Consider the following 57,671-nt stretch of genomic DNA (forward strand, 5'->3'; position numbering starts at 1 on the left):
TTCACCGACCCGACGCAACTCACCGACCTGGTCCTGCTGCAAAACGCCTCCCGCCCCCAGGCCTGGCACGACTGGTTCGACAGCCAGGGCTACCACACCGAACACAGCTACCACGGCCCGCGCTTCGAAACCTTCTACATGTGCATCCGCGCGGCGCAAGTCGGCTGCGGCGTGGCATTGCTGCCACGGTTTCTGGTGGAAGAGGAACTGGCCGACGGCAAACTGGTCATTCCCTGGCAGCATGCAATGCCCAGCACCGATGCCTATTACCTGGCGTACCCGGAACATTCGGCGGAAGTGCCCAAGGTGCGCGATTTCGTCAAGTGGATGCTGGAGCAGGTGTAGGGCGGTGCAAAAATCGCTGGCAATACCCACCACCGATATGCGCCACTAGCCTTATTCCATGTGGAGAACCCCCGTTATGAGCGAGAGTGTGTTTGCCGATCGCATCGTGCAGAACCTGCTCGACACCGACTTCTACAAACTGACGATGATGCAGGCGGTGCTGCACAACTACCCGAACGTAGAAGTCGAATGGGAGTTTCGTTGCCGTAACAGCGAAGATTTGCGCCCGTATCTGGCAGAGATCCGCTTCCAGATCGAACGGCTGGCCGAATTGAGCCTGAGCGCCGATCAATTGAGTTTCCTGGAGCGCATCAGCTTCCTGAAACCGGATTTTCTGCGCTTTCTCGGGCTGTTTCGCTTTAACCTGCGCTATATCCACACCGGCATCGAAAACGGCGAATTGTTCATCCGTTTGCGGGGGCCGTGGTTGCACGTGATCCTGTTCGAGGTACCGATTCTGGCAATCGTCAGTGAGGTGCGTAACCGATACCGCTATCGGGAGATTGTCCTGGAACAGGCGCGCGAGCAGCTCTATCGCAAGTTCGACTGGCTGACCGCCAACGCCAGCAGCGACGAATTGTCCGAATTGCAGGTAGCCGATTTCGGCACCCGTCGTCGTTTTTCCTACCGTGTGCAGGAAGAAGTGGTGAACGTGCTCAAGCATGATTTCCCCGGGCGCTTCGTTGGTACCAGCAATGTGCACCTGTCCCGGGAACTGGACATGAAACCGCTGGGCACCATGGCCCACGAATGGATCATGGCCCACCAGCAACTCGGCCCGCGGCTGATCGACAGCCAGATCGCCGCCCTCGATTGCTGGGTCCGCGAATACCGTGGCCTGCTAGGGATTGCGCTGACCGACTGCATCACCATCGATGCATTCCTGGGTGATTTCGACCTGTTTTTCGCCAAACTGTTCGACGGTTTGCGCCACGATTCGGGCGATCCGGTGGTATGGGCGGAAAAAGCCATCGCGCACTACCACAAGCTCGGCATCGACCCCATGAGCAAGACGCTGACCTTTTCCGACAGCCTGACGCTGCCCAAGTCCCTGGAGATTTTTCGGGCGTTGCGGGGTCGAATCAACGTCAGCTTCGGTATCGGCACCAACCTGACGTGTGATATTCCGGGTGTCGAACCGATGAGCATCGTGCTTAAAATGACCGCCTGCAACGGCGCGCCGGTGGCGAAGATCTCCGACGAGCCCGGCAAGACTCACTGCAAAGACCCGAATTTCGTCGCTTATCTGCGACACGTTTTCCAAGTTCCTGCCCCCCTCTAGCAAGGAGTGAATTCATGCAAGCCGTACAGCGTGAGATTGCTGAACAGCTCAAGGTTCAACCGCCGTTCGCCGACGAAGCCGCCCTCGAAGCGGAAGTCGCCCGGCGGGTTACCTTCATCCAGGATTGCCTGGTCAATTCCGGGCTCAAGACACTGGTGCTGGGCATCAGTGGCGGCGTCGACTCGCTGACTGCCGGGCTGCTGGCCCAGCGTGCGGTCCGTGAACTGCGTCAGCGCAGCGGTGATGCCGCCTACAAATTCATCGCCGTGCGGTTGCCGTACGAAACCCAGTTCGATGAACATGACGCCCAGGCCTCCGTGGATTTCATCAAGCCGGATGAGCGCCACACGGTGAACATCGGCCCGGCGGTCAAATCCCTGGCCAACGAAGTCGCGGCGTTCGAAGGCAAACACGCGGTGTCGGTGGACTTCGTGCTCGGCAACACCAAGGCGCGCATGCGCATGGTCGCCCAGTACACCATCGCCGGCGCGGCCCATGGCCTGGTGATCGGCACCGATCATGCCGCGGAAGCGGTGATGGGTTTCTTCACCAAGTTCGGTGACGGCGCCTGCGACCTGGCACCGCTCAGTGGCCTGGTGAAAAACCAGGTCCGTGCCATCGCCCGCAGCTTCGGCGCGCCGGAGGCGCTGGTGGAGAAAATCCCGACCGCCGACCTTGAAGACCTGTCACCGGGCAAACCGGATGAAGCGTCCCATGGCGTGACGTACGCCGAGATCGACGCCTTCCTGCACGGCGAGCCGGTGCGCGAGGAAGCGTTCAAGATCATTGTCGACACGTACAACAAGACTCATCACAAGCGCGTGATGCCATTTGCGCCTTGAGGCGTGAGTGAATGAAAAAGCCCGCTGAGGAGTGATTCTCAGCGGGCTTTTCTTTGGCCAGCACATTTGCTGAAGCCGATGGCCCATTCGTCGGAACGCCGCCCGGAGCCGGCTCGCTCCCACATTTGATTGCGGTCTAATTGTGGGAGCGAGCCTGCTCGCGAAGAACGATAACGCGGTGAACCTGCTTATTTCAGGGTCACAGTGCCTTTCATCATCGAGATGTGGCCCGGGAACGAGCAGAAGAAGCCGTACTTCTCGTTGGCATCGAGCTTGGACACGTCGAAGGTCACCGAGTCGGTTTCCTTGGCGCCGATGACCTTGGTGTGAGCGATGACGCGGGCGTCGCCTTCCTTCAGGTAGTTCTTGTCGATGCCAGCACTCAGGCCGTCGGTGGCGATCGGCTGCATGTCGGCTTCTTTACTGATCACCAGGTTATGGCCCATGACGTTTTTCGGCAGGCTGCCAGAATGGGTCAATTCAACGGTGAAGGTCTTGCAACTCTTGTCGATTTCAATGGCCTTGGTGTTGAAGGACATTTGGTCAGTAGAGTCAACGGTGACTTTGCATTCGGCAGCCATCAATTGGCTGCTCGCCAGTGTCAACAGGGATACCGCAACAAGTTTGGCAAACATGGTGAATCTCCAAGGCAGGGTGAATGAACATGCGAATGAACAGAAGACTGCCTGAAAACTTCGCAAGTTCCTATGACCTGAAGCAAAAATTGTATACAACTTTCGGGCTATGGGACCGATCGAGACAATCTACCAGCCAGGTGCCTGCCCCGGCCCTATCATCAGAGCGTCCTCATTTTTCGGAGCGCCTGTCGTGTCTATCAATACCCTGTTGTGCAGCTTGCTCGCCGCGTATGCCTGTGGGGCCAGCGGAACCTGCGAAACGCCCAAACGCGAAGTTTAGCCCTTGGAGCGCAGCGCGCCTGCCTTTACTCTGTGGCCCTGATCGACCCAGGAGTAATGCATGTCTTTAGCATCCGTTTGTGTGTTCTGCGGCGCTAGCACTGGCACGAACCCCGCTTACCGTGAAGCAGCCGTGGCGCTTGGCCAGGCCTTGGCCGAACGCAAGCTGACCCTGGTCTACGGTGGTGGCGCAGTGGGCCTGATGGGCGTCGTCGCCGATGCGGCACTGGCGGCAGGTGGCGAAGTGATCGGCATCATTCCGCAGAGCTTAAAGGACAAGGAAATCGGCCACAGTGGCCTGACCCGCCTTGAAGTGGTCGACGGCATGCATGCGCGCAAGGCGCGGATGGCTGAACTCAGCGATGCTTTCATCGCTTTGCCCGGCGGCCTGGGCACCCTGGAAGAGTTGTTCGAAGTGTGGACCTGGGGCCAGCTGGGTTACCACGGCAAACCGATGGGCTTGCTTGAAGTGAACGGCTTCTACAGCAAACTCACTGGTTTTCTCGATCATATCGTCGGCGAAGGCTTCGTTCGCGCGGCACACCGTGACATGCTGCAGGTGAGCGAATCGCCACAGACGCTGCTCGACGCCCTGGATCGTTGGCAACCGACCGTTGCGCCAAAATGGGTCGAGCAAAAACCCGACTAACGACTCGACACCGATACAGGGCAGAATACGCGCCGCTCAAACCTCACCTTCGACCCCAGAGGATCGCCCATGGCCAAACCCAATTACTCCTTCGCCAAACGTCAGAGAGACCTGGCCAAGGAACAGAAGAAAGAGGAAAAGCTTCAGCGCAAGAAAGCAATGGCTGAAGAAGACGCAGCGGCACTGAACCCGGATGCAGAAGGTGAAGTGGCGGCAGAAAGTGATGTAGAGGCACCGAAAGATCAGGCGCCCGACGCCTGAGCCCCTCCGGGCCGGATGATTTGATCGGGCCCACGGATCTGTGACCGGGGTTGGCGGCGATGCTGCCGGCCCTCACTGTCCATTCCGAAATACTGCATATTCCTTTGTGGGAGCGGGCTTGCTCGCGAAGACGGCGGCACATCCAGTATTTATGTAACTGAAGGATCGCTTTCGCGAGCAAGCCCGCTCCCACATGGTGATCGTCGTTACTCCAACGGCATCACTGTGACCCGAACCTCGGGATCATGATTGCCGCCCCCCAGAATGACTCCACGCAACGGCGACACATCGGAAAAGTCCCGGCCCCAGGCCAGGGTGATGTGTTCCAGCGCCGGTTGCACATTGTTGGTCGGATCGAAGTCCACCCAGCCCCACACCGGACAAAACACTGACACCCAGGCATGGGACGCATCGGCGCCGATCAATCGCGGCTGACCGGGCGGCGGCTGGGTCAACAGGTAGCCGCTGACATAGCGCGCAGCCAACCCACGAGAGCGTACGCATGCGAGCATCAGGTGGGCGAAATCCTGGCAAACCCCGCGCCGTCGCTCCAGCACTTCCACCAGGGGGGTCGCGACCTGCGTCGCTTCGGCATCGAAAGTGAACTCACTGAAGATTTTCTCCATCAAGGCCTGGACCCCGAGCAACAGCGGCCGCCCCGCCGGAAAACAGCTCTCGGAAAATTCAACGAAGTTGCGCTTCAGATGCACATAAGGTGATTCGAACCGGTATCGGCAGGCTTCAAGCAACTGCGGCGAAAGCGCCTGGCTGCTGTAGGTCAGCACGTTGCGGGTATCTTCCCACGCTGGGGATCGATTGAAATCGACCCGGGACCGGGGCAGTACCTCAATCGTCAGGCTAGCATTGACCAGCAGTTCATCATGGGGGCGCTCGAACGCCAACCGGGTCAACGGGTTTCCGAACACATCCAGCTCATCGCGGCGTGAAGTCGGGTCCGGACTGATCTGCAATTGCTGGTCGCTGCATCGCTGCCATTCACAAGGCCTGGGCCACAAATGCGCCAGTTGCTGGGCCAAGGACACCGGACTGTCGTAGTGATAATGGGTATCGTGGAAAATCTGGTAATGAGCGCTCATCAGACGGACACCGTGCGCTGGCTGACATCATCGACGTGGGCGAAGTGACGCAAGGCCAGGCGATCCGATACCTGCCCGCTCGCATCGGCAATCTCTTGCAGCAGATCAGCCAGCCCTTCGACGGCAGCACGCACGCTGGCGGCGCCAAACAACGGGTTTTCCAGGCAGCCCAGATCGAAACGCGCCAGACGCTCCACCAACTGTGGCAGGCCCGCTTCGCGAGGTAAGCCAAAGTCGTCGCACAGGCGCTTGAGCGTGCGGGTCACCAGCTTCAACTGGAACAGCACCGCGTGCGGGTTCTGCTCATCAAGCAATAACAGGTCGAGTACCGGGATCAATTGCGCCACCGCCAGGTACCGCGAACGATAGGTAATGCTGCTGTTGCCCAGCTCCAGCAACCACTCCAGCCCTGCCTGATCAAAAGCCCCGGCGCCACGCAGGAACGCTGCCAGGCTAGCGCTTAGAAATTGAAGGCGCTCGATCCGCCGACCGATCATCAGGAATCGCCAGCCTTCGTCCCGGGTCATGTCGTCCAGGGCAAAACCGGACAGCGCCGCCAAGGACATCACCAGCCGGTTGAGGAAGTCGAGTAACTCGCCGAAGTCCGGTTCTTCGGTCTCGAGTTCCATCGCTTCGCGTTGCAACTCCACCAACGCCTGCCAATTCTCCCGCGAGAGCTTGCCACGCACTTGCGAGGCCGCCCATTGCAAACGTTGCAGGTTGGAACGCAGGCTGAACGGCCAGTCATCGCCGAGTATCGCCGCCAGCAACCGCTCCGGCAGCTCACCTTCGTCAGGCAACAACATCAATCGTTCGCCAAGATCGACCGCAGCCTCCAGGGCCTGCGGGTCATCGCCGTCGACATAACGTGCCAGCATGATTCGCAGCAATCGGGCGCTGTCATCGCAGCGTTCACAGTAACGGCCGAACCAGAACAGGTTTTCCACCACCCGCGATGGCAGGTAAGGATCACGGCGCACCAGGTCATGCACGCCGATATTGCGCTGGGCTTTCCACTGTTCGCCGTTCGGTGGACGTTCGCCCAGCACCCAGGTGTCCTTGCTCGCCCCGCCGCGCTGCATCGATACCACCTCGGCATCCGCCTGCGCGGCCACTCGGGTCAAGCCACCCGGCAGCACCCGATAGCCGTCGCGACTGGCCACCGCATACACACGCATGCCGATGGCCCGGGGTTGCAGTTGACCGTCCTCGGCTTGCCATATCGGCGCTTGGGACAATTGCGCGAGTTCTTGCGCAACATAAGCATAGGGCCGCGCCTGCATGCGCTCGGCCAGGACCTGACGCTGCTTTTCACTCAAATCGCGGCCAAATACCGGTGCAAAGCTTTGGGACGGAAACGCCGGTTTAATCAGCAATTCCGGTAGTTTTTCCAGGGCCTGGGCCAGCACCGGCGCCTCACCGCACCACCAGGTGGCTATGGACGGCAGGATCAATTCTTCGCCAAACAGGTACTGGTTGATCTTCGGCAGGAAACCCAGCAAGCCTGGCGACTCCAGCACGCCACTGCCGAGTGCGTTGGCCACCAGCACCCGCCCCTGGCGCACGGCTTCGAGCAGGCCCGGAACGCCCAGGGCCGAGTCGGTGCGCAACTCCAGCGGGTCGCAGAAGTCGTCGTCGAGCCGACGCATGATCGCGTGGACCCGGCGCAAGCCACTCAGGGTCTTCAGGTAGACCGTGGCATCGCGCACCGTGAGGTCGCCACCTTCCACCAACGGATAGCCGAGCTGACGAGCCAGGTACAGGTGTTCGAAATAGCTTTCGTTGAACCGCCCCGGCGTCAGCAGGACCACCAGCGGTGCGTCATCGTCGCTTGGCGCCTGACGCGCCAGTGTTTCCTGGAGGGTGCGGAAGAACCCCGCCAGGTGCTGCACCTTCAAATCACGGTACAACTCGGGAAAGGCCCGGGACACGATGGTGCGGTTTTCCAGGGCGTAGCCAGCCCCGGACGGCGCTTGCGTGCGATCGGCGGTTACCCACCAGCGGCCATCGGGCGTGCGCGCCAGATCAACGGCGAACAGATGCAAAAAAGCACCGTCAGGCGGCTTGATGCCCTGGCAGGGCCAGAGGAAATTGTTGTGGCCAAATACCAGTTCGGCCGGCAGCAGACCTTCGGCGATCAAGCGTTGAGGGCCATAGAGATCGGCCAGTACTGCATTGAGCAAGCGCGCACGCTGGGCGATACCGGCCGACAACTGCTCCCACTCATCGGCGGCAATCACATGGGGCAACAAGTCCAGCTCCCATGGCCGATCGGCGCCCTTGGGATCGGCGTAGACGTTATAGGTGACGCCGTTTTCCTGGATTTGTCGGGTCAGCAACGCCTGACGCTGCACCAACTGCGCGGGTGTGCTGCGCTGCAATTGGTCGAACAGTCGACGCCAGTGCGGCCGAATGGCACCGCTGTCGTCGAGCAGTTCGTGATAGGTGCCCGCCGTCAGCGGGTAGCGGTCTAGCAAGTCAGGCATGGAAAGCTCGGCAGACAGCAGTGATCGGTCAGACTAACGCACGCTCATGACACCCGGATAGACGAAAAATCCGGGCGTCGTGTACGAATTAGAAACGTCGTAAATCGAGCGTCATCGGCAGCTCGTCGTTAATTTCCATCTTCGGTATCGGAAGTTTCCCCGGCGTGTGTCCGATACGGAAGAACCGCGCCATTCGCCGGCTCTCGGCTTCATTGGCGTTCACGGGCAATGCCTCGTAGTTGCGCCCGCCAGGATGGGCAACGTGATACTGGCAACCGCCCAGCGAACGCCCCATCCAGGTGTCGAGCAGGTCAAACACCAGCGGCGCATGGACCGGGATGGTCGGTTGCAGGCAGTTGGCCGGTTGCCAGGCACGGAAGCGCACACCGGCGACGAATTCGCCGACCCGCCCAGTGGGCTGCAACGGCACAGGTATACCGTTGCAGGTCAGCAGGTAGCGTTGCGGCGGCAATCCACTGAGCTTGACCTGCAGGCGCTCCAGGGACGAGTCGACGTAACGCACCGTACCGCCGACCGCGCCCTCCTCGCCCAACACATGCCACGGCTCAAGTGCCTGGCGCAGTTCCAGGGCGATGCCATTGACAGCGTAGTCTCCGACCTTGGGAAAACGGAACTGCAGGTGCGCCGCGAACCACTCTGCCCGCACTGGATAACCGGCGACATTGAGATCGGCAATAACGTCAGCAAAATCCTGCTCGATAAAATGCGGCAACAGGAACCGGTCGTGCAGCTCGGTGCCCCAGCGCGCCAGCTTCGGCGGTGCATAAGGCTCACGCCAGAACCGTGCTACCAACGCCCGCAGCAAGAGCTGCTGGGCCAGACTCATGCGTGCATGGGGTGGCATTTCAAAGGCGCGCAGCTCCAGCAAGCCCAGGCGACCGGTCGCGCCATCCGGTGAATAGAGCTTGTCGATGCAGAACTCGGCGCGATGGGTGTTGCCGGTCACGTCGATCAACAGGTTACGCAGCAGTCGATCCACCAGCCAGGGCGCGCACTCCTCGCCCGGCCCGGGCATCTGGGCGAAGGCGATTTCCAGTTCATACAAGGCGTCGTTGCGCGCTTCGTCGACCCGCGGGGCCTGGGACGTCGGGCCGATAAACAAGCCGGAAAACAGGTAGGACAAGGACGGATGATTATGCCAGTAGCTGATCAGGCTGCGCAGCAGATCCGGACGCCGCAGAAACGGTGAATCCGCCGGTGTCGCGCCTCCCAGTACGAAGTGGTTGCCCCCACCGGTGCCGGTGTGTCGGCCGTCGATCAGGAATTTTTCGGTGGTGAGTCGGGTCTGGCGCGCTTCTTCGTAAAGAAACTCGGTGCGTTCGACCAACTCGTCCCACGTCGCGGATGGCTGCACGTTGACTTCGATCACGCCGGGATCGGGGGTGATGCGAAAGTTGCCCAGGCGCGGATCGCCCGGCGGTTCGTATCCCTCCAGCAATACCGGGCAATCGAGCTCCCGGGCCGTGGCTTCGATGGCTGTCACTAACTCCAGATAGTCTTCGACCCGCTCCAGCGGCGGCATGAACAGGTACAACCGGCCGTCCCGCGCTTCGGCGCAGAAGGCGGTGCGGGTCAGCCAATCGGCGGACTCATCGACCTTGGGGGCCCGATCTTCAATCAGCGCCGCCGCACCTTGGCGCTGTATTTGCTCCGTGCCAGGCAGCGCCGGGAAATCCTGGTTGGGATCATTTGGATGAATGAACGGATACTCTGCCGCCTTCACCCACGGCTGCGAACCCAGCGGCAGACGATAGCCCAATGGCGAGTCTCCCGGCACCAGGCGGCAATGTTCGTCACGCAGATACCAGCGGCCGCTTTGCCACTGATCACCCTTGGCGGTGCGCGCTAACGGCAGGACTTGGCCAATCACCTTGTCGAGGCCCTGACTGAAGACTTTGCGCAAACGCGCACGCTCCAGCGGCTCTTCGAGTCGTGAGTCTTCGGCGCTGACATTTTGCGGCAAAGCCCCTTCGCGCCAGAGGTAATAGAAATTGTCTTCGTAGGCTGGAAACACAAAGCGCGTAGGAATGTTCAAGCGCTCGGCGACACTCGCCAGAAAACGCCCGGCCAACTCGCCATCGGCGCCATAATCTTGTTGCTCGTCGGCAATTAGCGCGCTGTCGTGCCAGATCGGCACGCCGTCGCGGCGCCAATAGCAATTGAGCGACCAGCGCGGCAGTTGTTCACCGGGATACCATTTGCCCTGGCCATAATGCACCAGGCCTTGCGGGGCATAACGGTTTCGCATGCGCTGGAACAGTTCGGCGGACAGTCGACGCTTGTTCGGTCCCAGCGCTGCGGTGTTCCACTCGGCACCGTCCGGGTCGTCGATGGACACAAAGGTCGGCTCACCGCCCATGGTCAGGCGCACGTCGCCTTCGAGCAGGTCGGCATCGATCTGCCGGCCCAGGGCCTGGATCGCCAGCCACTGCTCTTCGGTGTAGGGCTTTGTGACCCGCGGGGCTTCCCAGATCCGCTCCACCGACATTTCATGGCTGAATTCGCACTCGCACCGCTCCACCAAGCCGCTGATCGGTGCCGCAGAGGAGGGATCGGGACTACAGGCCAACGGAATATGCCCTTCACCGGCAAACAGCCCTGAGGTTGCATCCAGGCCGATCCAGCCAGCACCGGGCAGGTACACCTCGCACCAGGCGTGCAGGTCGGTGAAGTCCACTTCCGTCCCGGAAGGACCGTCGAGGCTTTTCAGGTCGGCGGTCAATTGGATGAGGTAACCCGACACGAAACGTGCGGCCAGCCCCAGGTGACGCAGCAGTTGCACCAGCAGCCACGCTGAATCGCGACAGGAACCGGAGGCCTGCTCCAAGGTGTGCTCGGGCGTTTGCACTCCCGGTTCCATGCGGATCAGGTAGTTGATGTCTTCGCTAAGACGCTGGTTGAGCGCGACGAGGAAATCCACAGCGGGCAATGGCGTGCGGTCGATGCCGTCCAGATAAGCCTTGAACTTTGGCGTCAGGGGCAAGGTTTCCAGGTATGGCGCCAGCTCCTTGCGCTCGTCGGTGGCGTAAGTGAAGGGAATCTTTTCGGCGTAGGGCTCGAGGAAAAAGTCGAACGGATTGAACACCGCCATTTCCGCCAACAGATCGACCTCGATCCGCAACTCGTTGGTTTTTTCCGGAAACACTAGCCGTGCCAGGTAATTACCCTGGGGGTCCTGCTGCCAATTAATGAAATGCTGCTCGGGCGAAATTTTCAGCGCGTAGGACAGTATCCGCGTGCGGCTGTGGGCGGCGGGACGCAGGCGAACGATCTGCGGCCCCAATTCGACAGCGCGGTCATAGCGGTAATGTGTGACGTGGTGCAATGCGACATGAATCGACACGGCGTGCCTCCTGCGAGCCCTAAGCGTATTGGAAAGCGCGCAAGACTTATGCCATCCAGCAGTGCTGGCGCTTTCTCCCGTTGCAGGAGGCAGTACAGCACCAAAATCGGGCGATGAAGGAAATTGGTTGGAGAGGATTGCACGGATTTGTGGCGAGGGGATGGTGGCGAGCACCAAACCTGTGGCGAGGGGATTTATCCCCGTTCGACTGCGAAGCAGTCGCAGAGTCGTTCACCTGATCATTTGTGGGTGCCGGTTGTTGGGACTGCTTCGCAGCCCGTCGGGGATAAATCCCCTCGCCACAGGTGTCGTCGGTACAGAAATGCAAAACTCCAACCCGAAGGTTGGCGTTCTGTTCAGCTCAAGCGAGGTTTAGCGCGGCACGACCGGCTTGCGCGCAGGCTTGGGCCCTTTGCCCTTGGCTGCTTCCTTGCGCTCCTTGGCCGCCTGCTGGTTGCGAGCGAATGCCGCCGCCTTGGCCTGCTCACGCTTGTCCCACGGGTTGCCGCCATCGCTGGCGCGTGGAGGCAGGCCGGTGTGCTGGGTCAGGATCTTGGTGGTCTTTTCCCCTGCAACCTTGTGGCTGCCCGCCGGCGTCGAGTTCTTGCGACGGGCACTCTGATAGCTGTCGGTGGACGGCTGGTGCAGCGGGATCAACTGGTTCTTGCCCGGCCCGATCAGGTCCGCGCGGCCCATGCGGGTCAACGCCTCACGCAGCATCGGCCAGCCTTTCGGATCGTGATAACGCAGGAACGCCTTGTGCAGGCGACGCTGCTCCTCGCTCTTGACGATGGTGACCGCGTCACTCTTGTAGGTGACCTTGCGCAGCGGGTTCTTGCCCGAGTGGTACATCGCGGTGGCAGTGGCCATCGGCGACGGGTAGAACGCCTGCACCTGGTCGGCACGGAAACCGTTGCCCTTGAGCCACAGGGCCAGGTTCATCATGTCTTCGTCGGTGGTGCCCGGGTGGGCGGCGATGAAGTACGGAATCAGGTACTGCTCTTTCCCGGCTTCCTTGGAATACTTCTCGAACATGCGCTTGAACTTGTCATAGCTGCCGATGCCCGGTTTCATCATCTGGTTGAGCGGACCTTCCTCGGTATGTTCCGGGGCGATCTTCAGGTAGCCACCAACGTGGTGGGTCACCAGCTCTTTAACGTATTCCGGGGACTCGACCGCGAGGTCGTAGCGCAGGCCGGAGGCGATCAGGATCTTCTTCACACCCGGCAATTCACGGGCGCTGCGGTACAACTGGATCAGCGCCGAGTGGTCGGTGTTGAGGTTCGGGCAGATGCCCGGGAACACGCAAGACGGCTTGCGGCACGCGGATTCGATTTCCGGGGTCTTGCAGGCGATGCGGTACATATTCGCCGTCGGACCACCCAGGTCGGAGATCACGCCGGTAAAACCGGGAACCTTGTCACGAATTTCCTCGATCTCACGGATAATCGATTCGTGGGAGCGGTTCTGGATGATCCGGCCTTCGTGCTCGGTGATCGAGCAGAAAGTGCAGCCGCCGAAGCAGCCACGCATGATATTCACCGAGAAACGGATCATGTCGTAGGCCGGGATCTTCTCCTTGCCATACGCTGGATGCGGAACGCGTGCGTAAGGCATGCCGAAGACGTAGTCCATCTCTTCGGTGGTCATCGGAATCGGTGGCGGGTTGAACCAGACATCGACTTCGCCGTGCTTCTGCACCAGGGCACGGGCATTGCCCGGGTTGGTTTCCAGGTGCAACACGCGGTTGGCGTGGGCGTAGAGCACAGCGTCATTGCGGACCTTTTCCACCGACGGCAGACGAATCACAGTCTTGTCGCGGGTCATCTTCGGGCTGGCCAGGATCTGCACGACCTTGGCTTCCTGTGGATCCTCAACCGGACCTTTTTCCTGCTCGATGGCGCAGGCCTGGGTGTCCTGGGTGTTCACGTACGGGTTGATGATCTTGTCGATCTTGCCCGGACGGTCGATACGCGTGGAGTCGACTTCGTACCAGTCTTTCGGTGTATCGCGACGGATGAACGCGGTGCCGCGCACATCGGTGATGTCTTCGATCTTGTGACCGTAGGACAGGCGCTGCGCAACTTCGACGATCGCACGTTCGGCGTTGCCGTAGAGCAGGATGTCGGCGCAGGCGTCGATCAGGATCGAGTTACGCACCCGGTCCTGCCAGTAATCGTAGTGGGCGATGCGGCGCAGGGACGCTTCAATGCCACCCAGCACGATCGGCACGTGCTTGTAGGCTTCCTTGCAGCGCTGGCTGTAGACCAGGCTCGCGCGATCCGGACGCTTGCCCGCCAGGCCACCCGGGGTGTAGGCGTCGTCGGAACGGATTTTCTTGTCGGCGGTGTAGCGATTGATCATCGAGTCCATGTTGCCGGCCGCGACACCGAAGAACAGGTTCGGCTCGCCGAGCTTCATGAAGTCGTCTTTGGACTGCCAGTTCGGTTGGGCAATGATCCCGACGCGGAAGCCCTGGGACTCCAGCAGCCGGCCGATGATCGCCATGCCGAACGACGGGTGATCGACGTAGGCATCACCGGTGACGATGATGATGTCGCAGGAATCCCAGCCGAGCTGATCCATCTCCTCCCTGCTCATCGGCAGGAATGGCGCCGGTCCGAAACATTCGGCCCAGTACTTCGGATAGTCAAATAACGGTTTGGCTGCTTGCATGTCGATAACCGGTGTTGGCTTTCATTGAATTTCGCGGGCGCGGAATATAGCACAAATTTTGACCAATTCCGACGACTGTGGTCGGAAATTGCGCCACCCCCATTCGCGAGCAGGCTCGCTCCCACAGAGATCACACTGAACCTGTGGGAGCGAGCCTGCTCGCGAAGAGGCCATGGCAGACGCTATAACTTATTCGTCGTCGTCGAAGTTGTAGCTACCGGGCGCCAGGTTCTCGAACCGCGTGTATTTGCCGATAAAGGCCAGGCGAATAAAGCCGATCGGCCCGTTCCGCTGCTTGCCGATGATGATCTCGGCAATGCCTTTGTGCTCGGTCTCCGGGTGATACACCTCGTCGCGGTACACGAACATAATCACGTCGGCGTCCTGCTCGATCGCTCCGGATTCACGCAAGTCGGAGTTCACCGGGCGCTTGTTCGGGCGTTGTTCCAGGGAACGGTTCAGCTGGGACAGCGCAACGACCGGGCAGTTGAATTCCTTGGCCAGGGCTTTCAGGGACCGGGAGATCTCGGAAATCTCGTTGGTCCGGTTGTCACCGCTGGAGCCCGGGATCTGCATGAGTTGCAGGTAGTCGATCATGATCAAGCCGACTTCGCCATGCTCACGCACCAGGCGGCGGGTTCGTGCACGCATTTCCGAGGGGCTGATGCCGGCGGTATCGTCGATGAACAGCTTGCGATCGTTGAGCAGGTTGACCGCCGAGGTCAGGCGTGGCCAATCGTCATCTTCCAACTGGCCGGAACGTACCTTGGTCTGGTCGATTCGGCCGAGGGACGACAGCATACGCATGATCAGCGATTCGCCTGGCATCTCCAGCGAGTAAACCAGAACCGCTTTCTCGCTGCGCAATACGGCATTTTCCACCAGGTTCATGGCAAAGGTGGTCTTACCCATGGACGGACGGCCGGCGACGATGATCAAGTCCGCCGGCTGCAGGCCGCTGGTCTTCTCGTCGAGGTCGGTGTAGCCGGTGGAGAGGCCAGTGATGGCGTTGTCAGTGTTGAACAGGGTGTCGATGCGATCGATGGCCTTGGTCAGCAGGTCATTCACACCCACCGGGCCACCGGTTTTCGGCCGGGCCTCGGCGATCTGGAAGATCTGCCGCTCGGCTTCATCGAGAATCTCGGCGGCGGTACGGCCTTCCGGGTTGAAGGCACTGTCGGCGATCTCGGTGCTGATACCGATCAACTGACGCAGGGTGGCCCGCTCACGAACGATTTGCGCGTAGGCCTTGATGTTGGCGACCGAAGGCGTGTTTTTCGCCAGTTCGCCCAGGTAACCCAGGCCACCGACTTGCGAGGTCTGACCTTCCTTGTCCAACTGCTCGGACAGGGTCACGACGTCGATCGGCATGTTCTGATCGGCCAGCTTGGCGATCGCACGGAAAATCAGGCGGTGGTCATGTCGATAGAAATCGCCGTCGGAGACTTGATCAAGCACGCGCTCCCAGGCGTTGTTGTCCAGCATCAGACCACCGAGTACAGCCTGTTCGGCTTCGATGGAATGGGGCGGCACCTTCAGCGCGGCGGTTTGCAGATCGTATTGCTCGGGAGCAGAGATTTCGTTCATGGCCACTTGGTTGTTTGAGGAAAAGCAGGGATTGAAAACGGGCGTTACCAGAAAGACAAAGGGCACGACCTGTGAACAGGATCGTGCCCGATGTTACCGGCAAGCACCCGAGGGTGCCAGCCGACAAGTGCTGCTTAAGCTGCTACCACGACAACGCGTACAGTGGCTTCAACTTCGGCGTGCAGGTGCACGGCTACGTCGAATTCACCTACGTTACGGATAGTGCCGTTCGGCAGACGAACTTCGCTTTTCGCTACTTCAACGCCGGAGGCGGTCAGTGCGTCAGCGATGTCGTGAGTACCGATCGAACCGAACAGCTTGCCTTCGTCGCCAGCGGTGGCAGTGATGGTCACTTCCAGCTCGGCCAGTTGGGCAGCGCGGCTTTCAGCCGACGATTTACGATCTGCTGCGGCTTTTTCCAGCTCAGCACGACGCTCTTCGAACGCAGCCAGGTTGGCTGGGGTCGCAGCGGTAGCTTTGCCGTAAGGCAGCAGGTAGTTACGACCGTAACCAGCCTTAACGTTCACTTTGTCACCCAGGTTGCCCAGGTTGGTGACTTTTTCCAGAAGGATCAGTTGCATGTGAAAATCCTCTTAACTTTTAACCTTCACCGTTCGCGTCATCGGCGTCTTTCGGCGCGAGACGACCGCGAAAATCAATCAGGCTGTCGACGATGGCCAAGACCACCAGCAACGGATAGATCAGCTGCATGAACAGCAACAGCGTGACGTACAACCCCACCAGCCAGAATTTGGCCAGTCGCTTTTGCGCCACCAACCCGTGAATCAGGGCCAGCCCGGCGAAAACCAGCGGTACGCTGCACAGCGGTACCAGCATGGACATCTGGACACCAAGGTTCGGTGTCACAACCATGCCCGCCAGCAGCAACATCGCGGGACCCAGCGGGATTCGGACGGCGCGAAACTCGCGACCAAAACCACCGGGGTTGTACAACAACGCCTGCCAGTAGCGCCCGACAATCAGGCTCAGCACACTGACGATTTGCAACAAGGCCGCAATCAGGCCGGTCAGGATCGGTGTAATCAGGGACGCGAAACGCGCTTGCTCGTCTACCGACATTTGCTGGTAGACCTCACCGAGTAGCGACGGCATGACTTTTATCAAAGCCTGCGCCAGCATCTCGATCTGGGGACCAAAAACCGCCCCCAGCACCACTGAAAACACCACTCCCATCGCTATGCTGACCAGCAGCACGCGGTTCCAGGACTCGCTTGCGCGCAAAACCAACGCAAGGCTCGCAGACCCCAGCAGCACCAGAAGTGCCCGTGGGTCGTCGGAGTAAAGCCACCAGATCAACGCCGGCAGCAGTCCCAGAGCAAGAACGCCCAGGGCGTCCTTCAATCCGCGCCGCAGGAGCACAAGGCATCCGGCGGCAGCACCCAACCAATACAACAACGGCAATGCCGCGCATCCAGCCACTACGAGAGTGGCCTGCATACGGCCCCGCATGATGAACTCAGCTAAGGCACGCATACATTCAATCCTTTGCTACGTGTCGACTGCCCGGTCTCAGCGGCCGTGGCTGTCGGTGTAGGCCAGCAGGGCCAGGAAGCGGGCGCGCTTGATAGCGGTGGCCAGCTGACGCTGATAACGTGCTTTGGTACCGGTGATGCGGCTTGGAACGATTTTGCCGGTCTCGGATACATAAGCTTTCAGAGTGTTGAGATCTTTGTAATCGATCTCTTTCACGTCTTCAGCGGTGAAGCGGCAGAATTTACGACGACGGAAGAAACGTGCCATTTGATAGGCTCCTTAAAAGGTCCGTGGATTACTCGTCAGCGTTATCGCTGTTGTCGCTGTCATCACTATCAGCGCTTTCAGCGCCTTCGTGCTCAGGACGGTCGCGACGCTCACGGCGCTCACTGCGGTTTTCTTCAGCCTTGAGCATCTCGGATTGGCCGGTAACGGCTTCTTCGCGACGGATGACCAGGTTACGGATCACTGCATCGTTGTAGCGGAAGTTGTCTTCCAGCTCGGCCAGGGCCTTGCCAGTGCACTCAACGTTCAGCATCACGTAGTGAGCCTTGTGAACATTGTTGATTGCGTAGGCCAGTTGACGACGGCCCCAATCTTCCAGACGGTGGATTTTGCCGCCGTCTTCTTCGATCAGCTTGGTGTAACGCTCAACCATGCCGCCGACTTGCTCGCTTTGATCCGGGTGGACCAAAAAGATGATTTCGTAATGACGCATGAATGCTCCTTACGGGTTGTAGCCTGCCGCTCAAAAGCGGTCAGACAAGGAGTGAATGACACTTATGGACTTGTGGACGCTAGACACGTTGGTGCCTGCCATCACAGCAAGGGGCGCAATTGTAGAGAAGGGGCGTGGGAGGCGCAAGGGAATTGGTGATTATTTGAACAACCCTCAATTCATGCCACACCACAAAACACTGTAGGAGCGAGCTTGCTCGCGATTGAGGCGCTACATTCAACATTGATGCTGAATGTTACTCCGATATCGCCCGCAAGCCGGCTCCTACAGTTGGTTTTTCAATCAGGGCTTTTTGGCGGCAGCCTTGGCTTTGACACTGCGCTGACGCTGCGCTTCGAACAGGCATACGCCCGTCGCCACGGAAACGTTGAGACTGCTGACGCTACCGGCCATCGGCAAGTTCACCAGATAATCGCAATGCTCGCGGGTCAGGCGGCGCATGCCTTTGCCTTCGGCGCCCATGATCAGGATGGTCGGACCGGTCAGGTCCTGGTCATACAGACTGACCTCGGCCTCCCCTGCCGTGCCCACGACCCACAGGCCACGCTGCTGGAGTTTTTCCAGGGTACGCGCCAGGTTGGTCACGGCCACCAGCGGAATCACTTCCGCCGCCCCGCACGCAACCTTTCGCACGACCGGCGTCAGGGTTGCGGACTTGTCCTTCGGCACGATCACCGCCAGCGCACCCGCCGCATCGGCAGAACGCAGGCAGGCGCCCAGGTTGTGCGGATCGGTCACGCCGTCGAGTACCAGCAGCAACGGTGCGCCTTCGGTGCGATCGAGTAGCTCGTCGAGCATCGCCTCGCCCCAGACCTGGCTCGGACTGACGTCCGCAACCACGCCCTGGTGCACGCCCTCGACCCAGGCGTCCATTTCACGACGCTCGGCCTGGCCGACCTGCACACGATTTTCGTTGGCCAACTCGATCAACGTCTGCACCCGCGGATCACCGCGGCCTTCAGCCAGCCAGATCTGCTTCACGCGCTTCGGGTGATGACGCAACAATGCTTCTACAGCGTGTACGCCGTAGATCTTTTCCAACTGACTCATGACTTGGCCTTAGGTTTACGCGCCCCGCCGCTTTTGGCTGGGGCCGAGCCCGCTTTTGGCGGACCTTTACGATGCTTGCTCGGTTTGGCTGGCTTGCCGCCGACAGCCTTGTCAGGCGCCGACCGACTGGTCTTTCCCGCAGACGCCGCTTTACCGCCGCTTTTCGCGCCGGCGAGCAACGCCTGCTTCATTTCACGGCTCTTGCGCACTTCGGCATTTTTCGCCGCCGCATCGCTCGGACGATAGGCCTCGACTGCCTTTTCCTTGGCGGGACGACGACCGGTTTTCGCCGGCGCCGGCTCTGCTTCGGATTTGCCAGCAGGTGCCGCGGTTTCGCTGCCACGTTTTTTGCGGCCGATCGGCGCGCTGATGGTTTTTTCGGCCATCTCGAAGTCGATCTTGCGCTCGTCGAGGTCGACGCGCATGACGCGTACTTCAACGGTGTCGCCAAGGCGGAAGCTACGACCGGTTCGCTCACCCGCCAGGCGGTGATGCACTGGATCGAAGTGGTAGTAATCGCCCGGCAGCGCGGTGACGTGCACCAGGCCTTCGACGTAAATGTCAGTCAGCTCGACGAACAGGCCAAAGCCGGTGACCGCAGTGATCACACCCGGGAACGACTCGCCAACGCGATCTTTCATGAACTCGCACTTGAGCCAGTTCACGACATCGCGGGTCGCTTCATCGGCACGGCGCTCGCTCATCGAGCACTGCTCGCCGAGCTGCTCCAGGGCTGCTTCGTCGTACGGATAGATGCGCGCCTTCGGAATGGTCATCGCACCGGCACGGCGAACGTGCGGGGTGTCCTGCTTCGAATGGATCACGCTGCGGATCGCCCGGTGAGTGAGCAAGTCCGGGTAGCGGCGGATCGGCGAGGTGAAGTGGGTGTACGCCTCGTAATTCAGGCCGAAGTGACCCTGGTTATCGGCGCTGTACACCGCCTGGCTCAACGAACGCAGCATCACGGTCTGGATCAGGTGGAAATCCGGACGATCCTTGATACCAGCCAGCAGTGCCTGGTAATCCTTCGGCGACGGGCCATCCTTGCCTTTGTGCAGGGACAGGCCGAGTTCGCCGAGGAATGCGCGCAATTTTTCCAGGCGCTCCGGCGGCGGGCCGTCGTGAACGCGGTACAACGCAGGAATTTCGTGCTTCTTGAGGAACTCGGCGGTGGCCACGTTGGCCGCCAACATGCATTCCTCGATCAGCTTGTGCGCGTCATTGCGGATGGTCGGACGGATTTCCGCGATCTTGCGCTCGGAGCCGAAGATGATCCGGGTTTCCTGGGTTTCAAAATCGATCGCGCCACGCACGTGACGAGCCGCCAGCAATACCTTGTACAACGAATACAGCTGCTTGAGGTGCGGCACCACGTCAGTGTATTCACCACGCAGCTTGCGGGCTTCGCTGGCTTTGGGCGTTTCCAGCATCGCGCTGACCTTGTTGTAGGTCAGGCGGGCGTGGGAGTGGATCACCGCTTCGTAGAAGCAGTAGTCGGTCATTTCGCCGGATTTGGAGATAGTCATCTCGCAAACCATGGCCAGGCGATCGACCTGCGGGTTCAACGAGCACAATCCATTGGACAGCTGCTCAGGCAGCATCGGGATCACGCGCTCGGGGAAGTACACCGAGTTGCCACGAACCTGAGCTTCGGCATCCAGTGCCGAACCGAGCTTCACGTAGCTGGAAACGTCGGCAATCGCCACGTACAACTTCCAGCCGCCGGAGAACAGGCGCAGCTTGCCCGGCTTGGCTTCGCAGTAGACCGCATCATCGAAGTCGCGGGCATCTTCGCCGTCGATGGTGACGAACGGCAGATGACGCAGGTCGATGCGCTTCTCTTTGTCTTTCTCTTCGACTTCCGGCTTGAGCTTGCTGGCTTCCTTGAGTACGGCATCAGGCCAGACATGAGGAATGTCGTAGGTACGCAGGGCAACGTCGATCTCCATGCCCGGCGCCATGTAGTTGCCCACGACTTCGACCACATCGCCTTGCGGCTGGAAGCGTGGTGTCGGCCAGTGAGTGATCTTCACTTCGACGAACTGACCGATCTGCGCGTTCGCGTTACGACCCGGCGTCACCAGCACTTCCTGCTGGATCTTCGGATTATCTGCGACGACGAATCCGATGCCACCTTCTTCGAAGTAACGACCGACGATTGTCTCGTGAGCACGGGACACCACTTCGACGATCATGCCTTCGCGGCGACCGCGACGATCCAGCCCGGAAACACGCGCCAGTGCACGGTCGCCGTCAAACACCAGGCGCATTTGCGCCGGGCTCATGAACAGGTCGTCACTGCCGTCGTCCGGCACCAGGAAGCCGAAGCCGTCGCGGTGACCGCTGATGCGGCCCAGGATCAGGTCGAGCTTGTCCACCGGCGCATAAGTGCCGCGACGGGTATAGATGAGTTGAGCATCGCGCTCCATGGCGCGCAGGCGGCGGCGCAGGGCTTCGATCTGGTCTTCCGTGGTCAGACCAAACTCTTCGACCAGTTGCTCGCGGTTAGCAGGCGAACCTCGATCAGCAAGGTGCTGAAGGATCAGTTCGCGGCTAGGAATGGGGTTTTCATATTTTTCCGCTTCACGAGCGGCCTCGGGATCGAGGGACTGCCAATCGGCCATTAGAGAGTTTTCACCTTGTCTATATGCGGGTTAGTTTGGCATAGGCGTAATGAAACGGGAAATTTCAGGCTAAGACGCCTCATCTAAAGCCCTATATCGACACCAGGATGTTGATTTAAATACCGCTGGTGAAATTTTTCAGGTTTTTTTGGTGTCGGGGGTTTACAGTTAAAAAGACGCTCCGTATAGTGCGCGCCATCGACGACGGACAACGTTGCCGATACTGCCCAGATGGTGAAATTGGTAGACACGCCAGCTTCAGGTGCTGGTGACCGCAAGGTCGTGGAAGTTCGAGTCTTCTTCTGGGCACCAATTTCGAGCTTGAGATTAGTTCAATTTCGAAGCTCACACAAAACCCGCGAAAGCGGGTTTTTTGCATTCTGGGACCCTGATTAATTAAATTTAAAATCAGGGGTTTACAGATCAAATTGCTCTCCGTATAGTGCGCCACATCAACAGCGGCAACGCTCGCGATGAATGCCCAGATGGTGAAATTGGTAGACACGCCAGCTTCAGGTGCTGGTGACCGCAAGGTCGTGGAAGTTCGAGTCTTCTTCTGGGCACCAATTCAAATTCAAGGTCACGACCTTGAATTTCACAGAAACCCGCGAAAGCGGGTTTTTGCGTTTCTGGCCCCTGTAGGAGCTGCCGAAGGTTGCGATCTTTTGATTTTGGTTTTTAAGATCAAAAGATCGCAACCTTCGGCAGCTCCTACAGATCAATTGCTCCGCCCAGAGCGCATATGAGAAACAATATCGTTTATCATTGTTGCAAGATTTTGCAATGCGACAGTGAGGAACCCTGCGAATGATGTTTCGAAATACCCTGCGCCGCGGCCTGACCACCACTCTGCTTGGCCTGGCACTCGCCACCCCCCTCACCCAGGCTGCCGATCCAGTCTCCCTTACACTCTATAACGGCCAACACAAGGAAGTCGGCGATGCGGTCGCCAAAGCCTTCGAAGCCAAGACAGGCATTCACGTCAATGTGCGCAAGGGCAGCAGCAACCAGCTTGCCAGCCAAGTCGTCGAAGAAGGCGATCGCTCTCCCGCCGATGTGATCTACACCGAAGAGTCGCCGCCACTGAACAAACTCGGCGAGCAAGGCGTTCTGGCCAAGGCCGACGACACCACGCTGGCCGTTCTGCCCAAGGACTATGTCGCCGCTGACGGCACCTGGATTGGCGTCACCGCTCGGGTGCGTGTCGTCGCATTCAACCCGAAGTTGATTGACGAAAAAGACCTGCCGAAATCGGTGATGGAATTCTCCGATCCAAAATGGCAAGGCAAGGTCGGCTTCGTCCCTACCAGCGGCGCCTTCCAGGAACAAGCCGTGGCGATCATCAAGGTGCACGGCATGGAGGCTGCGGAAGAATGGCTGACCGGCTTGCGCGCTTTCGGCAAGACCTACAGCAACAACATGGTTGCCCTAAAAGCCGTGGAAAACGGCGAAGTCGCGACGGTGCTGGTAAACAACTACTACTGGTTCGCCTTGCAGCGCGAAAAGGGCCAGCTCGATTCGAAACTGCATTACTTCACTGGCGGCGACGTCGGCGGCCTGATTACCGTATCGAGTGCGGCCGTGCTGAAATCCAGCAAACATCCAAAAGAAGCCCAGCAACTGCTCGCCTACATGGCCAGTGAAGAGGGCCAGCGCGTGATCACCCAGACCACCGCCGAATACCCGCTACACAAAGGCATGCAATCGGATCGCGGCCTCAAGCCTTTCAGCGAACTGCAAGCGCCGAACGTCACGCCCGCCGACCTCGGCAATGCCGAAGAAGCCTTGGACCTGGAACGCGAGGTTGGCCTGAACTGATGAGTGCATCGCTATCCGCCTCCGCCTCGCACGGTCGATACGTACCAGGGCGCAGGCGGCCTTCCATCTGGTTGATTCTGCCGGTGTTACTGCTGGTCGTGCTCAGCTTGCTTCCCCTGGCCTACGTCGGCCTGAAGGCCTGGCAAGCGGGTTGGGCCCAGGCGCTGCATTTGCTGTGGCGGCCTTATGTATTTGGCCTGCTGCGCAATACCCTGGCGCTGATGATTGGCGTAACACTGACTTGCGGCGTGATCGGCCTGTCGCTGGCATGGTTGCTGGAGCGCAGCAATCTGCCTGGGCGACGCCTGTGGGGCGTGATTCTGTGTTTGCCGTTCGCCGTACCGGCGTTTGTCAGCAGTTTTACCTGGGTGTCACTGAGCGCACATTTCGAAGGGCTCGGCGGGGCGATCCTGGTGATGAGCCTGTCCAAATACCCGCTGATCTTCCTGCCGGTGGCCGCCACCCTGCGCAATCTCGACCCCTCACTCGAAGAGTCTGCCCGCACCCTGGGGCAGAATCGCTGGGGAGTATTTTTCCGCGTCACCCTACCGCTGCTCTGGCCTTCGCTGCTGGCGGGATCGCTACTGATTGCCCTGCACATGTTGGTGGAATTCGGTGCACTGTCGATCATTGGCCTGCAAACCTTCACCACCGCGATTTACCAACAGTTCGAGCTGGAATTCAGCAACGCCAACGCCGCGATGCTCTCGGCGGTGTTGCTGGCACTGTGCTTGATGTTGCTGTGGCTGGAACTGCGCGTTCGCGGCAAAGGCCGGCATGTACGTACAGGCCAGGGCGCGGCGCGACAGGCAGAACAGGTCAGATTGGGCCCCTGGATGATGGCTGGGCAGCTTTACTGCCTGTTGCTGGCGATCATCGGCAGCGGCATTCCTCTGGGAATGCTGGCGTACTGGCTGGCCGTGGGCTCGTCGGCGGCATTCCCGATCGCCGCGATCAGCGAGGCGCTGCTTTCCTCCCTGGCCCTGTCCTTGGGCGGCGCGGCGTTTTGTCTGCTGCTGGCGTTGCCGGTGGGGTTGCTGGTGGTGCGCTATAAAGGGCCACTGGCAATCTGGGCAGAACGTTTGCCGTATCTGCTGCACGCGCTGCCAGGCCTGGTGATTGCACTGACCCTGGTGTATTTCGCGCTCCACTATGTGCCGGTGCTGTACCAGACTTCGACACTGCTGCTGATTGCTTATGCGCTGCTGTTTCTACCGCTGGCCCAGGCACCGATTCGCACAGCACTGAACAAGGCTGCGCCGCAACTGGAAGAGGCGGCGCGCACGCTGGGGGCATCTTCGTTCAGTGCGTTTTGCCGGATAACGCTGCCAATCATTTTTCCGGCGCTGGGAGCAGCGTTTGCATTGGTATTTCTGGATGCGATGAAGGAATTGACGGCGACCTTGCTGTTGAGCCCAACCGGGCTCAACACGCTGGCCACTGAGGTGTGGGCGCATACCGCGAATGTGGAGTTTGCGGCGGCGGCGCCTTATGCGGCGTTGTTGATATTGGTGTCGGGGCTGCCTGTATATCTATTAACAACCCGGATGTATTTGAGCCGCTGAGATCGCTTTCGCGAGCAGGCTCGCTCCCACAGGGCTCGGTAGATCACCTGTGGGAGCGAGCCTGCTCGCGAAGAGGCCAGGCCAGGCCAGGCAAAACATCAAGCCCTGAACTGCCCCAAGCTGGCTTTGAGCTGCGCCGCCAGGCCATCGAGCACCTTGCCGCTGGCCGTGGTTTCCACCACCGCCTGGGCCGCCTTTTCGGCTTGCACATGAATGGTCTCGACCCGACCTCGCACAGCCTGTGCTCCCCGAGCCTGATGCTCGGCAGCCTGGGTCGCCAGGCCGATTGCCGTGTGCACCTGCTCGACCGAAGCCTGCACCGATTGCTGCAACCGCGCGCTGTCACGCAGAACCAACAGGCCTTCACTGGCCTGGCGCCCGGCCTGGCCGATTGCCGCTACGGCCTCGCGGGCACCTTGCTGCAACGCTACGATGTGCGCCTGGATATCGCCGGTGGAGCTTTGCGTCTTGCTCGCCAACGCGCGCACTTCATCTGCCACCACCGCAAAGCCGCGACCGGTTTCGCCGGCGCGCGCTGCCTCAATCGCCGCGTTCAGCGCCAGCAGGTTGGTCTGTTCGGCAATGCCATGAATGACCGTCAGCACTACCTCAATCTGCTCACTCTGCTGTGCCAGGCGCTCAATCACTTGCGCGCCAGTCTCAACCTGGCCCGCCAACGCTTCAATCAGAGTGCCGACTTTCGCCGAAGTCCGGGTGTTTTCGTCGGTGGCCTGGCGAATATCCACCACCTGCTTCAATGCCGCTTGCATGGCCTGGCTTTCCGACTGCGCCTCATCCGCCATTCGCGACAAGGCCCGCAGGCTTTCAGCCACCTCATCGCGCTGCATGCCCGCCGCCGCATCCGCCCCCGCGTTACGCAATGTCATGGCGCCAATTTCCACACCGGTACGCTGGGCGACATCACCCGCCTCGCGCACTATCGGCTGCAATTTGTCGACGAAGCGATTGACCGCCGACGCCATATCGCCGATTTCGTCCCTGCTGCTGATCTGCACACGCTTGGTCAGATCGCCCTCACCCGCCGCCAGGTCATCCATGGCGACAATCAACATCCTCAGGCGGTTGACGACTCGGCGCCCGAGCACGACCGCCAGCAACAGCAGGACACCAAAGCCCACCAAAGCCAGGCTCACTCCAATACGCCAGCGCAGGGTTGTCGCGGCCTCCTGCACGGTGGCGGTGGTATTGGCTTTCATTTCAGCGGCCGTGGACTGCGCCGATTGCAGACGTGCACCCATGGCCGCTGCGCTGTCGGCTGCCGCGCCTTTGAGGCTGTCGCCCACCAACTGGTCGCCACTGGCAATCAACGCCGAGAAGCGCTTGTCCAGTGCCGCCAGGTCGGCCTCTACCGACGCCGTCGAGACGCCCATCAAGACCTTGCCGATCTCCACGCCATTAGGGTTGATCGAGGCCTCGACGTAGAAGACCGACGGATCGTTCTTCGCCGCGTCCAGCACCTTGTCCAGTGCGCGCTCGCCCTGGCCTTTTTCCAGCAGCGCCTTGTTGATCGGGTTTTCCCGGTTGAGGTAACGCGTCAGATGCTGGCCCGTGGCGTCGTCGTACACCACGAACAGGACATTGGGGTTGCGCTGGGCCCGACGGGCAAACTCGGACAAGGTCGGCACGTCGTTATCCCACATGGCGCGAGGCGCCACCGAGGCCAGAAGCTGTGCCATGTCGCTGGCGGAATCCTTCAGGTCTTTTTCCAGGGTCGAACGCAACTGGGCCTGCTCGTCCTTCAATCGCGAAGACAAGCCAGCCGTGAGGCGTTGACGCGTACTGGCAGACAGGCTGTCCAGGCTCGACGTGACTTCACGCCCCGCCTGCTCGAGCTCACCGGACAGTTTTTGACTGTCCGCCCCCAGGCGCTGGGCGAGATCGGCTTCCAGCGCCGTCACAGTGCTCCGGGTCAGCGCGACCGCCACCAGCACCTGCACCAAAAGGGCGATACCAAGGGTAACGAATACAGGCCGCAACAAACGGCTTTGTAACAACGAGAGAACAGCTGACACTTGAAATCCCTCTGCATTTGCGCCATTAAATTGATGGCACGCCCGAAAGTGACGCTTTAGGCAAAGGTAATAGCAAAGGTCATGCCGTCCTACAGACATATACGACAAAGGCCCCTATTGAGGGGCCTTTGTGTTTTACATCAACAGCTTATCAAGCGAACGGATGGCGCAGAACGATGGTTTCGTTGCGGTCCGGACCCGTCGAAATAATGTCGATCGGCGCGCCGATCAGCTCTTCGACGCGTTTGATGTAAGCACGGGCGTTAGCTGGCAGCTCTTCCAGGGTTTTGGCACCCACGGTCGACTCGGTCCAGCCCGGCACCTCTTCGTACACAGGCTGCAGGCCCACGTAGCTGTCAGCATCAGTCGGGGCAACGGCGTTGCCTTGCGCATCTTTGTAGCCGACGCAGATGTTGATGGTTTCCAGACCGTCGAGCACGTCCAGCTTGGTCAGGCAGATGCCCGAGATGCTGTTCACATCGATAGCGCGACGCAGGATAACAGCGTCGAACCAACCACAACGCCGAGCACGGCCGGTAGTCGCGCCGAACTCGTGACCTTGTTTAGCCAGGTGCGCACCGACTTCGTCGAACAACTCAGTCGGGAATGGACCCGAACCTACACGCGTGGTGTAAGCCTTGGTAATGCCCAGGATGTAGTCCAGGAACATAGGGCCAACACCCGAACCGGTAGCTACGCCGCCAGCGGTGGTGTTAGAGCTGGTCACGTACGGGTAGGTACCGTGGTCGATGTCCAGCAGGGAGCCTTGGGCGCCTTCGAACATGATGTCTTTGCCAGCGCGACGCAGGTCGTGCAACTCGGCAGTCACGTCCAGCATCAGCGGCTTGAGCAGCTCCGCGTACTCTTTGCATTCGGCCAGGGTCTTGTCGAAGTCGATGGCCGGCTCTTTGTAGTAACCCACCAGCATGAAGTTGTGGTATTCCACCAGTTCACGCAGTTTGTCTTCAAAACGCGGCATGTTGAGCAGATCGCCCACGCGCAGGCCACGGCGTGCAACCTTGTCTTCGTAAGCCGGGCCGATGCCGCGACCGGTGGTGCCGATCTTCAGCTCGCCACGGGCCTTTTCACGGGCCTGGTCCAACGCAACGTGGAAGGACAGGATCAGTGGGCAGGACGGGCTGATACGCAGGCGCTCGCGCACCGGTACGCCTTTTTCTTCCAGCTTGGTGATCTCGCGCAGCAGGGCGTCAGGTGCAACCACCACGCCGTTGCCGATCAGGCACTGCACGCCTTCGCGCAATACGCCCGAAGGGATCAGGTGCAAGACAGTTTTTTCACCGTCGATCACCAAGGTGTGACCGGCGTTGTGGCCACCCTGGTAGCGCACTACGGCGGCAGCATGTTCGGTCAGCAGATCAACGATCTTGCCTTTGCCCTCATCACCCCACTGGGTGCCCAGGACTACGACATTCTTACCCATAACACTTGTCCTCATTCGCGCAAACTTGGTGCCGGCGGCAGCCGGCAGGAAAACTCAAGAAGCCAGTGGCGATACTTGCCAAAGCCCGTTCTGCTGAATCAATTGCCGGTCGCAGTCCGCTTCACGGGCGGCGGCCAAAGGTTGCCCAGGCAATGCCTGGACAACACGCTGACCCTCACTGCGCAACTGGCAAACCTGCTGCCAGAGTGCCGCATCCGTACTGTCAGGCATCCAGATACCGCCAGACGGTAGCTGGATCTCAGCACGCCCCAGGGTCACCAGGGTTTTCAAATCGGTAGAGAAGCCGGTTGCCGGACGAGCGCGACCGAAGTCGGCGCCGATGTCGTCGTAACGACCACCCTGGGCAATGGACTGGCCCACACCCGGCACGAACACGGCGAACACTACACCGGTGTGGTAGTGGTAACCGCGCAACTCGCCCAGGTCGAAGTACAGTGGCAACTGCGGGAAACGCACGGACAAACGCTCGGCGATTGCCAACAAGTCATCCAATGCCGCCAACACTGCAGCCGGGGCCTTGGCCAGACGCTCACGCGCAGCCGCCAGCACTTCACGGCCACCACACAAGTCGACCAGGGCGCGCAGCATGCCCGACAGGTCAGCCGGCAAGCCTTCGGTCAAGGTAATGACCTCATCGATGGCTTTGCGTTGCAACGCATCGAACAACTGCTGCTCAACTTCACCGGACAGACCGGCGGCGCGGGCCAGGCCGCGGTAGATACCGACATGCCCCAGGTCCATGTGGACATCCGGTACATCAGCCAGTTGCAGCATGGCGAGCATCAGGCTGATGACTTCCACGTCGCTGCTCGGACTGGCATCGCCATACAACTCGGCGCCCAACTGGATCGGGCTGCGCGAGGACGACAAGGCACGTGGCTGGGCATGCAGTACGCTACCGGCGTAGCACAGGCGACTTGGCCCTTCGTGTCGCAAGGTATGCGCATCGATGCGCGCCACTTGCGGCGTGATGTCGGCACGGAACCCCATCTGCCGGCCCGATTGCGGGTCGATGACCTTGAAGGTACGCAGATCCAGGTCCTGGCCCGCGCCGGTCAGCAGGGACTCCAGGTACTCGATATGGGGAGTCACGACAAACTCGTAACCCCAGCTCTGGAACAGATCCAACACCTGGCGACGCGCTACTTCGATACGCGCCGCTTCCGGTGGCAGTACTTCTTCGATGCCATCTGGCAATAGCCAGCGGTCTACCGTTGCCATTACGCCTTCCCCTGTATCCGGGCGGCCAGCCTGCGGCCGAGCCTTGAGTGAAGCAGAAAATGATCAGCCCATGTTCATAAATCAGGCGCAGGAGCAACGAAGCGAAACGCCTGTTACCGGCTTCGCCAATCACTTTCCTCGAAAAACCTGTCGAGCATTCAGCTCGGGCACCTGCACAAAACAGCATTCAAACATGCAGACGCAAAAAAGCCGGGAATTTCCCGGCTGCCGCATCATACACACGTTTTCCCAAAGGATCACCCCGCCAGAGGTATTAGCCGCCCGGCGGGATGAATCAGGTCAACGTTGTATCAAGGCTTGGCTTTTTCCAGGTAATGGAAGAAGTCACTGCTTGGGTCCAGGACCATGACGTCGGATTTGTTCGCGAAGCTTTCACGGTAGGCACGCAGGCTACGGTAGAACGCGTAGAACTCCTGATCCTGACCGTAGGCCTTGGAGTAGATCGAAGCGGCCTCAGCATCACCATCACCGCGAATCTCTTCGGATTCACGATAGGCTTCAGCCAACAGCACGCGACGTTGACGATCGGCGTCGGCACGGATGCCTTCAGCCAGCTCGTTACCCTTGGCGCGATGCTCGCGAGCTTCACGTTCACGCTCGGTGCTCATACGTTCGAACACGCTGCGGTTCACTTCCTTCGGCAAGTCGATGGTCTTGACCCGAACATCGACAACCTCGATGCCCAGCTCCTTTTCAGCCATCTTGTTCAGCGAAGCGGTGATATCCGCCATCAGCGCATCACGCTCACCGGACACGACTTCGTGCAAGGTGCGCTTACCGAACTGGTCACGCAGGCCCGATTCGAGACGACGGGACAGACGCTCGTCGGCAATCTGCTTCAGACCGGAAGTCGCGGTGTAGAAACGCTCGGCGTCCTTCACCCGCCACTTGGCGAACGCATCGACCATCACGGCCTTCTTTTCCAGCGTCAGGAAGCGTTGCGTCGGTGCATCCAGCGTCATCAGGCGAGCATCAAATTTACGCACCTGGTTAACGTAAGGCACCTTCACATGCAGGCCTGGCTGAACATCGGCCTGGACCACGCGACCGAACTGCAGCAACACCGCACGCTCGGTCTGAGCCACGATGTAGAAGCAGTTCCAGGCTGCGATCGCCACGGCGACGCCGACAATAAGGGCGATCAGCGATTTATTGCTCATCAGCGACTCTCCCTGGTACGTGCTTGCTGTTGCTGCAGATCAGCTGCCGCACGCGCATTCGCTTCATTGCTGGTGGCTGCCGCGCCGGTCACCTGGGTGCTGGTGCTGCGACCACTTTCGACCATTTTGTCCAGCGGCAGGTACAGCAGGTTGCTCTGGCCATTCTTGTTACCGGTCACGAGAACCTTGCTGGTATTACTGAAGACTTCCTGCATGGTGTCCAGGTACAGACGCTGGCGGGTGACTTCAGGTGCCTTGCGGTACTCGGCGACCAGCTTGGTGAAGCGATCGGCCTCACCCTTGGCACGCGAGACGGTTTCGTCACGGTAGCCATTGGCATCTTCAAGGATGCGCTGGGCCTGACCACGAGCTTCCGGCACGACGCCGTTGGCATAGGTTTCAGCCTGGTTGCGCGAACGCTGCTCGTCTTCACGGGCGCGGATCACGTCATCGAAGGCTTCCTGTACTTCGCGCGGTGCCGCTGCACTCTGTACGTTCACCTGGGTAACGGTGATACCGGTGCGATAGGTATCCATGAAGCGTTGCAGGCGCTCCTTGATCTCGCTGGCCATCAATTCACGACCTTCGGTCAACACCTGGTCCATCGCGGTGGAACCCACCACATGGCGCAGGGCGCTGTCGGTCGCGTGCTGCAGGCTGATTTCCGGCTGATCGACGCTCAGCACGAAGTCCTGCAGGTTGCTGATCTTGTACTGCACGGTCAGCGGCACTTCGACGATGTTTTCGTCTTCAGTCAGCATTTGACCTTGCTTGGTGTACGCACGCTCACGCGTGACGTTTTCCATGTACTTCTTGTCGATCGGCGGGAAGTAGATATTCAGGCCGGGGCCGACGGTTTCGTAGTACTTGCCGAAGCGCAGCACCACGGCTTGCTCCTGCTCGTCGACGACATAGACCGCGCTGTACAGCCAAACGGCTGCCAATACGACCAGGCCGATGCCCAGCAGGCCGCCGAAGCCGCCGCTCTTGCCCGAACCACCACCATCATCCCCGCGTTTCTTGCCACCACCGAACAACCCATTCAGGCTTTCCTGCAGCTTTCGGAAGGCCTCGTCGAGATCCGGCGGCCCCTTGCGGTCGCCGTTATTACGACGCTTGCCACCCCAAGGATCCTGATTATTCGAGTTGCCACCCGGCTCATTCCAAGCCATAGCGCTCTCCATCTGATAAAGCAAAGACGCACCCACGGCGCGCCGACCAATGCTACAGAATGCCTGTCACCACGGCACAACCGCTTTCTCAGGCTTTTATTGCAAAGTGTGTTGCTCGATGAATTCCACCGGTTGCAAACCTTCGCGGCTCACCAGCCGATTCAACTCGGCGCGTGGCAAACGAACGGCCAGCAAACTGATGCCTTCGTCGTCATGTTCTTCCTTCTGTACCGCCCCGAGTTCGAAGAACTGCGCACGCAGTCGAGCAAATCGGTTGGGCAAGCGCAAGGTGCCAACAAACAAATCATCCCCAAGCAGCTCGGCCACGGCCTGCCTGAGCAGGTCCAGACCTGTACCGTCCTTGGCCGACAACCAGACCCGCTGCGGCTTGCCATCGGCATCGCGCTGGATCTGCGGCTCCACGCCCTCGAGCAAATCGAGTTTGTTATAGACCTCCAGGATCGGCAAGTCTTGAGCCCCGATCTCCCCAAGCACCACCATGACCTGTTCAATCTGGGCCATGCGCTCGGGTTCATGGGAGTCGATCACATGCAGCAGCAGATCGGAATTGCTCGACTCTTCGAGCGTAGCCCGAAATGCCTCGACCAGCTTGTGCGGCAGGTGACGAATGAAACCCACGGTGTCGGCCAGCACGATCGGCCCGAGGTCATCGAGTTCGAGTCGGCGCAAGGTCGGGTCGAGGGTGGCGAAGAGTTGGTCGGCGGCGAAAACTTCGGAATCGGTCACCGAGTTGAACAACGTCGACTTGCCGGCGTTGGTGTAGCCCACCAGTGAAACCGTCGGTATGTCAGCCCGTTTGCGGCCACGACGCGACTGCTCGCGCTGGCTGCGGACCTTTTCCAGGCGCCCCTTGATCTGCCGCAGGCGAACCCGCAACAGACGCCGGTCGGTTTCCAGCTGGGTTTCACCCGGACCGCGCAAGCCGATACCACCCTTCTGCCGCTCAAGGTGAGTCCAGCCGCGAACCAGCCGCGTACTCATGTATTCAAGCTGGGCCAGTTCAACCTGGAGCTTGCCTTCATGGGTGCGGGCGCGTTGGGCGAAGATATCGAGAATCAGACCCGTACGGTCGATCACGCGACACTCGAAAGCGCGTTCGAGGTTACGTTCCTGACTGGGCGTGAGGGTGTGATTGAAAATCACCAGATCTACCTGCTCGGCTTTGACCAGGTCGCGTAATTCCTCGACCTTGCCACTGCCAATCAGGTATTTGGCGGATGGCCGATGACGCGGCACGTTGAAAAACGCGACGGTCTCGGCGCCAGCCGAAATTGCCAACTCCTGAAACTCCTGCGGATCTTCGCGCGCCTCAGGGTCCTGTCCATCCAAGTGAACGAGAATGGCCCGTTCACCACCACCGTGGCGCTCAAAGAACAAAGGAGACTCCTATCAGGCGTTACCTGGCTCAGCATCACCTGCTTCGGATTCGGTTGCGCTAGGCAGACGAATTGGACGAACCGGCACTACTGTAGAGATAGCGTGTTTGTAGACCATTTGGCTGACGGTGTTTTTCAGCAGGATAACGAATTGGTCGAAAGACTCGATCGTACCTTGCAGTTTAATCCCGTTGACCAGGTAGATGGACACCCCAACTTTCTCTTTACGTAAAGTATTCAAGTAAGGGTCTTGTAGCGAATGCCCTTTTGACATGTGCCGCACTCCTTTAAGGATTCAATATAAAAAAATAGGTAATCAGATGGCTTTGGCCGCCCCACCCCCAAGGATAGACGGCAATTGCAAGGACTCAGCTCAATATGGAGATGGTCCCCAGGTATTTCAAGGCGCGCGGCAGATTGTCGCAATCGAGACTGTCCAGCCAGTGTAAATCAGCCCAACTGCGAAGCCAGGTGAACTGGCGCTTCGCCAATTGGCGCGTGGCAATGATTCCACGCTCCTGCATCTCGGCTGACGTCAGCTTGCCATCCAGGTAATCCCAGACTTGGCGGTAGCCCACCGCACGTATAGACGGCAACCCTGTATGCAGGTCACTTCTATTACGCAGGGCTAGGACCTCGTCGATGAATCCCTGTTCCAACATTAAGGTGAATCTTTGTTTAATTCGGTCGTGCAATACCTGGCGATTCGCCGGAGCAATGGCCAAGTTCGCGACAGTATAGGGCAATTGTTGCCGTCCCGAAGCGGCTGCTTCAGTACTTTGCGCAGATTGTCGCAAGCGAAGCGCAGTCATGCTCTGACCGCTGACACGGTAAACTTCCAACGCTCGACTCAAACGCTGCGGATCGTTCGGATGAATACGTGCCGCGGAAACCGGGTCAATAACCGCCAATTGCTCGTGCAGTGCCTGCCAGCCAAGGCGTGCAGCCTCTTCCTCGATCTGCGCACGGACCTCCGGGTCGGCGGCCGGCATATCCGCAAGCCCTTCAACCAAAGCCTTGTAATAGAGCATTGTGCCGCCGACCAGCAGCGGAATTTTTCCCCGCGCGGTGATCTCGGCCATGGCTTGCAGGGCATCGCGACGGAAATCTGCCGCCGAGTAGGCCTCGGCCGGGTCGAGAATATCGATCAAACGGTGCGGGAACTCTGCCAACAGCTCTTTTGATGGCTTGGCGGTACCAATGTCCATGCCGCGGTAGACCAGCGCCGAATCGACACTGATCAGCTCGCAGGGCAGCACTTTGGTGAGCTCGATGGCCAGGTCGGTCTTGCCGGCGGCGGTCGGGCCCATCAGGAAAATCGCAGGGGGGAACTGGTTCATCAACGACCGCGCAAGAACAGTTTGTCCAGATCGTCCAGGCCCAGCTGGGTCCAGGTCGGTCGGCCATGGTTGCATTGACCGCTGCGCTCGGTGTTTTCCATGTCGCGCAGCAGACCGTTCATTTCCGGCAGGGCCAGGCGCCGATTGGCCCGGACCGCGCCATGGCAGGCCATGGTGCCGAGCAATTCGTTGAGGTGCGCCTGAATCCGGTCGCTGGTGCCATATTCCATCAAGTCGGCTAACACGTCACCCACCAGTCGATTGGCCTCAGCCTGTTTGAGCAAGGCTGGTATCTGCCGAATGGCCAGGGTTTCCGGGCCGAGGCGCTGCAGTTCGAAGCCCAGGCGCTGGAACCAGGCAACATGCTCTTCGGCGCAATCGGCTTCACGTTGACTGAGTGCCAGGGTTTCGGGCACCAGCAGCGGTTGCCCGCTCAAGCCTTCGCTGGCCATGGCGACTTTCAGGCGTTCGTACATGATCCGCTCATGAGCGGCATGCATGTCTACCAGCACCAGCCCCTGGGCGTTTTCCGAAAGGATGTAGATGCCTTTGAGCTGCGCCAGCGCGTAGCCCAGCGGCGGAATGTCGTCCTGACCAGCTGGCAGCGCTACCGCATTGGCCTCGGGCAACGGCGCGAAGAATTCGCGATAGGCGGCCTGTGCTTCTGCAACCGGAACAGCTGACTGGGGACGCGGGGTGTATTGATATTGATATCCAGCCCCTGCCCCCGAACCGGCGGGCGCATTGAACGAAGGCTGTGCCTGAGGCTGTTCCAGCAGCGCATTGGCGGCCAGGCGCATCTCACCCTGCGGGCCGAACTCACCGGCCTCGAGGCCGGTAGGCCGCACTGCGGCTGTCGCAACCGGTGCTGCCAGATGATCGTCCGGCCGCACATCGCCCAAGGCACGGTGCAGGGTGCCATAGAGAAAATCGTGAACCATGCGCCCTTCACGGAAGCGCACTTCGTGCTTGGTGGGGTGCACGTTGACATCGACGCCCGTCGGGTCGACCTCGAAGAACAGCACGAACGTCGGATGCCGGCCGTTGAACAATACGTCGCGATAAGCCTGGCGCACGGCGTGTGCCACCAGCTTGTCGCGCACGGCACGACCATTGACAAAGAAATACTGTAAGTCCGCCTGGCTGCGGTTGAAGGTCGGCAACCCTACCCAGCCCCACAGATGCAGGCCATTGCGCTCGATTTCGATCGGTAGCGCCTGCTCCAGGAAACCGGGTCCGCAAATGGCCGCCACGCGCCGGGCGCGAGCTGCATCGTCGCGGGCTTCGTGCAGGCTGAGGATGGTCTTGCCGTTATGACGCAGATGAAAGGCCACGTCGAACCGCGCCAGGGCCAGGCGCCTGATGACTTCCTGCAGGTGATCGAATTCGGTTTTTTCGGTCTTGAGAAACTTGCGGCGTGCTGGAGTATTAAAGAACAGGTCACGCACCTCGACCGAGGTACCCACCGGATGAGCCGCAGGCTGCACCCGCGGCGCCATGTCACGGCCCTCGGTCTCGACTTGCCAGGCCTGCTCGGCATCGCGGGTGCGCGACGTCAGGGTCAGGCGCGCAACCGAACTGATCGATGCCAATGCCTCACCGCGAAAGCCCAGGCTCATGACCTGTTCAAGATCTTCCAGGTTGCGGATCTTGCTGGTGGCGTGTCGCGCCAGGGCCAGCGGCAGGTCATCGGCGGAAATGCCGCTGCCATCGTCGCGCACCCGGAGCAACTTGACGCCACCCTGCTCCACGTCGACATCGATGCGCTTGGCGCCGGAGTCGAGGCTGTTTTCCAGCAACTCCTTGATCACCGAAGCCGGCCGTTCAACCACTTCGCCAGCGGCGATCTGGTTCGCCAACCGTGGGCTGAGCAGCTCGATGCGAGCGCTGTTGTTCACGACTTCGTTCATTCCTTGGCCGCCAGTTCAGTGCCTGGGATGGTCAGGTGCTGGCCGATCTTGAGCTCATCGCTCGACAGGTTGTTGGCACTGCGCAGGGTCGCTGGGGACACTTGATAGCGCACCGCGATCATCGCCAGCGTCTCGCCCGGGTTTACCCGATGGTCACGAGGACCTTGAGCGATTTTTCCGGAATCACGCAGCCAGGCAATGTAAGTGCCCGGTGGCGGATTCTGCTGGAAGAACTGGCGCACGCCGCTGCTGATGGAGCGCGCCAGCGCCTGCTGGTGGCTCGACGCAGCCAGCTTCGAGGCTTCGTTGGCGTTGGAGATAAACCCGGTTTCGACCAGGATCGACGGGATGTCCGGCGACTTCAGCACCATGAACCCGGCCTGCTCGACGCGTTGCTTGTGCAGTGGCGTGACCCGGCCGATGTTGCTCAGCACTTTCTGGCCGACGTTCAGGCTGGAGGTCAGGGACGCGGTCATCGACAGATCGAGCAATACGCCAGCCAGCATGCGGTCCTTATCGTCGAGACTGACGTTGCCGGCACCCCCGATCAGGTCCGAACGGTTTTCGCTGTCAGCCAGCCAGCGCGCGGTTTCCGAAGTGGCACCACGATCGGACAGGGCGAACACCGAGGCACCGAACGCCGCGGCAGAAGGCGCGGCGTCGGCGTGAATCGAGACAAACAGGTCGGCGCCTTTCTTGCGGGCAATTTCCGTACGGCCACGCAATGGAATGAAATAGTCGCCGGTGCGCGTCAGCTCCGCGCGAAAGCCTTTCATGCCATTGACCTGGCGCTGCGTTTCACGGGCGATCTGCAGCACCACGTCCTTCTCGCGCTGACCACGGGAGCCGGAGGCGCCCGGGTCTTCACCACCGTGACCGGCATCGATTACCACAACGATGTCGCGCTTGCCGGCCGGTGCGGGAGGCAGCTTGATCGAAGGTTCGGATGGCGTGACCGGAACGGCCGGCACCGTGGCCACCGATGGCGTCGGCACTGGTGGCGGTGGCGCGGCATCGGCCGGGTTATCGAACAGATCGACCACCAGGCGATTGCCATACTGGGCGTTGGGCGCCAAGGAGAAGCTTTTTGGCGTCACCGCCTTTTTCAGGTCGATGACCACCCGCAAGTCGGTCGGCGTACGTTGTGCCGAGCGCATCGCGGTGATCGGGGTGTTGGACGAGTTGACGTTCAACGGCGCACCGAGGCTCGCGCCATTGATGTCGATGACCAGGCGATCCGGGGCCGTCAGCGTAAAGACGCTGTGCTGCACCGGACCGGACAGGTCGAACACCAGCCGCGTGTTGTCCGGAGCCCGCCACAGGCGAACACTGTTGACCTTCGTCTCGGCCACAGCGTCGACGGTCACCGCCAGAAACATCACCCCTACGGCAGCAACCAACGCGCGAAAGCGCATACCTAACCCCATCATCTATTTGGATTCCAATGCCAAAGCGGCACACCAGGCCTCGCCACGCGAACCCCTGGGTAAAATTTTCAGCGAACGCCCGCTGTCTCGCGGGCTAATGGTAATGGTCAGGTCGGGCTTTGGCAAAAAGCCTGCACCTTTATCGGGCCATTCGATCAGGCACAGCGCATCGTCCTCGAAATAGTCGCGGATGCCGAGAAATTCCAGCTCCTCCGGATCGACCAGGCGATACAAGTCGAAATGGAAGGCACGAATGTCGCCGATCTCATAGGGTTCGACCAGGGTGAAGGTCGGGCTTTTGACCGCCCCGACATGCCCCAAACCACGAATGATACCCCGGGACAATGTGGTTTTCCCCATCCCCAGATTACCTTCGAGGAAGATCAGGCCATGCCCCTCGGTGATACGGGCGATACGTGCGCCAAAGTCGCTCATGGCCTGCTCATCGGCCAGGTACAGGGTTACTTCAGACACGGTGCTTGCTCCTCCAACAACTGACGAATGGCTGGTATCAAATCACTGGCCGCCAGTCCACGGCCGAATTTACCTTGGCGTTCACCGGCATTGGCGTGTAGCCAGACGGCCAGGCAAGTCGCATCGAACGCGTCCATGCCCTGGGCCAGCAGCGCACCCACCAGACCCGCCAGCACGTCGCCCAGACCGGCGGCAGCCATTGCCGGATGACCTTGATGACACACGGCAAGCCGCCCGTCAGGACAGGCGATCAGACTGCCGGCCCCCTTGAGCACCACCACTGCTGTGTATTTTTTGCTCAGTGCATGGGCCGCCGCGGGGCGATCGGCCTGAACCTGGGCAGTGCTGAGTCCCAGCAACCGAGCGGCTTCTCCCGGATGCGGCGTGATCACGCACCCCTTGGGCAAGCTCACCCGGCCTTCCGCCAGCAGGTTCAGCGCATCGGCGTCCCAGACTTGCGGCAGGGGTGCGTTGGCGGCGGCCGACAACAAGCTTCTCCCCCATGCACCCTGCCCCAGTCCAGGGCCGACCACCAGTACGGACACCTTTTGAAGCAAATCCATCAGTTGATTGGCCGACGCAGCGCCCAGCGCCATCGCCTCGGGGATCCGGGCCAGGGCAGCCGGCACATGCTCGGGGCGGGTCGCCAGCGACACCATGCCCGCGCCGCTGCGCAATGCACTTTGCGCGCTCAACAGGATTGCCCCGCCCAGCCCGCGATCGCCACCGATCAGCAATACGTGGCCGAACTGGCCCTTATGGGAAGCGCCCCTGCGGGCGGCCAGGCGCGGCAGGTTGCCGGCTGTCAGGCGTCGGGCGGTAATCGGCGCCCCCTCGAGCAGCCGGGGATCGGCGTGCAGGTCATTGAACACCCGCTCGCCCACCACATTTGCCGCGTCGCCGGTGAATAACCCCAACTTCAAGCCGATAAAGGTTACCGTCAGATCGGCTCGCACGGCACAACCGAGGATGCGCCCGGTATCAGCGCATAGCCCGGAGGGGATATCCACCGCCACCACCGGAAGGCCGCTGGCGTTGATCGCGGCGATGACACTGGCGTACGGCTCGCGCACATCACCGGCCAAGCCGGTACCGAGCAAGGCGTCGAGGACAATGCCCCGGTAGTCCGATTGCGCGCTCCACGCTTCGATGACCACGTTTTCGGACACCGCTTCGGCATGGGCCGAAGCCGCATCACCGCGCAGCTGCCGGGGATCGCCTGCCGCCAGAACCCGTACCGTCCACCCGCCGCGCTTGGCCAGCACGGCGACCAGGTAACCGTCGCCAGCGTTATTGCCGTGGCCTGCGACCACCGTTAATTCATTCGCCGCCGGCCAATGCCGGACCAGCGCTCGCCAGGTGGCCCGTGCGGCGCGATGCATCAATTCGAAGCCCGATGTGCCAGCCGCGATCAGGCTCGCATCGAGCCCTCGGACCTGCGCGGCGCTGTACAGCGCGTCGGGTAAATCATCTTTAGTGTGCGGCATGCGTCTACGGGCTCCGATGTCTGGCAGAATTATACGCACCTCAGCTCCGGTTTCTCTCGCCTCATGCCCGCTATTACCACAGATCTGCCTGCCCTCGCCCAATCCATCAAGGACTGGGGCCGTGAGCTGGGCTTTCAACAAGTCGGCATCAGCGGCCTGGACCTCGCCGAGCATGAGCAGCACCTGGAACGCTGGCTTGCAGCCGGCTACCACGGCGAAATGGAATACATGGGCGCCCACGGCAGCAAACGCTCGCACCCCGAAGAACTGGTACCAGGCACTTTGCGCGTGGTATCGCTGCGCATGGACTACCTGTCGGGCGATACCAGAATGGCGCAATTGCTCGCCCAACCGGAAAAAGCCTACGTCTCGCGTTATGCCTTGGGCCGCGATTACCACAAATTGATCCGCAAACGCGTGCAACAACTGGCGGAAAAAATCCAGGCCGAGATTGGTCCGTTTGGTTATCGCGCGTTTGTCGACAGCGCTCCCGTGCTGGAAAAAGCCATCGCAGAGAAAGCGGGTCTGGGCTGGATCGGCAAAAACACCCTGGTCTTGAATCGCAAGGCTGGCAGTTATTTCTTCCTGGCCGAACTGTTCGTCGACCTGCCGTTGCCCGTGGATCCACCCCATGCCACCGAACACTGCGGCCGCTGCAGCGCCTGTCTCGACATCTGCCCGACCAACGCCTTCGTCGGCCCCTATGTGCTGGACGCCCGGCGCTGTATTTCCTATTTGACCATCGAACTCAAGGGCGCCATCCCCGAAGAGCTGCGACCGCTGATCGGTAATCGGGTGTTCGGTTGCGATGACTGCCAGATCGTCTGCCCGTGGAACCGCTTTGCCCGTCCGTCCGGCGAAAGCGATTTCAAGCCACGGCACAACCTGGACAACGCCGGACTGGCCGAGTTGTTCATGTGGGACGAGGATAAATTCCTCAGCAGCACCGAAGGTTCTCCCTTGCGCCGGGCCGGCTACGAAAACTGGCTGCGCAACTTGGCGGTGGGCTTGGGAAATGCGCCTTCAACGATTCCGGTACTGGAGGCATTGAAGGCGCGACGCGAACATCCGTCCGAACTGGTGCGCGAGCATGTCGAGTGGGCATTGAAACAACACGGTCTTGTGTAGGAGCTGCCGCAGGCTGCGATCTTTTGACCTTGATTTTTTAAGGTCAAAAGATCGCAGCCTGCGGCAGCTCCTACAGGGGATCGCAGCATTACGCTTCGTCGTTGTAGACGAACTTGGGCATTTCCCAATGGAAGCGGATCGCCAGCAGGCGTAGTAGGAAGCCGCCGAACAATGTAATCAGGATCGCCTGCTCTCCAGGAAGATTCAGATACAGGCAGAGCATGTAGCACCACGCCGCCGCGAAGGAAACACTGGCGTACAACTCGCGCCGAAAGATCAGCGGAATGTCGTTGCAGAAGATATCCCGCAGGATGCCGCCGAAAACCCCGGTGATCACACCGCTGACCGACGCAACCAACATGCCATGCCCCATTTCCAGGGCGGTCATGCAGCCAATCAGTGTAAACGCCACCAGGCCCACGGCGTCGAGCACCAGGAACAACGAGCGCAGATGGCGCATCCAGCGTGCGGTGAACACCGTGATCATCGCTGCAATGGTGGTCAGCACCAGGTATTCCGGGTGCTTCACCCAGGTCAGCGGATAGTGGCCTAGCAGCACATCGCGCACCGAACCACCGCCCAGCGCCGTGACGCACGCGATCAGCACCACGCCGAACCAGTCCATGCCGCGGCGGCCGGCAGACAGGGCACCGGTCATGGCTTCGGCGGTGATGGCGATCAGGTAAAGCATCAGCAACATGGTGGCAGTCCTTGCGAAAAGGCGCGCAGTCTACGCACTTCGCCCGAGCACCAAAAGAGGGCAGCACACACATCACAAACCTGTGGCGTTACCCCTCAACCTGATCAAACCTTGATGAAATGCTGGCGGTAATGCTGCAGCTCAGCGATTGACTCGCGGATATCGTCCAGCGCCAGGTGGGTGCTACCCTTTTTGAAGCTGTCACGCACGTCCGGCGCCCAGCGAGCGGCAAGCTCCTTGAGGGTCGAAACGTCGAGGTTGCGGTAGTGGAAATAGCTTTCCAGGGATTTCATGTGCGTATAGAGGAAGCGCCGATCCTGGCAGATGCTGTTGCCACAGATTGGCGACTTGCCCTTGGGTACCCACTTCTCCAGGAAGGCGATGGTTTGCGCCTCAGCTTCAGCCATGCTGATGCAGCTGTCGCGAACGCGCTGGGTCAGGCCCGAACCGCCATGTTGACGAGTGTTCCACTCGTCCATGCCGGCAAGAATTTCGTCACTGTGGTGGATCGCGATCACCGGACCTTCGGCCAAAGTGTTCAGGTCGCTGTCAGTGACGATGGTGGCCATTTCGATGATGACATCGGTATCCGGGTTCAAACCGGTCATTTCCAGGTCGATCCAGATCAGGTTCTGCGGGTTTTGCATGTGTCGGCTCCTAGGCAATGCTGCGCAGTTTAGCCTAGGCCGGTGGCCGGGCGTGCTAAACTCGCGGCCGTTTTACCTAATCGCTGCATTATTACTACGGAACACCCATGGCCAAACGCCAACTCAATCGTCGTCAAAACTGGCGCATCGAAAAGATTCAGGGCGAACGCGCTGCCCGCGCCGCCAAACGCGAGTCCTCGGCTGTCGAGGCACTTGAGGGCGGCGATCTGGGCCCGGAACAGCACGGCCTGGTGATCGCCCACTTCGGGGTGCAGGTCGAAGTCGAAGCCCGCAATGGCGCGCTGGCCGGCCAGGTGTTCCGTTGCCACCTGCGAGCGAACCTGCCTGCGCTGGTGACCGGCGACCAGGTGGTCTGGCGTGCCGGCAACCAGGGCATCGGCGTCATCGTGGCGCAATTGCCACGCAACACCGAACTCTGCCGCCCGGACAGCCGCGGCCAGCTCAAACCCGTAGCAGCGAACGTCGACATGATTGTCATTGTGTTCGCGCCACTGCCTGAGCCCCATGCCAACCTGATCGACCGCTACCTCGTAGCCGCCGAACACGCTGGCATCAAGCCGCTGCTGCTGCTGAACAAGTTCGACCTGATCGACGAGCACAACGCCCCGGCGCTGAATGCCCTGCTCGCGGTCTATCGCACCTTGGGTTACCCGGTGCTGGAAGTGTCGGCCCACCACGGCGACGGCATGGAACAGCTGCAGAAGCAATTGGACGGGCGCATCAGCGTGTTCGTCGGCCAGTCCGGCGTCGGCAAGTCGTCGCTGGTCAACAGCCTGTTGCCGGAAGTCGAAACCCGCGTCGGCCCGTTGTCCGAGTTGTCCGGCCAGGGCACCCACACTACCACTACCGCGCGCCTGTTCCACTTCCCCGGTGGCGGTGAGCTGATCGACTCCCCGGGTATCCGTGAATTCGGCCTGGGCCACGTCAGCCGTGCCGACGTCGAAGCCGGCTTCATCGAGTTCAACGACTTGCTCGGCACCTGCCGCTTCCGCGACTGCAAGCACGACCGCGAACCCGGTTGCGCCCTGCTCAAGGCACTGGAAGACGGTCGCGTGCAACAGCAACGGATGAACAGCTACCGCTCGATCATCGCCAGCCTGCCGGAAAACGGCTACTAAACAGACGTGCCGACCGCCCTGCTTCAGCGGGGTGGTTGGAGTCTGCGTCTCCCCCTCCATTTAAACTCAGACTTTTCTGTAAGGCCTACCCACGCTTGTTTGTAGGACATTTCTCTTTTCGCGCCAGTCCCTTGTGGCCGCCCGGCAATCGCCTAGGTTCAAACCCTCTTCGCACTCCTGCGACACTGAGGGATACCCATGCAGACCTACCATTTGTTCATCCGTCATTCGGGCAAGATGATCATTGCGTTCAAGCCATTGGCTACCGAGCGCATTGACACGCGGGTACGTGACGCAGCACATGCCGAATGTGCGTGGAACACCGATAGCATCGTCACCGTTATTCGCCAGCACACGGCGGTGTAACCATGCGCAAGGGACTGTTTATCGGCATCAACGACTACACCCATGTGTCGAGCCTGAGGGGCTGCAGCAACGACGCCATGGCCATGGCCTCGGTGTTGAAGACCGACGCCAATGGCGATCCGAACTTCAAGAACATCGTGCTGACCTCCGCCGAGGACTACCTGGGCCGGGAAAAACTCGAAGACCAGATCCGCGAGCTGTTTTCCGGGGATTGCAATGTCGCCCTGCTGTATTTCGCCGGCCACGGCAGCTTCGATATCGACACAGACGAAGGCATGTTGATCCCGCAGGACTACAGGAGCGCCAAGGACGGGATTCGCCTCAGCGACATCCTGAACTGGGCCAGCAAGGCCACGAAGATCAAGAACAAAGTGATCATTCTCGACTGTTGCCAGAGCGGCTCGGCCGGCGAGGTGCGCGCCTTGCGCAGTGAGGGGAGCGTGGTCGGCGAAGGCATGACCATCCTGACCGCCTGCAAAAAGGAAGAGCCGGCGATGGAGGGTGCACAACACGGTGTGTTCACCGGCTTGTTGCTCCAGGCCCTGCACGGCGCAGCGGCGAACATCCTGGGCAAGATCACCCCCGGCAGCCTGTATGCGTTTGTCGACAACGCGCTCGATGCCTGGGAGCAGCGCCCGGTGTTCAAGACCAACGTCTCGCAGTTCATCTCCCTGCGCGAAGTGTCACCGCTGATTTCCAAGGAAATCCTGCGCAAACTCCCCGAGTGGTTTGCCGAAGAGGAGTCGACTTACCCCCTCGCCCCCAGCTTTGAGCCCACCGAACCCGAGTTCAACCCGGAACAGGGCGAGGTCTTCGCCCAGCTGCAAAAGTGCAACCGCCACAGCCTGGTCGAACCGGTGGACGCCGAGCACATGTACTACGCCGCCATCCACTCCACCGGCTGTCGCCTCACCGCCCTCGGCGCCTATTACCGCGAACTCGCGATCAAGGGACATTTCTGATGCCAGTGTTTATCAGCTACCGCCACATGGACCGCGCCTACGCGATCAGCATCAACACGCGCCTGATCCAGGCCAACATCAAGACCTACCTCGACGTACTGGATGCCGAATCCCAGACCACCGACGACATCACCGGGGTGATCACTCGCAACATCAGCGAATGCACGCACCTGCTGGCGGTGGTCTCGGAGAAAACCGCGCTGTCCTGGTGGGTGCCCTTCGAAATCGGCGAGGCGACCATCACCAATCGGCGTATCTGCTCGTTCAAGACCGGCCCGACAGAGCTGCCGCTGTACCTGGACAAATGGCCGAAGCTGAGCAGCGAAAGGGATATCGAGTTCTTTATCGATGCTTATCGCAACGAGATGACGGTCAAGCGTTCGATGTCATTGGAATCGGTGACGGGCAGTGAGTCGGTGCGCAGCGTCAACAGGACTAACGCCGATCGATTCCACACTGACTTGAAGTCCAGAATCATTCGCGGTTTCTGATTTTCTCACCCACCCCCTGTAGGAGCCGGCTTGCTGGCGATAGACTCAAATGCGCCGAGTGCATCCAGGCAGCACGCGTTATCGTCAACGACCATCGCCAGCAAGCCGGCCCCAACAGCCAGTGTCAGGTCACTGCTTGGCCGGCTCACCCGGCTTCGGCGCCGGGTCATCGAACAGGTTCAAGCGCTCACGCAATTCGTGGGCCGGCAGCGGCTCCTTGTCCGCCGGCAATGCGTTCGGATCGACCGGTGCAGCCGGAGCGACAGAACCTTGCGGTACATCGGGAGCAGGCTCGGCGCCTTGCGAACCTTCGATGGCACGCTGTGCCTTCTTGGTCAGCACAACAATGTCGATTCGACGGTTGACCGGGTTGAACGGATGCTCACGATCGAACAACGCCGACGAGGCATAACCGACCACGCGCGCCACTTGCGACTCGGGATAGCTGCCCGCCACCAGTGCACGGCGCGCCGCGTTGGCACGGTTGGCCGAAAGCTCCCAGTTACCGAATTCACCGGTGCCGCTGTACGGCTTGGCGTCGGTATGGCCGCTAATGCTGATCTTGTTCGGCACGGCCTTGATGGTATCGGCCATGGCCAGCAGGATGTCTTCGAAATAGGGTTTCAGGCGGGCTGAGCCTGAGTCGAACATCGGCCGGTTCTCGGCGTCCACGATCTGGATGCGCAAACCGTCCGGGGTGATCTCGAACAGGATCTGGTCTTTGAATTTCTGCAGTTGCGGGTTCTCTTCGACCTTGTTCTGCAACTCTTGCAGCAGCAGTTCCAGGCGCTCCTTCTCCACCATCTCGGCCATGCCTTCGACCTGTTCGACGTCGACTGTCACCTTGTCCGGCTGCGGCTGGGTCTTCATCTCTGGGTTGAGGGTGTTGTCCGGCGCCATGGTCGGCGTGCCCCCCAGATCGATGATGTACGGCGTGCCACTTTCAGAAAAGCCGATCGGGTCCTTGAAATAACCGGCGATGGCGATCTTCTGTTCCGGGGTGGCGGTGGACAACAGCCACAACACCAGGAAGAACGCCATCATCGCTGTGGCAAAGTCGGCGAAGGCGATTTTCCAGGCGCCCCCGTGATGCCCGCCGGCGATGCGCTTGACGCGCTTGATGATTATCGGCTGATTGTTCTCCATGGCTTAACGACCACGAACCGCTTGTTCCAGCTCGGCGAAGCTTGGGCGGTGCGCCGGGTACAGGACTTTGCGCCCGAACTCCACGGCCAGCGACGGCGGCATGCCGGAAGCGGAAGCCACCAGCGAGGCCTTGATAGCTTCGTAGACGTTCAGCTCTTCCTTGGCATCGTGGGCCAGGGAATGCGCCAGCGGGCCGAAGAAACCGTAGGCCGCGAGAATACCGAAGAAGGTACCGACCAGTGCCGCACCAACGTGCAGGCCGATGGACTTCTGGTCGCCCTCACCCAGCGAGGCCATGGTCACCACGATACCCAGGACCGCCGCGACGATACCGAAACCGGGCATGGCGTCGGCAATACCGTTCACCGCGTGGGACGGGTGCTCCAGGTCCTCCTTGAGGCTGTAGAGCTCCATGTCGAACAGGCCCTCCAGCTCGTGGGGCGCCATGTTGCCGGAAGACATGATGCGCAGGTAATCACAGATGAACGCGGTCATGCGCTCATCCTTGAGGACCGTCGGGTACTTGGCGAAGATCGGGCTCGCCGCGGCATCTTCGATGTCCGCTTCGATGGCCATCATGCCTTCGCGGCGGCTCTTGTTGAGAATCTCGTAGATCAGGCCCAGCACTTCAAGATAGAAGGCATGGCTGAAACGCGAACCGAACATGCTCAGGGATTTCTTGAGCACGTGCATGGTCATGTAACCAGGGTTGGCCTGCAGGAATGCACCGAGGGCCGCACCACCGATGATCATTACCTCGAAAGGCTGGATCAGGGCGGCAATCTTGCCATGGGAGAGCACGTATCCGCCGAGCACGCTCGCGAATACGACGATGATGCCGATAATTTTAGCCATAGGTAGGAGAGCACTTACTGAGTCGGGTTCAAGGTCATATTCGGAAGTTAAAAAATCTCTTCTTCTACTTATCGGCAAAACTGCGCCAGACTATAGCCAGTTCAGGCGAAAAGCTAATTTGACCCCCTCCGGGCATAGGTATTGTTGACGATGATCGCCTCCAGACATGGCTAAAAACACGAACGCCCCAACGCCAACTCCGACCACGCTCGAAGACTGGGTCAAACTTCTCGACGGTGTACGCCTGCCGGTTCCGCAGGCCAGTCACGACCATGTCTGCCGGGCCTTGCGCGACAGTCGCAGCTCTGTGCGCAAGATTGCCGACTTGATGCAGGACAGTCCGGCCCTGGCCTTGAGCGTGATTCGCGCGGCCAACCGACACAGCCATGGCAGCATGACTGAGCCTGCGGAAAATCTTGAGGTCGCCATCAATCGCCTCGGTTTGAAACGCACCGAGGAGCTGCTCGCGCGACTGCCCGCCATGCCCCAGGGCGAGATTCCCAAAGCCCTGCGCCAGTTGCAATTGATCAGCCAGCACGCCAGCCAACAGGCCAACGGTTTTTTTGCCAGCCGCCTGGCGCGCCTGTGGCAGGACATCCATTGGGGCAGCCTGCTGTTTCTGTCACCACTGTGGCCGTTGGCGCTGACGCATCCGCACCTGCTCGAAGACTGGGAGCTGCGGGTCATTCATAAAGGCGAATCGGCGCGCACCGTCGAAAAGCAACTGTTTGGCGCTCGCCTGCTGGAGATCGGCCTGGCCCTGGTGAACCTGTGGCACCTGCCGATCTGGGTTCAACAGGGCTATCGACTGTTGCTAACCGAGCAACGGGAGCTGGTCAAAGTTCTGCGCATTGCCCGTGACAGCGAGCATCCGCTACGCCAGCAGAACCGCCTGGATGACGACCCGACCCTGCGCCGCTGGCTCAATCAACCGGCCAACACGGTACTTTTAGCCAACGGGCTGGCGCTCTCGGCGCACCATGCCTGGGACAGTCCGCACAGTGAGCGCTGGCAGTACCTGACCAGCCTCTACTTGCAAATACCGATGAGCGAGGTGCAACAACAACTGCACCAGCAAGCCGCCAACAGCGCGCGTTATCACGCCATGCCCGACCTTTGGCATCCCGCTGTCGCGCTGATCTGGCCATGGGGCACGAGCCTTGTGCATGCCAGTTTGCAGCCAGCCCCGGCACCCACCGCCGAAGACCTGGCGAAGTGGCGCAAACAATGCGCTGAGTTGCTGGTCGAGCCGAGTCGCTTCACCAACGCCATCCACCTGACCACCTCTGCCCGCGACGCACTGGTTGCCTGCGGCATGCGCAGGGTGATGATCCTGATGGCCGACCGTACTCATACCCAGCTGCGTGTGCACCAGACGGCTGGGCTGCCTGTCGAAGCATCTGGCCTAAACTTTGTCGTCAGTCAAAGCGCCGTGCTGCAACGCTTGCTCGCGCAACAGGCCCAGGTTCGCCTCACGCCGCTCAACAACGCGCAGTTTTCCGCGTTACTGCCCAACAGCCTGCGCAGCCAGTTCAGCGGCGAACACTTGTTGTTGCGTTCGCTGCTCAACAATGGACGGGTAATCATGATCGTCGTGGCAGACCAGGGTGGCGGGCCATTCTCGGACATCACCCTGCAAGCCTTCGGCAAAACCGCACAATGCATTGAAAAAGCGCTGCACAGCTTTAGCCAGCGCGGCCAATAAGGCTGCGCTACAATCCCCCCTTTTGTGCTCTGGAGACCTCACATGTCTGACTTCTCTGGCTTGCCGCTGGTGATCGAGCCGAGCGACTTGCTCTCTCGCCTCGACGCCCGCGAACTGATCCTGGTGGACTTGACCAGTCCTGCCCGCTACACCGAAGGGCACATTCCCGGCGCGCGCTTTGTCGATCCTAAACGCACGCAACTGGGGCAGGCGCCCGCCCCGGGACTGATGCCACCGCAGGCAGCACTCGAAACGTTGTTTGGAGAGCTGGGGCACAACCCCGATGCCGTCTATGTCGTTTATGACGACGAAGGTGGCGGCTGGGCCGGTCGCTTTATCTGGCTCCTGGACGTCATTGGCCACAGCAAGTATCACTATGTCGATGGCGGCCTGACGGCCTGGCTGGCAGAAGGCATGCCCATGTCAATCCAGATCCCGCCACCCGCTGGCGGCCCGGTTGCGCTGACCCTGCACGACGAACCCACGGCTACCCGCGAGTACCTGCAAAGCCGTCTCGGCGCTGCCGACCTGGCGATCTGGGATGCACGTGGGCCACTGGAGTATTCCGGCGAGAAAGTCCTGGCGGCCAAGGGCGGACACATCCCAGGCGCCGTGAATTTCGAATGGACCGCGGGCATGGACAAGGCGCGTAACCTGCGCATCCGTACCGACATGCCACAGATCCTCGAACAGCTCGGCATTACCCCTGACAAAGAAGTGATTACCCACTGCCAGACTCACCATCGATCTGGCTTCACCTATCTGGTGGCCAAGGCTCTCGGTTATCCGCGGGTCAAGGGCTACGCTGGCTCCTGGGGCGAATGGGGCAACCATCCCGACACGCCCGTAGAGATTTAAGGTTTTTAAGGACAGTTAATGAACAAGCGTCTGTTTATCGTCAGCCAATACCTGCTGCCCCACAACCTGCTCTCGCGACTGGCCGGCTGCATCGCCGAATGCCGCGTGCGCTGGTTCAAGAATGCATTCACCGCGTGGTTCGCCAAGCGCTACCAGGTGAACATGTCCGAGGCACTGGTCGAAGACCTGACCGCCTACGAGCACTTCAACGCTTTCTTCACCCGTGCCTTGAAAGACGGCGCGCGCCCACTGGACGAGACACCGGGCGCGATCCTCAGCCCGGCGGACGGCGCCGTCAGCCAGCTCGGCCCGATTGAGCACGGCCGTGTCTTCCAGGCCAAGGGCCACAGCTTCAGCGTGCTGGAACTCTTGGGTGGCGATGCGGCGAATGCTGCGCCGTTCATGGGCGGTGATTTCGCGACTATTTATCTGTCGCCCAAGGATTACCACCGTGTGCACATGCCACTGGCCGGCACCCTGCGCGAGATGGTCTACATCCCGGGCCGCCTGTTCTCGGTCAACCAGACCACCGCTGAAAACGTTCCTGAATTGTTTGCCCGCAACGAGCGCGTGGCGTGCATTTTCGACACCGAGCGCGGGCCGATGGCCGTGGTGCTGGTGGGCGCGATGATCGTGGCATCGATCGAAACCGTGTGGGCTGGACTGGTTACGCCACCGAAACGCGAGCTGAAAACCTTCCGCTACGACGAAGCCGCACGCGCGCCGATCCACCTGGAAAAAGGTGCGGAGCTGGGTCGTTTCAAACTGGGTTCGACCGCTGTCGTGCTGTTCGGGCCGGATCAGGTGAAATGGGCTGAAGAGCTGGTAGCGGGTTCGCCGGTGCGGATGGGTCAGGGTATGGGCCTGCCGAAGGCCTGATACACACCTTTACTGTAGGAGCGAGCCTGCTCGCGATGAACCTGAGGACGACGCGGGCATTCTGAATGCCCGCGTCATCGTTGACGTCCATCGCGAGCATGCTCGCTCCTACAGGTGTTCTGCGGCGTTACAGCTGGCCGTCGCGGTCGCGGAAGCCCAGCAGGTACAGCACGCCATCCAGCCCCAGGGTGGAAATCGCCTGCTTGGCCGACTGCTTGACCAACGGTTTGGCGCGGAACGCAACGCCCAACCCGGCAATCGCCAGCATCGGCAAGTCATTAGCACCGTCGCCGACCGCAATGGTCTGCTCCAGACGCAAGCCTTCCTTATGTGCCAGTTCCTTCAGCAGATCGGCCTTGCGTTGTGCATCGACAATCGGCTCGATCGCCACGCCAGTCACCTTGCCGTCGACCACTTCCAGCTCGTTGGCAAACACGTAGTCGATGCCCAGCTTGGCCTGCAATTGCTTGGCGAAATAGGTGAAGCCGCCCGACAGAATGGCGGTCTTGTAACCCAGGCGCTTGAGCTCGGCGAACAGGGTTTCAGCGCCTTCGGTCAGGCGCAGCGAGGCGCCGATCGAGTCGAGCACGCCCACATCCAGTCCTTTGAGCAACGCCAGGCGCTCTTTGAAACTGGCGCGGAAGTCCAGCTCACCGGCCATCGCCCGCTCGGTAATTTCCGAAACCTTGTCGCCCACGCCGGCCGCTTTGGCCAGCTCATCGATGACTTCGGCTTCGATCAGGGTCGAGTCCATGTCGAACACCGCCAGACGGCGGTTACGACGAAACAACGAGTCTTCCTGAAAGGCGATGTCGACGTTCAATTCCTGGGCGACACTGAGGAATTCGGCCCGCAGTGCCTGCGGATCAGCTGCTTCGCCGCGCACGGAGAATTCGATGCAACCCTTGCCTTTATCGTCCGGGGTATCCAAAGGCATGCGCCCGGACAGGCGATCGATGTGATCGATGTTCAAGCCATACTTGGCGGTGATCGAGCTCACGGCCTGCAATTGCCCGGCGGTGACCTTGCGCGTCAGCAGGGTCACGATATGGCGTTTTTTGCCCTGGTTGCCGACCCACTGCTGGTAATCCTCTTCGGACACCGGCGTGAAACGCACCTGTTGATCCAGCTCATAGCCCTTGAACAGGATGTCCTTGAGCACCGACTTGCCTTGTTCGGTATCAGGAATTTCAACCAGGATGCCGAACGACAGGGTGTCGTGGATCACCGCCTGACCGATGTCGAGAATGTTCACACCACCCTGGGCCAGAACGCCGGTAATGGCCGCAGTCAAACCCGGACGGTCGACTCCCGTGATGTTTATCAGGACGATTTCGCGCAAGGCGCACCCCCGCAAGTGGAAAAAAACCGCATTCTACCCACATTCAGTGACCATCGGGCACCGTGAGCGCTTTGACGGCCTAGGGCCTGTCGCTATACTGCGCGTCAACTTCACGGACAAAAGAGCCGAGCTCAAGTGAACCGGCCCACGCCAGTAAAAACCGATAACTTCTTTCTGCTGATCTTCCGTGCACTGCGCCACCGCCGTGTACCGATTGCATTGCGCATTGCCAGCCATAACGTGATCCTGGTCGCTCTGGCCCTGGTGATCTACGCCTGCGTGATGGGTTTGCAGTTCAAGCAGGCCATGCACGAGCAGGCGGATGCGCTGGGTGAAAGCCTGACCATGCAGACGGCCACCTCCGCCACCGAGCTGTTGGTGTCCAACGACATCCTCAGCCTCAATGTCCTGCTCAACAACCTGACCAAGAACAAGCTGGTGGCCCACGCCGCCATCTACAGCATGGATAACCGCATCCTTGCCGAGGCCGGCCAGCGTCCCAAGCATGGCCTGCTGGGCGAGGCCGAAGGCATCTATCAGAGCAAGATCACTTTCCAGGACGTGACCGCCGGTCAGCTGCGCATCAGCCTGGACATGGATCAGTTCCAGCAGCCGATGACCATCAGCCTGCAGAGCATGGGGATTTTGAGCGCGATCCTGCTGGCCCTGTCCCTGGCATTGAGCCTGCGCATGGGGCGATATCTCTCTACGCCGCTACTGCAATTGCGGGTGTGGTTGCGCAACATCGACGAATACACCCCGGCCACCGAGCGTAATGACGAGATCGGCGACCTGGCGCGCCAGCTGCATGCCGAATTCGCGCCGGAACCGGCTGAACCGGAGCCCGTGCCAGAACCTGAACTCGACGATGCCGAGGACGACGATGCTGAACCGGGCTTCGAAGTGCGTAACCTGCGCGATCCGAGTTTCGATGAAAGCCGCCCGATGGCCGCGATGAAGGCCGCGCCACGACGTGTCGTCAGTACCGTTGAAGATGATGACGACGATGCGTTCGCCGATCTGCTCGATGATGCGCCAGCAAGCACCGCCAAACCGTTGGGCAAGCCCGTGGCCTCCAGCGTGCCGCAGCACAGCGCCGTTCTGGCCGTACAGTTGGGCTCACAGGAACAACTGCGACGCCTGCCCCGGACACGCCTGGAAGAGTTGCTCAAACGCTACCGCGACTGCCTCGACCAGGCTGCTTCGCTCTACCAGAGCGAACTGCATACCCTGAACGATGGCAGCACGCTGATGCTGTTCCACAACGAAGACAGCGGCGACGATTACCTGACCAACGCCATCTGCTGCGGCGAGCTGCTGCGGGCGCTGGGCCATCAACTGCAGATCGAAGTCGCCGACAGCGGCATCACCTTGCAATTGCAGCTTGGCTTGACCCTGGGCGACGAACTGTTTGGCCTGAGCCAGATCGACCTGTTGCTGACCGACGCCGCGCAGGATGCCCTGGCCCTGTCGCAGCACAGCCGCAACCTGCTGCTGGTGGAACGCAAGATCAATGACGACGCCCTGATCCGCCAGCGCGCACGGATCCGCCCGATCGCCAGCCCTGAAGGCGCCTGCTGCGTGGAGCGGCTGATGGAGCCTTATCCGTCGATGCTCGAGCGACAGCTGGCGCGGATGCACGAACGCCGCGCGTAGCCTTAGCCCCGCTGTAAAGAAGCTCGCAGATGAGTGATCGTCTGCGGGCTGATCGTTCCCACGCTCTGCGTGGGAATGCCTCAAGGGACGCTCCGCGTTCCAGCCTCACCTCATATCCCAACCCTGGCACCGTTGTGACGCAGAGCGTCACGGGCTGCATTCCCACGCAGAGCGTGGGAACGATCAGTACGCAGCAGAAACAACAAAGCCCGCACGAGGCGGGCTTTGTGTTGTACCGGTCCGAACCTAGAAGCGAAACACTTCCATATCCGTACGGATCGGAGCAGCCATCGGGATCTTCGGCTGTTTTTCCTGCTCCGCCGCCGGCGCTGCGGGCTTGGCTGCCGGTTTGCGTGGCGCTTCGGCAATCGGTGGCTGGTTGGCCAGCGGCTTGAGCGCGACCGACAGCTGTTCAGCGAGCTTCTGCAGCAACGCACCCTGCGCTTGAACCTGAGCCGCCGTGCTGCCGGTGTGCTGTTCCTGCAGATGGATGATGCGATTATCGCGCACCTGGCCACGACGGTCGATCAAACGCCATTGCGCATCGAGGATAGCCGGCTGCTTTTCACCCGAATCCAGACGCGTGATCGTCAACAGGACCTGGACATCCGGTGTGAACCCCGTTGTCGCAGGCGACAGCACTACGCGCTGGCTGTCCAGGTGACCGGCCACCTGACGCAGCAGCAGTTGATCGATGTCGGAAGACAGGCTGCCAGCCCAGCGGCCATCGGTCGAGGCTTGCAGGCTGCCATCGGGCTGACGCTGCAGCAGGGTTTCGCGCTGCAGGTAGTCCGCCACGGTTACCGGGCCCAACAAAACCGCCAAGCCCGCGCTTTGCGCAGGCTGGACCGGACTTCCACTGTCCAGTTGGTACAGCGACACCGGCTGGTGAACGCTGCAACCCGCCAGGCCAAATACGCCGGCGAGCATCAAAATAAAAGGAAGGCGCAGAGCAGTCATCGTCCCATCCAGGTGATTGCCACAAGGCTAATCACAGTGAAAATACTCAATAAATGTGAAGAACGCTCGGCCACGCCGGCGCTTGAAAGGCCATATCATCCGTGAATATGCGTTCCGACTCCAGCGCCAAAGCGCCGATCTACGCGTTAAATCGCAGATCAGGCGCTCTAGGACGCTTAATTGAGGTTTTCGACGAGCAGCGCATCTACCCTCTGGAAGCCACGTGGCAATTTGTTACCACGGCGGCCACGTTCACCTTTGTAGTGCTCCAGGTCGTCCGCTTTCAGTGACAATGTACGTTTACCTGCCTGAAGCACCAACGTAGCGCCATCCGGCACAACGGCGATGTCCGTGACATATTCTTCGCGGCTGGCTACGCGCTCACCGGAAATCCCGATGATCTTGTTGCCTTTGCCCTTACCTAATTGTGGCAGATCGCTGATCTTGAAGATCAGCAAGCGACCTTCGGTGGTCACCGAGGCCAGCCAGTTGTGCTCACGATCGGCCACCGCACGCGGCAGAATCACCTTGGCGTTGTTTGGAAGGCTCAGCAATGCCTTGCCCGCCTTGTTCTTGGCCTGCAGGTCTTCACCTTTTACGACGAAACCGTAACCGGCGTCCGAGGCAATGACGTACAGCGCATCATCTTCGGGCATCAGCACGCATTCAAAGTTCGCCCCTGGCGGCGGCGTCAGACGGCCGGTCAGCGGTTCGCCCTGGCCACGGGCCGACGGCAAGGTGTGCGCGGCCACCGAATAGCTGCGACCGGTGGAATCGATAAACACCGCAAACTGGTTGGAACGCCCCGCCGCCAAGGCCTTGAAACCATCCCCTGCCTTGTAGGAAAGCCCGGTGGCGTCGATGTCATGGCCTTTGGCGGAGCGAACCCAGCCTTTTTCCGAGAGCACGACGGTGACTTTTTCGTTCGGCAGCAGATCGTGCTCGGTCAGCGCCTTGGCTTCAGCACGCTCGACGATTGGCGAGCGACGGTCGTCGCCATAGGTCTCGGCGTCCTTGATCAGCTCGGTGCGTACCAGCTTTTTCAACTTGGCTTCGCTACTCAGCAGCGCTTGCAGCTTGGCTTGTTCCTTGAGCAGTTCATCCTGCTCGGCACGCAACTTCATCTCTTCCAGTCGCGCCAACTGACGCAGGCGGGTGTCGAGGATGTAGTCAGCCTGGATTTCACTCAGGGCGTATCGTTCGATCAGCGCGGCTTTTGGCTGCTCCTCGGTGCGGATGATATGGATCACTTCATCCAGGTTGAGGTAGGCGATCAACAAACCGTCCAACAGGTGCAAGCGACGCTCGACCTTGTCCAGGCGGAACTGCAGGCGACGACGCACGGTCTGGACCCGGAACGCCAACCACTCGACCAGCAGCGCCCGCAGGTTTTTCAACTGCGGCTTGCCGTCCAGTCCGATGATGTTGATGTTGACCCGGTAGCTCGACTCCAGCTCGGTGCTGGCGAACAGGTGCTGCATCAAGGCATCGTGGTCGAAATTTTTCCGGGCGCCCGGAATGATCACGATGCGGCACGGATTCTCGTGGTCCGACTCGTCGCGCAAATCGGCGATCTGCGGGGCTTTCGATGGTTTTGCCTGCATCATCGCCGCGATCTGTTCCAGCACCTTTGCACCTGAGACCTGATGCGGCAGCGCGGTAACAATGATGTCGCCGTCTTCGATGTGATAAACGGCGCGCATGCGCACCGAACCACGACCTGTTTCATAGATTTTCAGCAGGTCGGCGCGCGGCGTGATGATTTCTGCTTCAGTCGGATAATCCGGCCCCTGGATGTGCTCGCAGAGCTGTTCGACCGTGGCCTTGGGCTCATCGAGCAAACGCACGCAGGCGCCGGCGACTTCGCGCAGGTTGTGCGGCGGCACATCGGTGGCCATGCCCACGGCGATACCGGTGGTGCCGTTCAGCAGGATGTTCGGCAAACGCGCCGGCAACACCAGAGGCTCGTCGAGTGTGCCGTCGAAGTTCGGCCCCCAGTCCGCCGTGCCCTGGCCCAGCTCGCTGAGCAGCACTTCGGAGTAGCGCGACAGCCGCGCTTCGGTGTATCGCATGGCGGCGAAGGACTTGGGATCGTCCGGCGCCCCCCAGTTACCCTGGCCATCCACCAGCGTGTAGCGGTAGCTGAATGGCTGGGCCATCAGGACCATGGCTTCGTAGCAGGCCGAGTCGCCATGGGGGTGGAACTTGCCGAGCACGTCACCGACGGTACGCGCCGATTTCTTGTGCTTGGAATCGGCGTCCAGCCCCAGTTCACTCATGGCGTAGACGATACGCCGCTGTACCGGTTTCAGGCCGTCGCCGATATGCGGCAAGGCACGGTCCATGATCACGTACATGGAGTAGTTGAGGTAGGCATTTTCGGTGAAGTCAGCCAGTGATCGGCGTTCTACACCGTCCAGGCTGAGATCAAGGGAGTCGCTCATGCGGGCCTCATCGGTTCGTTGTCTGGCGCAGCAGCATGGTGCCACCGCGCTGGGTAAATTCAAGTTTGTTCAGCGCGCTCATACCGAGCAGCACTTGATCGCCATCCAGGCCTGGCACGACGATGGCGCGCACATCACGCAACACAATATCGCCCAGTTGCAGCCGGTCGACGCGGGTTCGATAACCCTCGGTGCGACCATTGGCGGTGCTCAGGGTCACCCCGAAGCCTTGTTCCAGTTTCAGCCGCTGCGCCAATTGTGCCGGGATCGCCACATCGGTCGCCCCGGTATCGAGCATGAAATTCACCGGCTGACCATTGATATGGCCGCTGGCAACGAAATGTCCCTGGCCGTTGCCGATCAGTTTCACTTCGACGAAACCATCGCCGAGCTCCGAGCTCACTACCACATTCGGGTTTTGCTGACGCTCTTCCCACTGGCCGAAAAAACGCGTCGCCAGGAACAACGCGGCGCACCAGGCCAAGACCATCAA

The 57,671-nt window shown here is 60.4% G+C and carries 48 protein-coding genes and 2 tRNA genes (2 of these 50 cut by a window edge); 18 read left to right on the forward strand and 32 right to left on the reverse strand.

What is annotated here, in order from left to right; genetic code table 11:
- The 3 genes from PSUM_RS20340 to nadE form a co-directional block, all read left to right on the forward strand.
- Nucleotides 1–345, forward strand: partial view of a LysR family transcriptional regulator gene (locus PSUM_RS20340; protein WP_020797622.1) — the end only. 543 nt of this gene lie to the left of the window's left edge; only the last 345 of its 888 coding nucleotides appear in the window; its start codon lies off the left edge, out of view; it ends in the stop codon at nucleotides 343–345.
- 76 nt (nucleotides 346–421) lie between these two features.
- A complete protein-coding gene (pncB, locus tag PSUM_RS20345) occupies nucleotides 422–1,627 on the forward strand; it encodes a nicotinate phosphoribosyltransferase (RefSeq protein ID WP_020797623.1) in 1,206 nt (401 codons plus the stop codon).
- 14 nt (nucleotides 1,628–1,641) lie between these two features.
- Nucleotides 1,642–2,469: an NAD(+) synthase gene (nadE, locus tag PSUM_RS20350; RefSeq protein ID WP_083350061.1), complete on the forward strand. Its 828-nt coding sequence runs from the start codon at nucleotides 1,642–1,644 to the stop codon at nucleotides 2,467–2,469.
- A 188-nt stretch (nucleotides 2,470–2,657) separates the two neighbouring features.
- On the opposite strand, the gene azu is transcribed toward nadE, so the two are convergent.
- Nucleotides 2,658–3,104: an azurin gene (gene azu, locus PSUM_RS20355; RefSeq protein WP_020797692.1), complete on the reverse strand. Its 447-nt coding sequence runs from the start codon at nucleotides 3,102–3,104 to the stop codon at nucleotides 2,658–2,660.
- A 343-nt stretch (nucleotides 3,105–3,447) separates the two neighbouring features.
- Here azu and PSUM_RS20360 point away from each other — a divergent pair, with 343 nt between their 5' ends.
- Together PSUM_RS20360 and PSUM_RS20365 are read left to right on the forward strand one after the other, a co-directional pair.
- A complete protein-coding gene (locus PSUM_RS20360; RefSeq protein ID WP_083350060.1) occupies nucleotides 3,448–4,035 on the forward strand; it encodes a cytokinin riboside 5'-monophosphate phosphoribohydrolase in 588 nt (195 codons plus the stop codon).
- 69 nt (nucleotides 4,036–4,104) lie between these two features.
- On the forward strand, nucleotides 4,105–4,296 hold the full coding sequence (locus PSUM_RS20365) for a hypothetical protein (protein ID WP_020797694.1): 192 nt from the start codon (nucleotides 4,105–4,107) through the stop codon (nucleotides 4,294–4,296).
- Between the two features lie 206 nt (nucleotides 4,297–4,502).
- On the opposite strand, the gene PSUM_RS20370 is transcribed toward PSUM_RS20365, so the two are convergent.
- The 11 genes from PSUM_RS20370 to rnr form a co-directional block, all read right to left on the reverse strand.
- Complete coding sequence (locus PSUM_RS20370; protein WP_083350059.1) at nucleotides 4,503–5,393, reverse strand: transglutaminase family protein; 891 nt, start codon at nucleotides 5,391–5,393, stop codon at nucleotides 4,503–4,505.
- The gene (locus tag PSUM_RS20375; RefSeq protein WP_083350058.1) at nucleotides 5,393–7,879 is read right to left on the reverse strand and encodes a circularly permuted type 2 ATP-grasp protein; all 2,487 of its coding nucleotides are present in this window, start codon (nucleotides 7,877–7,879) and stop codon (nucleotides 5,393–5,395) included. Before PSUM_RS20375 ends, PSUM_RS20370 begins: the two co-directional genes overlap by 1 nt.
- An 88-nt stretch (nucleotides 7,880–7,967) precedes the next feature.
- Nucleotides 7,968–11,243 carry a transglutaminase family protein gene (locus PSUM_RS20380; protein ID WP_083350057.1) on the reverse strand — a complete coding sequence of 1,092 codons (3,276 nt, stop codon included), beginning with the start codon at nucleotides 11,241–11,243 and terminating at the stop codon, nucleotides 7,968–7,970.
- Between the two features lie 372 nt (nucleotides 11,244–11,615).
- The gene (locus PSUM_RS20385; RefSeq protein WP_020797698.1) at nucleotides 11,616–13,919 is read right to left on the reverse strand and encodes a YgiQ family radical SAM protein; all 2,304 of its coding nucleotides are present in this window, start codon (nucleotides 13,917–13,919) and stop codon (nucleotides 11,616–11,618) included.
- A gap of 189 nt (nucleotides 13,920–14,108) precedes the next feature.
- Nucleotides 14,109–15,506, reverse strand: coding sequence for a replicative DNA helicase (dnaB, locus tag PSUM_RS20390; RefSeq protein ID WP_008058980.1), 1,398 nt, complete (start codon nucleotides 15,504–15,506; stop codon nucleotides 14,109–14,111).
- Between the two features lie 134 nt (nucleotides 15,507–15,640).
- On the reverse strand, nucleotides 15,641–16,087 hold the full coding sequence (gene rplI, locus PSUM_RS20395; protein WP_008058981.1) for a 50S ribosomal protein L9: 447 nt from the start codon (nucleotides 16,085–16,087) through the stop codon (nucleotides 15,641–15,643).
- 19 nt (nucleotides 16,088–16,106) lie between these two features.
- The gene (locus PSUM_RS20400; RefSeq protein WP_020797699.1) at nucleotides 16,107–17,000 is read right to left on the reverse strand and encodes a YybS family protein; all 894 of its coding nucleotides are present in this window, start codon (nucleotides 16,998–17,000) and stop codon (nucleotides 16,107–16,109) included.
- A 36-nt stretch (nucleotides 17,001–17,036) separates the two neighbouring features.
- Nucleotides 17,037–17,267 carry a 30S ribosomal protein S18 gene (gene rpsR / locus PSUM_RS20405; RefSeq protein WP_002551829.1) on the reverse strand — a complete coding sequence of 77 codons (231 nt, stop codon included), beginning with the start codon at nucleotides 17,265–17,267 and terminating at the stop codon, nucleotides 17,037–17,039.
- 28 nt (nucleotides 17,268–17,295) lie between these two features.
- Complete coding sequence (rpsF, locus tag PSUM_RS20410; RefSeq protein WP_003217491.1) at nucleotides 17,296–17,718, reverse strand: 30S ribosomal protein S6; 423 nt, start codon at nucleotides 17,716–17,718, stop codon at nucleotides 17,296–17,298.
- 303 nt (nucleotides 17,719–18,021) lie between these two features.
- A complete protein-coding gene (gene rlmB / locus PSUM_RS20415) occupies nucleotides 18,022–18,789 on the reverse strand; it encodes a 23S rRNA (guanosine(2251)-2'-O)-methyltransferase RlmB (RefSeq protein ID WP_020797700.1) in 768 nt (255 codons plus the stop codon).
- Complete coding sequence (gene rnr, locus PSUM_RS20420; protein ID WP_083350056.1) at nucleotides 18,786–21,413, reverse strand: ribonuclease R; 2,628 nt, start codon at nucleotides 21,411–21,413, stop codon at nucleotides 18,786–18,788. Before rnr ends, rlmB begins: the two co-directional genes overlap by 4 nt.
- A gap of 225 nt (nucleotides 21,414–21,638) precedes the next feature.
- On the opposite strand from rnr, the gene PSUM_RS20425 reads away from it, so the two are divergent.
- From PSUM_RS20425 to PSUM_RS20440, 4 genes are all read left to right on the forward strand, one after another.
- A tRNA-Leu gene (locus PSUM_RS20425) sits at nucleotides 21,639–21,725 on the forward strand.
- A 167-nt stretch (nucleotides 21,726–21,892) separates the two neighbouring features.
- A tRNA-Leu gene (locus PSUM_RS20430) sits at nucleotides 21,893–21,979 on the forward strand.
- A gap of 241 nt (nucleotides 21,980–22,220) precedes the next feature.
- Nucleotides 22,221–23,231 carry an extracellular solute-binding protein gene (locus PSUM_RS20435; RefSeq protein WP_020797702.1) on the forward strand — a complete coding sequence of 337 codons (1,011 nt, stop codon included), beginning with the start codon at nucleotides 22,221–22,223 and terminating at the stop codon, nucleotides 23,229–23,231.
- A complete protein-coding gene (locus PSUM_RS20440) occupies nucleotides 23,231–24,796 on the forward strand; it encodes an ABC transporter permease (RefSeq protein ID WP_083350055.1) in 1,566 nt (521 codons plus the stop codon). The genes PSUM_RS20435 and PSUM_RS20440 overlap by 1 nt, the downstream gene beginning before the upstream one ends.
- Before the next feature lie 98 nt (nucleotides 24,797–24,894).
- Here PSUM_RS20440 and PSUM_RS20445 read toward each other — a convergent pair whose 3' ends face one another.
- The 12 genes from PSUM_RS20445 to PSUM_RS20500 all read right to left on the reverse strand — a co-directional run bounded on the left by PSUM_RS20445 (nucleotide 24,895) and on the right by PSUM_RS20500 (nucleotide 39,900).
- The gene (locus PSUM_RS20445; RefSeq protein ID WP_033040616.1) at nucleotides 24,895–26,829 is read right to left on the reverse strand and encodes a methyl-accepting chemotaxis protein; all 1,935 of its coding nucleotides are present in this window, start codon (nucleotides 26,827–26,829) and stop codon (nucleotides 24,895–24,897) included.
- A 151-nt stretch (nucleotides 26,830–26,980) separates the two neighbouring features.
- Entirely contained in the window at nucleotides 26,981–28,270 is a 1,290-nt protein-coding gene (locus PSUM_RS20450; protein WP_020797705.1) for an adenylosuccinate synthase, read from the reverse strand.
- 54 nt (nucleotides 28,271–28,324) lie between these two features.
- Nucleotides 28,325–29,512, reverse strand: a complete 1,188-nt coding sequence (locus PSUM_RS20455; protein ID WP_083350054.1) for an ATP phosphoribosyltransferase regulatory subunit — start codon at nucleotides 29,510–29,512, stop codon at nucleotides 28,325–28,327.
- A 311-nt stretch (nucleotides 29,513–29,823) separates the two neighbouring features.
- The gene (hflC, locus tag PSUM_RS20460; RefSeq protein WP_083350053.1) at nucleotides 29,824–30,693 is read right to left on the reverse strand and encodes a protease modulator HflC; all 870 of its coding nucleotides are present in this window, start codon (nucleotides 30,691–30,693) and stop codon (nucleotides 29,824–29,826) included.
- Nucleotides 30,693–31,865, reverse strand: a complete 1,173-nt coding sequence (gene hflK, locus PSUM_RS20465) for an FtsH protease activity modulator HflK (RefSeq protein WP_020797708.1) — start codon at nucleotides 31,863–31,865, stop codon at nucleotides 30,693–30,695. Before hflK ends, hflC begins: the two co-directional genes overlap by 1 nt.
- A gap of 96 nt (nucleotides 31,866–31,961) precedes the next feature.
- A complete protein-coding gene (gene hflX / locus PSUM_RS20470) occupies nucleotides 31,962–33,263 on the reverse strand; it encodes a ribosome rescue GTPase HflX (protein WP_008064113.1) in 1,302 nt (433 codons plus the stop codon).
- Nucleotides 33,264–33,275: 12 nt separating this feature from the next.
- Nucleotides 33,276–33,536 (reverse strand): RNA chaperone Hfq, encoded by a 261-nt coding sequence (gene hfq, locus PSUM_RS20475; RefSeq protein WP_007902656.1) that lies wholly within the window; start codon nucleotides 33,534–33,536, stop codon nucleotides 33,276–33,278.
- 94 nt (nucleotides 33,537–33,630) lie between these two features.
- Nucleotides 33,631–34,602: a tRNA (adenosine(37)-N6)-dimethylallyltransferase MiaA gene (miaA, locus tag PSUM_RS20480; RefSeq protein WP_020797709.1), complete on the reverse strand. Its 972-nt coding sequence runs from the start codon at nucleotides 34,600–34,602 to the stop codon at nucleotides 33,631–33,633.
- Nucleotides 34,602–36,512: a DNA mismatch repair endonuclease MutL gene (gene mutL / locus PSUM_RS20485; protein WP_020797710.1), complete on the reverse strand. Its 1,911-nt coding sequence runs from the start codon at nucleotides 36,510–36,512 to the stop codon at nucleotides 34,602–34,604. The genes miaA and mutL overlap by 1 nt, the downstream gene beginning before the upstream one ends.
- Nucleotides 36,509–37,891, reverse strand: a complete 1,383-nt coding sequence (locus PSUM_RS20490) for an N-acetylmuramoyl-L-alanine amidase (RefSeq protein WP_404821820.1) — start codon at nucleotides 37,889–37,891, stop codon at nucleotides 36,509–36,511. The genes mutL and PSUM_RS20490 overlap by 4 nt, the downstream gene beginning before the upstream one ends.
- A 51-nt stretch (nucleotides 37,892–37,942) precedes the next feature.
- Nucleotides 37,943–38,413: a tRNA (adenosine(37)-N6)-threonylcarbamoyltransferase complex ATPase subunit type 1 TsaE gene (tsaE, locus tag PSUM_RS20495; protein ID WP_020797712.1), complete on the reverse strand. Its 471-nt coding sequence runs from the start codon at nucleotides 38,411–38,413 to the stop codon at nucleotides 37,943–37,945.
- The gene (locus PSUM_RS20500; protein ID WP_033040629.1) at nucleotides 38,401–39,900 is read right to left on the reverse strand and encodes a bifunctional ADP-dependent NAD(P)H-hydrate dehydratase/NAD(P)H-hydrate epimerase; all 1,500 of its coding nucleotides are present in this window, start codon (nucleotides 39,898–39,900) and stop codon (nucleotides 38,401–38,403) included. Before PSUM_RS20500 ends, tsaE begins: the two co-directional genes overlap by 13 nt.
- A gap of 63 nt (nucleotides 39,901–39,963) precedes the next feature.
- On the opposite strand from PSUM_RS20500, the gene queG reads away from it, so the two are divergent.
- The gene (queG, locus tag PSUM_RS20505) at nucleotides 39,964–41,028 is read left to right on the forward strand and encodes a tRNA epoxyqueuosine(34) reductase QueG (RefSeq protein ID WP_020801357.1); all 1,065 of its coding nucleotides are present in this window, start codon (nucleotides 39,964–39,966) and stop codon (nucleotides 41,026–41,028) included.
- Between the two features lie 88 nt (nucleotides 41,029–41,116).
- On the opposite strand, the gene PSUM_RS20510 is transcribed toward queG, so the two are convergent.
- Together PSUM_RS20510 and orn are read right to left on the reverse strand one after the other, a co-directional pair.
- Complete coding sequence (locus tag PSUM_RS20510; RefSeq protein ID WP_008064122.1) at nucleotides 41,117–41,728, reverse strand: trimeric intracellular cation channel family protein; 612 nt, start codon at nucleotides 41,726–41,728, stop codon at nucleotides 41,117–41,119.
- A 104-nt stretch (nucleotides 41,729–41,832) separates the two neighbouring features.
- Complete coding sequence (orn, locus tag PSUM_RS20515; protein ID WP_083350052.1) at nucleotides 41,833–42,375, reverse strand: oligoribonuclease; 543 nt, start codon at nucleotides 42,373–42,375, stop codon at nucleotides 41,833–41,835.
- Between the two features lie 107 nt (nucleotides 42,376–42,482).
- On the opposite strand from orn, the gene rsgA reads away from it, so the two are divergent.
- The 4 genes from rsgA to PSUM_RS20535 all read left to right on the forward strand — a co-directional run bounded on the left by rsgA (nucleotide 42,483) and on the right by PSUM_RS20535 (nucleotide 45,333).
- Nucleotides 42,483–43,514 carry a small ribosomal subunit biogenesis GTPase RsgA gene (rsgA, locus tag PSUM_RS20520; protein WP_020798551.1) on the forward strand — a complete coding sequence of 344 codons (1,032 nt, stop codon included), beginning with the start codon at nucleotides 42,483–42,485 and terminating at the stop codon, nucleotides 43,512–43,514.
- A gap of 198 nt (nucleotides 43,515–43,712) precedes the next feature.
- Entirely contained in the window at nucleotides 43,713–43,880 is a 168-nt protein-coding gene (locus PSUM_RS20525) for a hypothetical protein (RefSeq protein WP_231989892.1), read from the forward strand.
- Nucleotides 43,881–43,882: 2 nt separating this feature from the next.
- Complete coding sequence (locus PSUM_RS20530; protein ID WP_083350051.1) at nucleotides 43,883–44,842, forward strand: caspase family protein; 960 nt, start codon at nucleotides 43,883–43,885, stop codon at nucleotides 44,840–44,842.
- A complete protein-coding gene (locus PSUM_RS20535; protein WP_020798554.1) occupies nucleotides 44,842–45,333 on the forward strand; it encodes a toll/interleukin-1 receptor domain-containing protein in 492 nt (163 codons plus the stop codon). The genes PSUM_RS20530 and PSUM_RS20535 overlap by 1 nt, the downstream gene beginning before the upstream one ends.
- 129 nt (nucleotides 45,334–45,462) lie before the next feature.
- Here the strand turns inward: PSUM_RS20535 and motB are convergent, their stop codons facing one another.
- Both motB and motA read right to left on the reverse strand, forming a co-directional pair.
- Nucleotides 45,463–46,479 carry a flagellar motor protein MotB gene (gene motB, locus PSUM_RS20540; protein WP_020798556.1) on the reverse strand — a complete coding sequence of 339 codons (1,017 nt, stop codon included), beginning with the start codon at nucleotides 46,477–46,479 and terminating at the stop codon, nucleotides 45,463–45,465.
- A gap of 3 nt (nucleotides 46,480–46,482) precedes the next feature.
- Entirely contained in the window at nucleotides 46,483–47,334 is an 852-nt protein-coding gene (motA, locus tag PSUM_RS20545) for a flagellar motor stator protein MotA (protein WP_008063575.1), read from the reverse strand.
- A gap of 166 nt (nucleotides 47,335–47,500) precedes the next feature.
- Here motA and PSUM_RS20550 point away from each other — a divergent pair, with 166 nt between their 5' ends.
- The 3 genes from PSUM_RS20550 to asd are packed head-to-tail and all read left to right on the forward strand — an operon-like array spanning nucleotide 47,501 to nucleotide 50,776.
- Nucleotides 47,501–49,039 (forward strand): HDOD domain-containing protein, encoded by a 1,539-nt coding sequence (locus PSUM_RS20550; protein ID WP_083350050.1) that lies wholly within the window; start codon nucleotides 47,501–47,503, stop codon nucleotides 49,037–49,039.
- A gap of 42 nt (nucleotides 49,040–49,081) precedes the next feature.
- A complete protein-coding gene (locus PSUM_RS20555) occupies nucleotides 49,082–49,897 on the forward strand; it encodes a rhodanese-like domain-containing protein (protein WP_083350049.1) in 816 nt (271 codons plus the stop codon).
- An 18-nt stretch (nucleotides 49,898–49,915) separates the two neighbouring features.
- Nucleotides 49,916–50,776 (forward strand): archaetidylserine decarboxylase, encoded by an 861-nt coding sequence (gene asd / locus PSUM_RS20560; protein ID WP_020798559.1) that lies wholly within the window; start codon nucleotides 49,916–49,918, stop codon nucleotides 50,774–50,776.
- Between the two features lie 127 nt (nucleotides 50,777–50,903).
- Here asd and serB read toward each other — a convergent pair whose 3' ends face one another.
- Entirely contained in the window at nucleotides 50,904–52,118 is a 1,215-nt protein-coding gene (gene serB, locus PSUM_RS20565) for a phosphoserine phosphatase SerB (protein ID WP_020798560.1), read from the reverse strand.
- A 135-nt stretch (nucleotides 52,119–52,253) separates the two neighbouring features.
- On the opposite strand from serB, the gene PSUM_RS20570 reads away from it, so the two are divergent.
- The gene (locus PSUM_RS20570; protein WP_020798561.1) at nucleotides 52,254–53,774 is read left to right on the forward strand and encodes an AhpA/YtjB family protein; all 1,521 of its coding nucleotides are present in this window, start codon (nucleotides 52,254–52,256) and stop codon (nucleotides 53,772–53,774) included.
- Nucleotides 53,775–54,020: 246 nt separating this feature from the next.
- Here the strand turns inward: PSUM_RS20570 and PSUM_RS20575 are convergent, their stop codons facing one another.
- The 3 genes from PSUM_RS20575 to PSUM_RS20585 all read right to left on the reverse strand — a co-directional run.
- Nucleotides 54,021–54,734: a PqiC family protein gene (locus tag PSUM_RS20575; RefSeq protein ID WP_083350048.1), complete on the reverse strand. Its 714-nt coding sequence runs from the start codon at nucleotides 54,732–54,734 to the stop codon at nucleotides 54,021–54,023.
- Between the two features lie 176 nt (nucleotides 54,735–54,910).
- A complete protein-coding gene (gene parC / locus PSUM_RS20580) occupies nucleotides 54,911–57,178 on the reverse strand; it encodes a DNA topoisomerase IV subunit A (RefSeq protein WP_020798563.1) in 2,268 nt (755 codons plus the stop codon).
- Nucleotides 57,179–57,185: 7 nt separating this feature from the next.
- A protein-coding gene (locus tag PSUM_RS20585) for a retropepsin-like aspartic protease family protein (protein ID WP_020798564.1) crosses the window boundary here: on the reverse strand, nucleotides 57,186–57,671 show its 3' portion. 39 nt of this gene lie beyond the right edge of the window; 486 of the gene's 525 nt are visible here — the last part of the coding sequence; its start codon lies beyond the right edge, outside the window — the gene reads right to left on this strand; the stop codon is at nucleotides 57,186–57,188.

The sequence above is a fragment of the Pseudomonas umsongensis genome, assembly GCF_002236105.1.
In the GTDB taxonomy this organism is placed as follows: domain Bacteria; phylum Pseudomonadota; class Gammaproteobacteria; order Pseudomonadales; family Pseudomonadaceae; genus Aquipseudomonas; species Aquipseudomonas umsongensis.

Coding starts and splice junctions, on each gene's coding strand:
- pncB (WP_020797623.1), top strand. CDS start 422: ATGAGCGAGAGTGTGTTTGCCGATCGCATCGTGCAGAACCTGCTCGAC.
- nadE (WP_083350061.1), top strand. CDS start 1,642: ATGCAAGCCGTACAGCGTGAGATTGCTGAACAGCTCAAGGTTCAACCG.
- azu (WP_020797692.1), bottom strand. CDS start 3,104: ATGTTTGCCAAACTTGTTGCGGTATCCCTGTTGACACTGGCGAGCAGC.
- PSUM_RS20360 (WP_083350060.1), top strand. CDS start 3,448: ATGTCTTTAGCATCCGTTTGTGTGTTCTGCGGCGCTAGCACTGGCACG.
- PSUM_RS20365 (WP_020797694.1), top strand. CDS start 4,105: ATGGCCAAACCCAATTACTCCTTCGCCAAACGTCAGAGAGACCTGGCC.
- PSUM_RS20370 (WP_083350059.1), bottom strand. CDS start 5,393: ATGAGCGCTCATTACCAGATTTTCCACGATACCCATTATCACTACGAC.
- PSUM_RS20375 (WP_083350058.1), bottom strand. CDS start 7,879: ATGCCTGACTTGCTAGACCGCTACCCGCTGACGGCGGGCACCTATCAC.
- PSUM_RS20385 (WP_020797698.1), bottom strand. CDS start 13,919: ATGCAAGCAGCCAAACCGTTATTTGACTATCCGAAGTACTGGGCCGAA.
- dnaB (WP_008058980.1), bottom strand. CDS start 15,506: ATGAACGAAATCTCTGCTCCCGAGCAATACGATCTGCAAACCGCCGCG.
- rplI (WP_008058981.1), bottom strand. CDS start 16,087: ATGCAACTGATCCTTCTGGAAAAAGTCACCAACCTGGGCAACCTGGGT.
- PSUM_RS20400 (WP_020797699.1), bottom strand. CDS start 17,000: ATGCGTGCCTTAGCTGAGTTCATCATGCGGGGCCGTATGCAGGCCACT.
- rpsR (WP_002551829.1), bottom strand. CDS start 17,267: ATGGCACGTTTCTTCCGTCGTCGTAAATTCTGCCGCTTCACCGCTGAA.
- rpsF (WP_003217491.1), bottom strand. CDS start 17,718: ATGCGTCATTACGAAATCATCTTTTTGGTCCACCCGGATCAAAGCGAG.
- rlmB (WP_020797700.1), bottom strand. CDS start 18,789: ATGAGTCAGTTGGAAAAGATCTACGGCGTACACGCTGTAGAAGCATTG.
- rnr (WP_083350056.1), bottom strand. CDS start 21,413: ATGGCCGATTGGCAGTCCCTCGATCCCGAGGCCGCTCGTGAAGCGGAA.
- PSUM_RS20435 (WP_020797702.1), top strand. CDS start 22,221: ATGATGTTTCGAAATACCCTGCGCCGCGGCCTGACCACCACTCTGCTT.
- PSUM_RS20440 (WP_083350055.1), top strand. CDS start 23,231: ATGAGTGCATCGCTATCCGCCTCCGCCTCGCACGGTCGATACGTACCA.
- PSUM_RS20450 (WP_020797705.1), bottom strand. CDS start 28,270: ATGGGTAAGAATGTCGTAGTCCTGGGCACCCAGTGGGGTGATGAGGGC.
- PSUM_RS20455 (WP_083350054.1), bottom strand. CDS start 29,512: ATGGCAACGGTAGACCGCTGGCTATTGCCAGATGGCATCGAAGAAGTA.
- hflC (WP_083350053.1), bottom strand. CDS start 30,693: ATGAGCAATAAATCGCTGATCGCCCTTATTGTCGGCGTCGCCGTGGCG.
- hflK (WP_020797708.1), bottom strand. CDS start 31,865: ATGGCTTGGAATGAGCCGGGTGGCAACTCGAATAATCAGGATCCTTGG.
- hfq (WP_007902656.1), bottom strand. CDS start 33,536: ATGTCAAAAGGGCATTCGCTACAAGACCCTTACTTGAATACTTTACGT.
- miaA (WP_020797709.1), bottom strand. CDS start 34,602: ATGAACCAGTTCCCCCCTGCGATTTTCCTGATGGGCCCGACCGCCGCC.
- mutL (WP_020797710.1), bottom strand. CDS start 36,512: ATGAACGAAGTCGTGAACAACAGCGCTCGCATCGAGCTGCTCAGCCCA.
- PSUM_RS20490 (WP_404821820.1), bottom strand. CDS start 37,891: ATGTTTCTGGCGGTGACCGTCGACGCTGTGGCCGAGACGAAGGTCAAC.
- PSUM_RS20500 (WP_033040629.1), bottom strand. CDS start 39,900: ATGCCGCACACTAAAGATGATTTACCCGACGCGCTGTACAGCGCCGCG.
- queG (WP_020801357.1), top strand. CDS start 39,964: ATGCCCGCTATTACCACAGATCTGCCTGCCCTCGCCCAATCCATCAAG.
- PSUM_RS20510 (WP_008064122.1), bottom strand. CDS start 41,728: ATGTTGCTGATGCTTTACCTGATCGCCATCACCGCCGAAGCCATGACC.
- orn (WP_083350052.1), bottom strand. CDS start 42,375: ATGCAAAACCCGCAGAACCTGATCTGGATCGACCTGGAAATGACCGGT.
- rsgA (WP_020798551.1), top strand. CDS start 42,483: ATGGCCAAACGCCAACTCAATCGTCGTCAAAACTGGCGCATCGAAAAG.
- PSUM_RS20525 (WP_231989892.1), top strand. CDS start 43,713: ATGCAGACCTACCATTTGTTCATCCGTCATTCGGGCAAGATGATCATT.
- PSUM_RS20530 (WP_083350051.1), top strand. CDS start 43,883: ATGCGCAAGGGACTGTTTATCGGCATCAACGACTACACCCATGTGTCG.
- PSUM_RS20535 (WP_020798554.1), top strand. CDS start 44,842: ATGCCAGTGTTTATCAGCTACCGCCACATGGACCGCGCCTACGCGATC.
- motB (WP_020798556.1), bottom strand. CDS start 46,479: ATGGAGAACAATCAGCCGATAATCATCAAGCGCGTCAAGCGCATCGCC.
- motA (WP_008063575.1), bottom strand. CDS start 47,334: ATGGCTAAAATTATCGGCATCATCGTCGTATTCGCGAGCGTGCTCGGC.
- PSUM_RS20550 (WP_083350050.1), top strand. CDS start 47,501: ATGGCTAAAAACACGAACGCCCCAACGCCAACTCCGACCACGCTCGAA.
- PSUM_RS20555 (WP_083350049.1), top strand. CDS start 49,082: ATGTCTGACTTCTCTGGCTTGCCGCTGGTGATCGAGCCGAGCGACTTG.
- asd (WP_020798559.1), top strand. CDS start 49,916: ATGAACAAGCGTCTGTTTATCGTCAGCCAATACCTGCTGCCCCACAAC.
- PSUM_RS20575 (WP_083350048.1), bottom strand. CDS start 54,734: ATGACTGCTCTGCGCCTTCCTTTTATTTTGATGCTCGCCGGCGTATTT.
- parC (WP_020798563.1), bottom strand. CDS start 57,178: ATGAGCGACTCCCTTGATCTCAGCCTGGACGGTGTAGAACGCCGATCA.